General features: G+C 29.6%; 62 protein-coding genes and 3 pseudogenes. 19 read left to right on the forward strand and 46 right to left on the reverse strand.

Annotated elements, in window-relative coordinates:
* Window positions 1-81: 81 nt before the first annotated feature.
* From ACOTU8_RS06000 to ACOTU8_RS06025, 6 genes are all read right to left on the reverse strand, one after another.
* Window positions 82-819: an ATP-binding protein gene (locus ACOTU8_RS06000; RefSeq protein ID WP_422342152.1), complete on the reverse strand. Its 738-nt coding sequence runs from the start codon at window positions 817-819 to the stop codon at window positions 82-84.
* Entirely contained in the window at window positions 812-2,038 is a 1,227-nt protein-coding gene (locus ACOTU8_RS06005) for a hypothetical protein (RefSeq protein ID WP_422342153.1), read from the reverse strand. Before ACOTU8_RS06005 ends, ACOTU8_RS06000 begins: the two co-directional genes overlap by 8 nt.
* A 496-nt stretch (window positions 2,039-2,534) precedes the next feature.
* Window positions 2,535-2,678 carry a hypothetical protein gene (locus ACOTU8_RS06010; protein WP_422342154.1) on the reverse strand — a complete coding sequence of 48 codons (144 nt, stop codon included), beginning with the start codon at window positions 2,676-2,678 and terminating at the stop codon, window positions 2,535-2,537.
* Window positions 2,668-2,811 carry a hypothetical protein gene (locus tag ACOTU8_RS06015; RefSeq protein ID WP_422342155.1) on the reverse strand — a complete coding sequence of 48 codons (144 nt, stop codon included), beginning with the start codon at window positions 2,809-2,811 and terminating at the stop codon, window positions 2,668-2,670. The genes ACOTU8_RS06010 and ACOTU8_RS06015 overlap by 11 nt, the downstream gene beginning before the upstream one ends.
* A 318-nt stretch (window positions 2,812-3,129) precedes the next feature.
* A complete protein-coding gene (locus ACOTU8_RS06020; protein WP_422342156.1) occupies window positions 3,130-4,416 on the reverse strand; it encodes an MFS transporter in 1,287 nt (428 codons plus the stop codon).
* Window positions 4,417-4,821: 405 nt separating this feature from the next.
* On the reverse strand, window positions 4,822-5,238 hold the full coding sequence (locus tag ACOTU8_RS06025) for a GntR family transcriptional regulator (protein WP_422342157.1): 417 nt from the start codon (window positions 5,236-5,238) through the stop codon (window positions 4,822-4,824).
* Window positions 5,239-5,329: 91 nt separating this feature from the next.
* Here ACOTU8_RS06025 and ACOTU8_RS06030 point away from each other — a divergent pair, with 91 nt between their 5' ends.
* The gene (locus tag ACOTU8_RS06030; protein ID WP_422342158.1) at window positions 5,330-5,914 is read left to right on the forward strand and encodes an IMPACT family protein; all 585 of its coding nucleotides are present in this window, start codon (window positions 5,330-5,332) and stop codon (window positions 5,912-5,914) included.
* Between the two features lie 43 nt (window positions 5,915-5,957).
* Here the strand turns inward: ACOTU8_RS06030 and ACOTU8_RS06035 are convergent, their stop codons facing one another.
* From ACOTU8_RS06035 to ACOTU8_RS06060, 6 genes are all read right to left on the reverse strand, one after another.
* Window positions 5,958-6,341 (reverse strand): hypothetical protein, encoded by a 384-nt coding sequence (locus ACOTU8_RS06035; RefSeq protein ID WP_422342159.1) that lies wholly within the window; start codon window positions 6,339-6,341, stop codon window positions 5,958-5,960.
* Between the two features lie 73 nt (window positions 6,342-6,414).
* On the reverse strand, window positions 6,415-6,750 hold the full coding sequence (locus ACOTU8_RS06040) for a hypothetical protein (protein ID WP_422342160.1): 336 nt from the start codon (window positions 6,748-6,750) through the stop codon (window positions 6,415-6,417).
* Entirely contained in the window at window positions 6,740-8,317 is a 1,578-nt protein-coding gene (locus tag ACOTU8_RS06045) for an ABC-F family ATP-binding cassette domain-containing protein (RefSeq protein WP_422342161.1), read from the reverse strand. The genes ACOTU8_RS06040 and ACOTU8_RS06045 overlap by 11 nt, the downstream gene beginning before the upstream one ends.
* Before the next feature lie 77 nt (window positions 8,318-8,394).
* Window positions 8,395-8,862 (reverse strand): hypothetical protein, encoded by a 468-nt coding sequence (locus ACOTU8_RS06050; protein WP_422342162.1) that lies wholly within the window; start codon window positions 8,860-8,862, stop codon window positions 8,395-8,397.
* Window positions 8,863-8,911: 49 nt separating this feature from the next.
* Entirely contained in the window at window positions 8,912-9,265 is a 354-nt protein-coding gene (locus tag ACOTU8_RS06055; protein ID WP_422342163.1) for a hypothetical protein, read from the reverse strand.
* A gap of 250 nt (window positions 9,266-9,515) precedes the next feature.
* Window positions 9,516-9,917: a hypothetical protein gene (locus tag ACOTU8_RS06060; protein ID WP_422342164.1), complete on the reverse strand. Its 402-nt coding sequence runs from the start codon at window positions 9,915-9,917 to the stop codon at window positions 9,516-9,518.
* Window positions 9,918-10,085: 168 nt separating this feature from the next.
* On the opposite strand from ACOTU8_RS06060, the gene ACOTU8_RS06065 reads away from it, so the two are divergent.
* Window positions 10,086-10,295 (forward strand): transcriptional regulator, encoded by a 210-nt coding sequence (locus ACOTU8_RS06065; RefSeq protein WP_002778401.1) that lies wholly within the window; start codon window positions 10,086-10,088, stop codon window positions 10,293-10,295.
* Window positions 10,296-10,355: 60 nt separating this feature from the next.
* Entirely contained in the window at window positions 10,356-11,312 is a 957-nt protein-coding gene (locus tag ACOTU8_RS06070) for a hypothetical protein (protein ID WP_422342165.1), read from the forward strand.
* Between the two features lie 4 nt (window positions 11,313-11,316).
* On the opposite strand, the gene ACOTU8_RS06075 is transcribed toward ACOTU8_RS06070, so the two are convergent.
* Both ACOTU8_RS06075 and ACOTU8_RS06080 read right to left on the reverse strand, forming a co-directional pair.
* Window positions 11,317-11,889 carry a YceI family protein gene (locus ACOTU8_RS06075; RefSeq protein ID WP_422342166.1) on the reverse strand — a complete coding sequence of 191 codons (573 nt, stop codon included), beginning with the start codon at window positions 11,887-11,889 and terminating at the stop codon, window positions 11,317-11,319.
* Between the two features lie 76 nt (window positions 11,890-11,965).
* Window positions 11,966-12,328, reverse strand: a complete 363-nt coding sequence (locus ACOTU8_RS06080) for an HIT family protein (RefSeq protein WP_422342167.1) — start codon at window positions 12,326-12,328, stop codon at window positions 11,966-11,968.
* A 103-nt stretch (window positions 12,329-12,431) separates the two neighbouring features.
* Between ACOTU8_RS06080 and ACOTU8_RS06085 the strand changes: the two genes are divergently transcribed.
* Window positions 12,432-13,127 (forward strand): putative metalloprotease CJM1_0395 family protein, encoded by a 696-nt coding sequence (locus ACOTU8_RS06085; protein WP_422342168.1) that lies wholly within the window; start codon window positions 12,432-12,434, stop codon window positions 13,125-13,127.
* 63 nt (window positions 13,128-13,190) lie between these two features.
* Here the strand turns inward: ACOTU8_RS06085 and ACOTU8_RS06090 are convergent, their stop codons facing one another.
* The 11 genes and pseudogenes from ACOTU8_RS06090 to lgt form a co-directional block, all read right to left on the reverse strand.
* Complete coding sequence (locus tag ACOTU8_RS06090; protein ID WP_422342169.1) at window positions 13,191-13,400, reverse strand: hypothetical protein; 210 nt, start codon at window positions 13,398-13,400, stop codon at window positions 13,191-13,193.
* A 19-nt stretch (window positions 13,401-13,419) separates the two neighbouring features.
* Window positions 13,420-14,095, reverse strand: a pseudogene (locus ACOTU8_RS06095) (hypothetical protein).
* A gap of 166 nt (window positions 14,096-14,261) precedes the next feature.
* Complete coding sequence (locus ACOTU8_RS06100) at window positions 14,262-15,983, reverse strand: GMC family oxidoreductase (RefSeq protein ID WP_422342170.1); 1,722 nt, start codon at window positions 15,981-15,983, stop codon at window positions 14,262-14,264.
* 1 nt (window position 15,984) lies between these two features.
* On the reverse strand, window positions 15,985-16,713 hold the full coding sequence (locus ACOTU8_RS06105; RefSeq protein WP_422342171.1) for a gluconate 2-dehydrogenase subunit 3 family protein: 729 nt from the start codon (window positions 16,711-16,713) through the stop codon (window positions 15,985-15,987).
* Window positions 16,714-16,847: 134 nt separating this feature from the next.
* Window positions 16,848-17,552, reverse strand: a complete 705-nt coding sequence (locus ACOTU8_RS06110) for a tetratricopeptide repeat protein (protein WP_422342172.1) — start codon at window positions 17,550-17,552, stop codon at window positions 16,848-16,850.
* Window positions 17,552-19,381, reverse strand: a complete 1,830-nt coding sequence (locus tag ACOTU8_RS06115; protein ID WP_422342173.1) for a dynamin family protein — start codon at window positions 19,379-19,381, stop codon at window positions 17,552-17,554. The genes ACOTU8_RS06110 and ACOTU8_RS06115 overlap by 1 nt, the downstream gene beginning before the upstream one ends.
* Window positions 19,371-21,557: a dynamin family protein gene (locus ACOTU8_RS06120; RefSeq protein ID WP_422342174.1), complete on the reverse strand. Its 2,187-nt coding sequence runs from the start codon at window positions 21,555-21,557 to the stop codon at window positions 19,371-19,373. Before ACOTU8_RS06120 ends, ACOTU8_RS06115 begins: the two co-directional genes overlap by 11 nt.
* A gap of 27 nt (window positions 21,558-21,584) precedes the next feature.
* Window positions 21,585-22,310 (reverse strand): fumarate reductase iron-sulfur subunit, encoded by a 726-nt coding sequence (gene frdB, locus ACOTU8_RS06125; protein WP_422342175.1) that lies wholly within the window; start codon window positions 22,308-22,310, stop codon window positions 21,585-21,587.
* Entirely contained in the window at window positions 22,303-24,294 is a 1,992-nt protein-coding gene (gene frdA, locus ACOTU8_RS06130) for a fumarate reductase flavoprotein subunit (protein WP_422342176.1), read from the reverse strand. Before frdA ends, frdB begins: the two co-directional genes overlap by 8 nt.
* On the reverse strand, window positions 24,278-25,060 hold the full coding sequence (frdC, locus tag ACOTU8_RS06135; protein WP_422342177.1) for a fumarate reductase cytochrome b subunit: 783 nt from the start codon (window positions 25,058-25,060) through the stop codon (window positions 24,278-24,280). The genes frdA and frdC overlap by 17 nt, the downstream gene beginning before the upstream one ends.
* A 67-nt stretch (window positions 25,061-25,127) precedes the next feature.
* Complete coding sequence (gene lgt, locus ACOTU8_RS06140) at window positions 25,128-25,943, reverse strand: prolipoprotein diacylglyceryl transferase (protein WP_422342178.1); 816 nt, start codon at window positions 25,941-25,943, stop codon at window positions 25,128-25,130.
* 89 nt (window positions 25,944-26,032) lie between these two features.
* Between lgt and ACOTU8_RS06145 the strand changes: the two genes are divergently transcribed.
* A complete protein-coding gene (locus ACOTU8_RS06145; RefSeq protein WP_422342179.1) occupies window positions 26,033-26,932 on the forward strand; it encodes a hypothetical protein in 900 nt (299 codons plus the stop codon).
* A 73-nt stretch (window positions 26,933-27,005) separates the two neighbouring features.
* Here the strand turns inward: ACOTU8_RS06145 and aroE are convergent, their stop codons facing one another.
* Genes aroE through gatC form a run of 8 tightly spaced genes read right to left on the reverse strand, consistent with a single transcriptional unit; the run spans window position 27,006 to window position 33,308 of the window.
* The gene (aroE, locus tag ACOTU8_RS06150; protein WP_422342180.1) at window positions 27,006-27,794 is read right to left on the reverse strand and encodes a shikimate dehydrogenase; all 789 of its coding nucleotides are present in this window, start codon (window positions 27,792-27,794) and stop codon (window positions 27,006-27,008) included.
* Window positions 27,791-28,627, reverse strand: a complete 837-nt coding sequence (locus ACOTU8_RS06155; RefSeq protein WP_422342181.1) for an SPOR domain-containing protein — start codon at window positions 28,625-28,627, stop codon at window positions 27,791-27,793. Before ACOTU8_RS06155 ends, aroE begins: the two co-directional genes overlap by 4 nt.
* Before the next feature lie 13 nt (window positions 28,628-28,640).
* A complete protein-coding gene (locus ACOTU8_RS06160; RefSeq protein WP_032582658.1) occupies window positions 28,641-29,186 on the reverse strand; it encodes a DUF1882 domain-containing protein in 546 nt (181 codons plus the stop codon).
* The gene (gene glyA, locus ACOTU8_RS06165) at window positions 29,183-30,427 is read right to left on the reverse strand and encodes a serine hydroxymethyltransferase (RefSeq protein WP_422342182.1); all 1,245 of its coding nucleotides are present in this window, start codon (window positions 30,425-30,427) and stop codon (window positions 29,183-29,185) included. Before glyA ends, ACOTU8_RS06160 begins: the two co-directional genes overlap by 4 nt.
* On the reverse strand, window positions 30,424-31,929 hold the full coding sequence (lysS, locus tag ACOTU8_RS06170; protein ID WP_422342183.1) for a lysine--tRNA ligase: 1,506 nt from the start codon (window positions 31,927-31,929) through the stop codon (window positions 30,424-30,426). Before lysS ends, glyA begins: the two co-directional genes overlap by 4 nt.
* The gene (gene fur / locus ACOTU8_RS06175; protein WP_002854230.1) at window positions 31,930-32,403 is read right to left on the reverse strand and encodes a Fur family transcriptional regulator; all 474 of its coding nucleotides are present in this window, start codon (window positions 32,401-32,403) and stop codon (window positions 31,930-31,932) included.
* A gap of 1 nt (window position 32,404) precedes the next feature.
* Window positions 32,405-32,968, reverse strand: a complete 564-nt coding sequence (locus ACOTU8_RS06180) for a CvpA family protein (RefSeq protein ID WP_422342184.1) — start codon at window positions 32,966-32,968, stop codon at window positions 32,405-32,407.
* Window positions 32,969-33,023: 55 nt separating this feature from the next.
* Window positions 33,024-33,308: an Asp-tRNA(Asn)/Glu-tRNA(Gln) amidotransferase subunit GatC gene (gene gatC, locus ACOTU8_RS06185; RefSeq protein ID WP_002858734.1), complete on the reverse strand. Its 285-nt coding sequence runs from the start codon at window positions 33,306-33,308 to the stop codon at window positions 33,024-33,026.
* 145 nt (window positions 33,309-33,453) lie between these two features.
* Between gatC and ACOTU8_RS06190 the strand changes: the two genes are divergently transcribed.
* The 7 genes and pseudogenes from ACOTU8_RS06190 (at window position 33,454) to ACOTU8_RS06220 (ending at window position 39,617) form a co-directional block, all read left to right on the forward strand.
* Window positions 33,454-34,032 (forward strand): hypothetical protein, encoded by a 579-nt coding sequence (locus ACOTU8_RS06190; protein WP_422342185.1) that lies wholly within the window; start codon window positions 33,454-33,456, stop codon window positions 34,030-34,032.
* Entirely contained in the window at window positions 34,029-35,027 is a 999-nt protein-coding gene (locus ACOTU8_RS06195) for a hypothetical protein (RefSeq protein ID WP_422342186.1), read from the forward strand. Before ACOTU8_RS06190 ends, ACOTU8_RS06195 begins: the two co-directional genes overlap by 4 nt.
* Window positions 35,024-35,313, forward strand: a pseudogene (locus ACOTU8_RS06200) (tram-like protein). Before ACOTU8_RS06195 ends, ACOTU8_RS06200 begins: the two are co-directional and overlap by 4 nt.
* On the forward strand, window positions 35,300-35,929 hold the full coding sequence (locus tag ACOTU8_RS06205; RefSeq protein ID WP_002854234.1) for a type III pantothenate kinase: 630 nt from the start codon (window positions 35,300-35,302) through the stop codon (window positions 35,927-35,929). The pseudogene ACOTU8_RS06200 and the gene ACOTU8_RS06205 overlap by 14 nt, the downstream one beginning before the upstream one ends.
* Before the next feature lie 117 nt (window positions 35,930-36,046).
* Window positions 36,047-37,393: an FAD-dependent oxidoreductase gene (gene mqo / locus ACOTU8_RS06210; RefSeq protein ID WP_422342187.1), complete on the forward strand. Its 1,347-nt coding sequence runs from the start codon at window positions 36,047-36,049 to the stop codon at window positions 37,391-37,393.
* A 48-nt stretch (window positions 37,394-37,441) separates the two neighbouring features.
* Entirely contained in the window at window positions 37,442-38,884 is a 1,443-nt protein-coding gene (pyk, locus tag ACOTU8_RS06215; protein ID WP_422342188.1) for a pyruvate kinase, read from the forward strand.
* 97 nt (window positions 38,885-38,981) lie between these two features.
* Complete coding sequence (locus tag ACOTU8_RS06220; protein WP_422342189.1) at window positions 38,982-39,617, forward strand: hypothetical protein; 636 nt, start codon at window positions 38,982-38,984, stop codon at window positions 39,615-39,617.
* A gap of 30 nt (window positions 39,618-39,647) precedes the next feature.
* Here ACOTU8_RS06220 and pflB read toward each other — a convergent pair whose 3' ends face one another.
* Genes pflB through der form a run of 5 tightly spaced genes read right to left on the reverse strand, consistent with a single transcriptional unit; the run spans window position 39,648 to window position 46,188 of the window.
* Entirely contained in the window at window positions 39,648-42,110 is a 2,463-nt protein-coding gene (gene pflB / locus ACOTU8_RS06225; protein ID WP_422342190.1) for a motility protein PflB, read from the reverse strand.
* Window positions 42,111-42,119: 9 nt separating this feature from the next.
* A complete protein-coding gene (serS, locus tag ACOTU8_RS06230) occupies window positions 42,120-43,355 on the reverse strand; it encodes a serine--tRNA ligase (RefSeq protein ID WP_422342191.1) in 1,236 nt (411 codons plus the stop codon).
* A gap of 10 nt (window positions 43,356-43,365) precedes the next feature.
* Window positions 43,366-44,325: a tryptophan--tRNA ligase gene (gene trpS, locus ACOTU8_RS06235; protein ID WP_422342192.1), complete on the reverse strand. Its 960-nt coding sequence runs from the start codon at window positions 44,323-44,325 to the stop codon at window positions 43,366-43,368.
* Complete coding sequence (gene aroK, locus ACOTU8_RS06240; protein WP_422342193.1) at window positions 44,322-44,819, reverse strand: shikimate kinase; 498 nt, start codon at window positions 44,817-44,819, stop codon at window positions 44,322-44,324. Before aroK ends, trpS begins: the two co-directional genes overlap by 4 nt.
* Window positions 44,806-46,188: a ribosome biogenesis GTPase Der gene (der, locus tag ACOTU8_RS06245; protein ID WP_422342194.1), complete on the reverse strand. Its 1,383-nt coding sequence runs from the start codon at window positions 46,186-46,188 to the stop codon at window positions 44,806-44,808. The genes aroK and der overlap by 14 nt, the downstream gene beginning before the upstream one ends.
* 101 nt (window positions 46,189-46,289) lie before the next feature.
* On the opposite strand from der, the gene ACOTU8_RS06250 reads away from it, so the two are divergent.
* The 7 genes and pseudogenes from ACOTU8_RS06250 (at window position 46,290) to ACOTU8_RS06280 (ending at window position 51,090) form a co-directional block, all read left to right on the forward strand.
* Complete coding sequence (locus ACOTU8_RS06250; protein ID WP_422342195.1) at window positions 46,290-47,222, forward strand: DMT family transporter; 933 nt, start codon at window positions 46,290-46,292, stop codon at window positions 47,220-47,222.
* A complete protein-coding gene (gene kdsA, locus ACOTU8_RS06255) occupies window positions 47,219-48,034 on the forward strand; it encodes a 3-deoxy-8-phosphooctulonate synthase (RefSeq protein WP_422342196.1) in 816 nt (271 codons plus the stop codon). The genes ACOTU8_RS06250 and kdsA overlap by 4 nt, the downstream gene beginning before the upstream one ends.
* Window positions 48,031-48,495: a 6,7-dimethyl-8-ribityllumazine synthase gene (ribE, locus tag ACOTU8_RS06260; protein WP_084762411.1), complete on the forward strand. Its 465-nt coding sequence runs from the start codon at window positions 48,031-48,033 to the stop codon at window positions 48,493-48,495. Before kdsA ends, ribE begins: the two co-directional genes overlap by 4 nt.
* Window positions 48,495-48,893, forward strand: a complete 399-nt coding sequence (gene nusB / locus ACOTU8_RS06265) for a transcription antitermination factor NusB (RefSeq protein WP_422342197.1) — start codon at window positions 48,495-48,497, stop codon at window positions 48,891-48,893. The genes ribE and nusB overlap by 1 nt, the downstream gene beginning before the upstream one ends.
* Window positions 48,890-49,567: pseudogene (gene pyrF, locus ACOTU8_RS06270) on the forward strand (orotidine-5'-phosphate decarboxylase); the annotation flags it as partial. The gene nusB and the pseudogene pyrF, both read left to right, overlap by 4 nt.
* A 57-nt stretch (window positions 49,568-49,624) precedes the next feature.
* Complete coding sequence (msrP, locus tag ACOTU8_RS06275; protein ID WP_422342198.1) at window positions 49,625-50,518, forward strand: protein-methionine-sulfoxide reductase catalytic subunit MsrP; 894 nt, start codon at window positions 49,625-49,627, stop codon at window positions 50,516-50,518.
* Entirely contained in the window at window positions 50,518-51,090 is a 573-nt protein-coding gene (locus ACOTU8_RS06280) for a ferric reductase-like transmembrane domain-containing protein (RefSeq protein WP_422342199.1), read from the forward strand. Before msrP ends, ACOTU8_RS06280 begins: the two co-directional genes overlap by 1 nt.
* Here the strand turns inward: ACOTU8_RS06280 and ACOTU8_RS06285 are convergent.
* From ACOTU8_RS06285 to rpsU, 8 genes are all read right to left on the reverse strand, one after another.
* A complete protein-coding gene (locus ACOTU8_RS06285) occupies window positions 51,055-52,767 on the reverse strand; it encodes an AAA family ATPase (protein WP_422342200.1) in 1,713 nt (570 codons plus the stop codon). The two genes, ACOTU8_RS06280 and ACOTU8_RS06285, sit on opposite strands and share 36 nt — an antisense overlap.
* Complete coding sequence (locus ACOTU8_RS06290) at window positions 52,767-53,591, reverse strand: hypothetical protein (protein WP_422342201.1); 825 nt, start codon at window positions 53,589-53,591, stop codon at window positions 52,767-52,769. The genes ACOTU8_RS06285 and ACOTU8_RS06290 overlap by 1 nt, the downstream gene beginning before the upstream one ends.
* Window positions 53,592-53,601: 10 nt before the next feature.
* The gene (locus ACOTU8_RS06295) at window positions 53,602-54,078 is read right to left on the reverse strand and encodes a hypothetical protein (RefSeq protein ID WP_422342202.1); all 477 of its coding nucleotides are present in this window, start codon (window positions 54,076-54,078) and stop codon (window positions 53,602-53,604) included.
* An 8-nt stretch (window positions 54,079-54,086) separates the two neighbouring features.
* Window positions 54,087-54,578: a YajQ family cyclic di-GMP-binding protein gene (locus ACOTU8_RS06300; protein ID WP_422342203.1), complete on the reverse strand. Its 492-nt coding sequence runs from the start codon at window positions 54,576-54,578 to the stop codon at window positions 54,087-54,089.
* Window positions 54,568-55,503 (reverse strand): D-2-hydroxyacid dehydrogenase, encoded by a 936-nt coding sequence (locus ACOTU8_RS06305; protein WP_422342204.1) that lies wholly within the window; start codon window positions 55,501-55,503, stop codon window positions 54,568-54,570. The genes ACOTU8_RS06300 and ACOTU8_RS06305 overlap by 11 nt, the downstream gene beginning before the upstream one ends.
* Window positions 55,504-55,505: 2 nt before the next feature.
* Window positions 55,506-56,675, reverse strand: coding sequence for a glutathionylspermidine synthase family protein (locus tag ACOTU8_RS06310; RefSeq protein WP_422342205.1), 1,170 nt, complete (start codon window positions 56,673-56,675; stop codon window positions 55,506-55,508).
* Between the two features lie 9 nt (window positions 56,676-56,684).
* Complete coding sequence (locus tag ACOTU8_RS06315; protein WP_002854351.1) at window positions 56,685-57,290, reverse strand: UPF0323 family lipoprotein; 606 nt, start codon at window positions 57,288-57,290, stop codon at window positions 56,685-56,687.
* Window positions 57,291-57,405: 115 nt separating this feature from the next.
* Window positions 57,406-57,618, reverse strand: a complete 213-nt coding sequence (rpsU, locus tag ACOTU8_RS06320) for a 30S ribosomal protein S21 (protein ID WP_002780697.1) — start codon at window positions 57,616-57,618, stop codon at window positions 57,406-57,408.
* Between the last annotated feature and the right edge of the window lie 53 nt (window positions 57,619-57,671).

Consider the following 57,671-nt stretch of genomic DNA (forward strand, 5'->3'; position numbering starts at 1 on the left):
CTTAAAAGGGGATTAAATAAAGGATTAAATAGTATAAATATTTGTGTAAATATTTGGTGGGTTAAAAAATGGGGGGGGGGGTTATATTTTAGAGCACTCGTAATTTTTATTTTTTACATTAACAAATTGACTTTTAAGTGTTTTAAAATCTGGAATATAAGCATAACCGCTAAGCGTATCTATAACGATACAAAGAGCATGCTTTTTTGATAACAAACGTATAATGCAATCTGAATTATTCTTTGCTAAAGTTTTTTCATAGGCATAATTGGCATTTTTTAATGGAGAATACACTCTGCCCATTTCATCAAATACTAATCTAGTAAATCCTGAACAAGATCCTTTGAATTCAACCTTTTCTATTCCGAATCTTTTTGTAATATTAAATCTTTGTGTAGTTTTTTCATCATCTTTACTAATAACTCCACTTTGACCTGAGTTCATTAATTTATTATGATTGATTACATCAACAGCAATTTCTCTATCTATATTGATTTCAGTTTTACCTAAATTAGCATTTCCATCGCCATTTTTATCCAAAAAAATAGTATATGTTTGATCATAACCTGTAGCAGCTGATTTTATAAAATAAATCTGCCACTTACTTTTAAACCATTCCCTTTTTGCGATAGCCAACTCATCAACTCTTATACCTTCTTGCATCATGGCTAAACTTTGGGTATATTGGATATCATTAAGAATTTGTATTGCGCCTTCTAGTAGATTGTCTTTTTTTAAGTAAAGACTGCCTAAATTAAAAACTATACCTAAAATAAGAATTATAAACACAAATTCTAACAAACTAAAAGCTTTAATCATAGTTTAAAATCTGATATACTTTTTCATATTTTCCAAGTTTTACTTTAACAATTTTTTTGTCCATATCATACTTATCAGCTTGTTTTAAAGCTTTTAAATAAAACTTATTGCTATTTTTTATTCCATAAAATCGCAATCTTTTTTGCAAACTTGGAGCTGTTGTAAGTTCTAAAACATCTTGTTTTTTTAATTCTAGCGCCAATTCTTTAGCAAAATGATAATTATTGGCAAAATGACGATTTGGATTGTTTATAAAATAATATAATAATTGATTAGCGATGATTAAAAAGTAACAAAATATTAAAAAAATTATAGAACATTCTATAAAGATTTTATATCTTAATCGAAAAACCGGTAATCTCACCCTATAACTTTGCATTAAAGTTTTTATAAGCAGTGGAGTACAAATAACACAAAAAGGTAAAAAATCATCTAAAAAAAGTTTTTGTCTTAAAGAAAGCAACAAACAAAATACAAATGTTACACTCATTAAAAACCATAATAAATTTTTATATTTCTGAAAAGTCAAACGATAAATAGTGTAAAAAAAATACACAAAAACCAAAGGAGAAAAACATGCAGCAAAAATTCCTAAAGTATCTAAAAAATAACCTCTTGGGCGCCCACCTGTATCAAAACCATAAAAACTGATACTCGCTCCAAACAAAACAAGAGATAAGGTAAATAAAATAGCATTTCTTTTATAAATTCCAAAAAAGAAAAAAGTTAAAAATAAAATATTAAAAGATTTATCAACAAATAACACTATAATCAATAATATATAAAAAAGCCATTTTTTTTCATATTCGTAAACACATAATATAGCAAGGGTTAAGAGAATCACCAAAGATGCGGCATTAACCAGTAAAGCACTTGCAACAGTACCCGGCAATAAAACAAATAACAATAAAGAAAAAAAAGCATCGATTTTAGTTTTAGTATATTTTAACGCTAGCAAATACAAAAGCAAACAACTTAAAAAATGAAAAAATAAAAAAGGAAGCCTTAAACCAAAATCATTTTGCCCAAAAATAAAAGTTCCAAAATGAGATATATAATAAAGCAAACTATGAGAAAAAATAAGCGATTTACCCTGCTCACCAAAATAAATATCAGCTTCATCAGCGCTAATACTCAGTGTTGAAATTCCATAAAGTAAAGCCAACAAATCAAGACTAAGTAAAATGATGATAAGTTTATAATTTTTGATTTTTTCCATAATAAAAATTTTACAAAATTAAACTTAAAATATCGACCAAAATAAATATTAAAAAGCAAGTCAAATGATAAATACTGAAAAATTTTAAGCCAGTCAAGGCAAACAAAAATACAATAAAAAATAAATACGAGTATTTACTATATCTTAAAATAGGATAAGAAAAATAAAGCAATACTAACTACCAAAAAATACTATTTATCTTATAAATAAGCAAATCTCCATCTATTTAGCTCATATCTTGAAGTAATTCTCCATATCTTAATCTTAATTCTTTGTACTAACTTTTTTATATACACAAACACTTTCGCTTGAATTTCTTTATCTTATCAAAGATAATCATAAATTTATCAATTAAAAGATTTTGGTTTTATAAAAAAATAATTTTGTTTTTAAAATAATTTAAATAATGCCTTAAAACACAGGCATTATTATATCATATTTCTTCCTCGCTATTGTATTTAAAAGCACGACAAAGCGATAAAACATACGCACAAATTCAGAATTTTGACTCAAATCCCACGCTTGCAACGATTACAGCCTTGGTTTTAATTTTCACTTCTTGATTTTGTTTTTTATCCAAAACCAAAATTTCCTTACAGCATCCATTTTCTACCATCAAATACAAAGCTTCAAATTTCATAAAAAATTTCAACCCCTAAATTTTTTGCCGTATTAAAATAAGCATTGACTAAAGATTTTTCGCCCCATAAGAAAAAAGCATTCGTACGTCCTAAGCGTAAAGTCTCGCATGGAAGGTTGAAAACGCACTTCATATTTTTAGCAAACTCTACCACCTTTGGAGTACGAGAAATGACAAAACGAGCGTATTCTTCATTGGTTTATCCCTTAGTCACCTTAAAAACATCTTCAAAAAACTCATCCTCGCTATAACTTTAAATCAAGACATCCGTAGGCTCATCGTGCATAGAACGCAAATTTCTAGTGTGTTGAGAATTTCCTCCTCTCCATTCTTTTGGAGAGCTTTCTAAAAGTGCTATTTTTTATTTTTTTCTAGCTGCTGCTATAGCCACACAAAGAGCTGCATTCCCCCCCCCCCGTCTATAACCACTATATCAAATTCCATTTCATTCTCATTTTTGTTGTCTTTCATAAATTCCACCTTTTTTAAAAATAATCAAAGAAGCCACAAAAGAACAAATGGCTGCAAAGGTAAGCCAAAATGCAGGAGAGGCAGGATTGCTAGTTCTTTCTATCAAATAAGTTGAAACAGCAGGGGTAAATCCTCCAAAAATTGCCACCGCTATAGAATAAGAAAAAGAAAAACCCAAAGCTTTTACATTTTTAGGCATGATTTCTGATAAAGAAACCACCATAGCCCCATTATAAGCACCAAAAATAAAACTAAACCATAATTCCACTAAAACCAAATTGGCAAAAGAAATATTATTTGTTAAAAAATTTAACATAGGATAAGCACTAACAACACCTAAAAAAGTCATGGTTAATAAAATAGGCTTTCTTCCTATTTTATCTCCAATAAAACCAGAAAATGGCAACCAAAAAGTATTGCTAAGTCCTATAATAGCAGTAATCATAAAGCTTTCTAATTTACTAAAATGCAAAACTTTATTGGCAAAAGTTGGAGTGTAAGAAGTGATAAAATAAAAAGTTACTGTCGTCATCATTACAAACATGATTCCAAAAATCACTATAGGTATATTTTCTCTAATGCTTTTGAAAATAGCTCCAAAGGTTTTTGGAGCTTGGTGAATTTTTGCTTTAAATTCAGGTGTTTCATCTAAAGTTCTTCTTATGTAAAAAATATAAGGTACAACCAAACATCCAATGATAAAAGGGATTCTCCAACCCCAAGCTTGCATAATAGCATCACCTATAAGATAATGCAAAAGTACGCCCAAAGCACCCGCAAATACGGTAGCAATTTGCTGAGATCCACTTTGCCAAGAAACATAAAAACCGCGTAAGTTTTTTGGTGCAATTTCTGCTAAATAAATACTTGCTCCACCTATTTCAGCTCCAGCACTAAAACCTTGCAAAAGCCTTCCAATTACCACAATAATAGGAGCTAAAATGCCTATACTTTCATAACCAGGACAACAGGCTATGGTTAAAGTTCCAAAAGCCATAATACCTAAAGTTATAACAAGACCTTTCTTTCTACCATGCTTATCCATATAAGTTCCAAGAACTATAGCTCCGATAGGACGCATTAAAAAGCCAACTCCAAAAGCCATAAAACTTTGCATTAAAGAAATAAATTCATTTTGAGCAGGAAAAAATACTTTAGCAATAAATGCAGCATAAAAACCATAAACCGCAAAATCATACATTTCTAAAAAATTGCCGCTAGCAACGCTAAAAATGGTTTTAGCATCGCCCTTAGACCTTCTTGCCATATAGCCTCCTTTTTATTTTCATTATAAACTAGTTTTAGAAATTTTTTAGTCCTAAAATATTTTTTTTGTATTCAAAGGTATTTTTTAAGTTACAAAGCTACACAGAAAGTTGAAATAAAAAATTAATATTTTTTATTTGGATTGCAAGTGTTAATATCTGTGTATTTTTAATTAGTAGATTTAAAAATTAAGAATAGTAAATTATTTTTTAAGTATATTATCTAAACAAATTTTATAAGCTTGTTGAATATGAAATTTTACTAATCTTTCTGCCTCTAAAGTATTTCTCTTTTTAATAGCATAACAACAGCTAAATGCTCCTTGTAAGCTTCTTTAGGATGATTTTCCTTGGCTAAAGCACTATCACCAAGAAGCAATAAAGAACGATCCAAATTTTCCATAATTTTAAAAAGATAATGATTTCCTGAGCAACGATACAAAAGTCCGATGAAATAAAATATTACTAGCCCTAAGTTCATTAAGCTCTTTAATATTTTTCTGAACTTTTAAAATATTAACCAAAATTTCAATTTCGGCCATAGAGACGTGTAATGCCACAAGTTTAGCAGCTTCACCCTCTAACAATTTTCTGATCTCATAAAGCTTCGTAATAGAAATTAAATCAAGTCCTGCAGCAATAAGCCCATTTTTACCATCTTGCACCAAAATTCCATCATTTTGCAACAATCCCAAAGCTTCTCTTATGGGAGTTCTGCTAAGTCCTGTTTGTTCTACCAAGTCTTGTTCTTTAACTCTATCATTAGGTTTTAATTTTCCATCTTTAATAGATTTGATAATAAAATCATAAATTCTATCACTCAAAATTTTTTGATTTTTTTGGGATATTATAACCCCTAAGACTCAAATTGATTTTAGTTTTTACTAGGTATAATTTTAAACAAAAAAGGCAAAAATGCAAACTATTAATCAAATTTTTCAAACACAAATCGATATTAAAAAATCTACTTTCTTATCTTTTCTTTGCCCTTTTAAAGATTTTAAATTTTTAATAGAAACACTAAAAAAAGAGCATCCAAAAGCTGTTCATTTTGTCTATGCTTATCGCGTTTTAAATGATTTTAATCAAATTGTAGAAGATAAAAGCGATGATGGAGAGCCTAAAGGAACTTCTGGAATGCCAACTTTAAATGTTCTAAGGGGCTATGATCTTATCAATGCGGCTTTAATCACTGTAAGATATTTTGGTGGTATAAAACTTGGTACAGGGGGACTTGTAAGAGCTTATAGTGATGCGGCAAATGCCGTGATCAATAATTCTTCTTTACTTTCATTCGAGTTGAAAAAGAATATAACCATTGCTATTGATTTGAAAAATTTAAATCGTTTTGAACATTTTTTAAAAACTTATTCTTTTAATTTTACAAAAGATTTTAAGGATTGCAAAGCTATATTACATATCAAATTAAATGAAAAAGAGGAGCAAAAATTTGAAATTTTTTGTAAAAATTTTGCACCTTTTGAAATAGAGAAGTTATAAATTCTTGCAAGTAAATACAAAAGCTCCAAAATGGAGCTTTTAATTAAATTGCATTCAATAAATCATTTAACAAAGTATTATTCTTACTTTGTTCATTTGTGCCTTGTTGCGCAAGATCATTGTGAATGCTAGCACTTTGAGCTCTCATAGACAACTCGCCTTCATTTTGTCTAAAACGATAAGCGTAAACATTTGACATTTGAGCATAATTACTTAAATTTGAATTTGAGTTTTGCGTATTACTTTGAAAACTACTGCTAGAATTTAAAGCATCTCCGCTTGACTTCTCATCCGCCTTATTTAACATATCCATAAAATCAGAATTTCCAGATGAAGAATAATCTTCAACCTGTTTATCCACCTGTTTATACTGACCACTAATAGCATCGTATTCATACGAGCTAATCGTTCTATAATTTACCTGCATAGTTTTCTCCTTTCAAAATATGCAAAAACTATACAAGCAAAAAGTGTTCCTTTTATATAAAAATTGATGTTTTTCAATCATGATGAGTGGGCAAATGTTCCACATCAAGCTCATTATTAATTATAAATTCTTCTTTAGCTTTTTTGCAGTTTTCATCACGCATTTTGCGATATTCATTGCGAATCGTGATTTCCTTATCACTTAGAGGTCTATCTTCTAAAAAACTGATATGAAAATAAGTATCATCGCTCTTTGAATAAGTTTTATAAAAATCTATATAATCAAAATAATCCTTGCCATTATCAAACTCTACGACTTCTTCTATATAAATCGTAGGCCCAAAACCCTTGTGATTTTGCGTATAATGTCCAAAACCTGCGCTGTATTGAATTCTAAATTTAGCCATCATTTTCTCCTAAAAATTCTTGATAAGTTCCATGAAAATCTGTAAGCTTACCATTTTCTAAATGCCAAATTCTATTAGCAAAAGCAGAAACTAATTCTCTATCGTGGCTGATACAAAGCGCTATACCTTTGAAATTATACAAAGCTTCGCCTAATGCAATAATGCTTTCAAGATCTAAATGGTTATCAGGTTCATCTAAAAGCAAGAAATTTGGACGTTCTAGCATTAAACGAGAAAGCATTAAACGATGTTTTTCACCCCCACTTAAACTTGCTGCCATTTTTTCTTGATCGCTGCCACTAAAAAGCATTCTACCTAAACACTTACGAATTTCATCTAGATCTTTAAATTTTTCACTCATAAGCCATTCATAAAGTTTCAAATTTTCACAAATTAAATTACTTGTATCTTGAGGAAAATATCCAAGCTCTATAGTTGCCCCAAGATGTATAGATCCACTATCTGGACTTATAGCATGGGCGATAATTTTTGCTAAAGTACTTTTGCCCACACCATTTGCCCCAATCAAAGCGATTTTATCATTTTTTTCTATTTTTAGATCCAAATTTGAAAACAATTGTTTATCATAAGCCTTGCCTATACCTTTAAATTCTAAAACTTCATTACCTATTTCACGATTGGTTCTAAACACTATACTAGGATCTCTACGACTTGAAATTTTAATCTCTTCAAGCTCTAGTTTTTCAAGTGCCTTAGCACGGCTTGTGGCTTGTTTTGCCTTAGAAGCATTTGCACTAAAACGACGAATGAAATTTTCTAATTCTTCTCTTTCTTTTAAGGCTTTATCGCGTTTAAGTTCTGCTTGTTTAGCAAGTAGAGTAGAAGCCATATACCAATCATCATAATTTCCCGCAAAATCTCTAATTTGTTTAAAATCCACATCTAAAATTCTTGTGCAAATTTTATTTAAAAAATGTCTATCGTGAGAAATAACAACTAAAGTTCCTTCATGTCTTAAAAGTTCATTTTCAAGCCAAGAAATAGCCTCTAAATCAAGGTTGTTTGTAGGTTCATCTAAAAATAATACATCTGCACCTAAAAATAATACTTGGGCAAGTAAAACTTTAAATTTATCTGCACTTTGTAAAGTACTCATCAAAGCATCAAAATCTTTAATCTTTAAAGAGCTTAAAATTTTTTCACAACGCACTTCACAATCATAGTTTGGATCCTCTTCTGCGCATATCATTTCAAGCTCACCTAAACGCTCATTGATCTCATCGGTAAATTCCTCACTCATATAAAGCTTTTCTTTTTCTTTTAAAGCCTCATATAAACGCTTGTTTGCACACATCACTGCATCTTTGATAGTGTAATTTTCAAAGGCAAATTGATCCTGTCCTAAAACTGCGATTTTCAAACCTTCATCAAATACTATTTCACCACTACTTGACTCAATTTCTCCTGAAAGAATTTTTAAAAAAGTCGATTTTCCCGCACCATTAGCACCAATAAGTCCGTATCTTTGTCCTCGAACAAGCTTTAAATTCACATTTTCAAATAAAAGCTGATTTGCAAAACGCATAGTAAGATTTTTTACTTCGACCATGATTTTCCTTAAATTTTTTACTTATAAAAATTTTTAAGAAATTGTAGCAAAAAAGGCTTGAATTTTTAATTTTAAAATTAAATTTTTTGATAGTTAAAAATAAATTCTATAATTTTATTATAATTTTGTTTTTTAATTTTTTTATAGACTAAAAATAAATCTACTCCCCACCAAATAATGCCCAATAATAGAAAAATTCCAAACAACCCGAAAAAAATTTCAGAAATATCCAAATTAGCATCATTTTCATAGCTAATTCCTAGTATCAAAAATAACACACAAGGAAATAAAGATAATATTATACGCAATATTCCTAATGCATAGTCTTTTATCATAAATCTATCGATTGCCAACCAACCTAGACTTAAAAAACCACATATCATACTCATAATTAAAGGTTTTATAGGATCTTGAAGTCTTAAAAATACCAAATTTGATAAAGCTTCTTTTTTATTTTGTAATTGTTCAAACTTAAGCTTTAAATTGAAAAAATCTTCTTGATTTATTTTATCTTGTATATTTAAAAGAAAAACATTATAGTCCATATCCAGCCTCCTCAAAATTAACCTTTTAAGGCATTTTTGCCTTAAAAGGTTATCTGGTAATTTCTACATATACCATACCATCATCAGTATATCTAGCAAAATACTCGATCCAAGCATCCCATTTGTAAGGGCGAGAATCAATACTTCCATTTGCTTTTACTTGAGCTTTGCAATACTGTGTTTTACTTTCCTTATCGGTTAAATCGCTCATAAAACCGCTATAAGTAAATTTCAACTTTTTACGATCAACCTCAGAAAATCTACCAAAATTGTGTTCTAAAATAATCTCAGTTAAAACATTTTGTACATCTTGATCACTACATTTTGGAATACCGCTACTACAAGCACTCAAAAATACTGCCAAAATTCCAACAAACATAAATTTCACATTAAAACATTTCATTAATTTCCTCCTTTTTTGTTCACCTAAATAATATTTTAGTTTCTCTTCATCTGTACCAAGTGCACCATTTTACTTGTAATCTCTAAAAAACCTGTGCAATATTTGGAGCAACAGACAAAATATTTAAAAGCAATTTTCTTTATTGCTTAAGAATTCTAAACCTCACTTGCCACAAAAACAAAATTTACTAAAAACTTGATAAAAATATTTTGCAAACTTATTTTTGATTATTTTTCATAAAAACTCGAAATTATTGTATAATATTTGCAATCTTTTCAAAATTTTGTTTTCTTAATTTTTTACCCACTAAAAACATATCTACAAGCCACAACAAACCATATATTATCCCTAAAGCACTATATGTAATCATTAAAATACTGCAAAACATAGCTACAATTGTAATTCCTAAGCGTATAAGCCCTAAAACCCAATCTCCTATCATAAAACGACCCACTCCAAAAGTACCAAATAAAAAAGTCCCTACCCAAAATACTAGAGCGGGACTTTTTAGCTTTATCATTGGAAGCTGTGCTACTACCTCTTTTTGTTTATCCTCATTTAAGCGATCAAATTTCTCTTTTAGCATCACGGTAGATGTTGCATCTTTTGGCAACTTATCACCAATGCTGAAAAGAACTGAATTAAAATCCATACATTTCTCCTTAAAAATTAAAAAATTCCTTAGAATTATTCCATACTATAACTTAATTAATATTGAAATATTAAATATATTTTATATAAAAGATTGAATATTTCAAGTGTTTTTAATAAAGAAATTTTAATGTAAAATTTTTTAAAGACTAAATTTTTAAGGTAAAAAATGACAAAAAAGAGCAAGCGTGATATGGCATATGAACTAGACATTGATGTTAGCACTTTATATAATTGGAGAAAATATAAACCCAATTTATATCGTATTGTTATGCTTGGCTTTAAATTTGATGAACTTTTAGAAAATAGCAAAAAAACTCATGAAGAATTGCTTCATATAGAACAAACCATACAAGATGAAATTGCTAAATTTAAATAAAATCCACTTTTAAGCTTTTTTCTATACAATGATCACTTTTATTAAAATCAAGGATTTGAAATGTTTTTATTAGATTTTTTAATATTATTGAGTTTTATTTTTGAAATTTCAGCACTTGTATTATCCTTTTACTTTAAAAATTCAAGAATTTTCTTTTTAACTTTAGTACTATTAGGAGCTAAGTTGCCTTATTTTTATACAAGTTTTTTTCAAGCTAATTTATTTGTGGCTTTGTTTTTACCTATGGTTTTTACCCTATTTTGCCTTGGAAAACATCATACTTTAATTTTAAGTAAAAAAAATATCGCTTCAATTACAACCCTTATTTTTATAGGCATTTTAAGTATCATTTTACCTAGAAATACTACTTTTAATAGCGCTGGTTTAGAATTTCATTTTATTACATTAGATTTTTTTAAACCTATAAGTGAATTAGGATTTTTATTTTTTTTAGTCGGTTTAATGCTTGTTTTTATCAAAATCTTTAAAACCAAAGAATATTATCTTCTTATCGCATTTTTTGCTGCATATTTTCAGTTTTTATTCCAAGAAGGAATAGGAATAAGGTATTTTGAATTTGCAAGTTTGGTTTTTTGTTTTTATCTTTTAAATCACGCTTATAGACTAGCTTTTTTTGACACCTTAACAAAACTACCCAATGAAAAAAATCTTGCACGCTTTGTAAAAGGAAAAAACAACTATACCATTGCTTTGCTTCATTTTAATGAACTAAAAAATACCAAAGAAAGTTATGCTAAACTCATTTTAAAACAAATTGCAAAAATTTTAAAACGCTTTAGAGCAAAAATTTTTATCGTAGAAAATGATTTTATTTTAATTTTTAATGATAAAAACCAAGCATTAAATCATCTTGCTTTTTTAGAATCAACCTTGAAAAACACGGAATTTAATTTAGAAAATGAAAATTTTAAACCAGATTTTAAATTAATTTGGCAAGAAAGTAAAGAAAATTTAGGTAAAAATTTACAAAGCTTAAGAGCAAAACTCTTAAGCTAAAAAATTATTTTTCACTAGCTTCAACTTCGATATTTAAATTAATATCATCACCTAAAGTAATAGTTGAAGTGCTTGTTGCAAATTTAAAATCGGAACGTTTGATTTTTCCATTTAGAGAAAAACCTAACTTTTCTTTTCCATCTTTACCCTTAGCTACACCGCCGATTTCAGTATCTAAAACAATATCCTTAGAAACTCCAGCTATAGTTAAAGTTCCTGTCATTTTACCTTTTTCATTGTCAATTTTTTCATACTTTTTCATTACAAAAGTCATATCAGGATATTTTTTTGCTTTGAAAAAATCATCTTGTTGTAAGTGATTATCTCTTGTTTGATTTTCTGTATTTACAGATGCAACTTTTATGATTGCTTCAAGTTTTTTAAACTCATTACTTGCAAGATCAAAATCAATCACTGCCGAATAATCTTTAAAATTTCCTTTTACATTGCTAATTTGCAAATGTTTAATTTTAAAGCCTACATCTGTATGAGCTTTATCTAAAGTATATTCCTTAGCAAACAAGCCTGTGCCTAACAAAGACACTGCCACCAATGAACTTAACAAAATTTTTTTCATTTTTTTCCTTTTTTTATAATAATTTTCAATCGTATAAAATTTTATTAGATAAAAAATAATATATAATTAATATAAATTAAAAAATTTTAGCATTTAAAAATTTTACAAATTCTTCAAATTTAGGTAAATCAAGCTTTATCATTTCTCTTTGCTGTTTTCCCCATATACACTCTGGAAAAAATGCATCTTCTTTGAATCTTGCCATTATATGAAAATGTACTCTTGGAACATAATTTGCAAAAGAGGCGATATTGATTTTTTCAGGTTTGTAAAATTCGATCATAGCTTTTTCACAAAGTAAAATTTTTTCAAAAAGTTCTTTTTGTAACTCTAAAGGACAATCGCTAAATTCTTTATAAATTTCTTTAGTAAAAATTTTAATCCAAGGCACTTGAGATTCTTCTTTCTCTATATAAATCAAATCATTTTGATAAATCATTACATCCCTTTATAATATTATATTTTATAATTATTCTACAAAATTTATCAAATTTTTAAGTCAAAATACGTTAAAATTTTCAAAAAATAAAAAAGGAGAGGAAATGCAAATTAACTCAAGTTATAATTATTATTCTAGCAACTCTTCCCTTGATAAAACAAATCAATCTAATTTCACTCAAAAAGATGAAAAAAATCTCAGCGAAAATAAAGATGATAAAGAAAAAAATGACGAACAAACCCAAATGGTTAATGGCGTAGAACTAAACCAAAAAGAAGTAGCTCAAGTTCGCGAACTCCAAAGTATCGATAGAAATGTAAAGGCTCATGAAGCTGCACATCAAGCAGCAGGTGGCGGCTTAGCAGGTGCTGCAAGTTTTACTTACACAAGAGGACCTGATAATCAAATGTATGCTACAGCGGGCGAAGTTCCTATCAGCATGCAAAAAGGAAATACGCCCGAAGAAACTATAGCCAATGCAAGACAAATTGCAGCAGCAGCTATGGCTCCTGCTGATCCTAGTCCGCAAGATTATAAAGTTGCAGCAAATGCTACAAAAATGGAATTTGAAGCAAGAGCTGAAGCAATGAAGCTTAAAGCCGAAGAAACCAAAGAAAAAGAAGAAGAAAATAAAGAAAAAGATGACAAAAATTCAGAAAATAGCTTAGAAAAAACAGATAAAGATTCAAAAAACAACGATAAAAATTCAAATTTTGATAAAGACTTTAAAAATTTTGTCGCTAGAACTTATCAACAAAACTCACAAAATAACGACATTAAATTCAATATTGCATCTTAAAATCCTTAATTTAAATAAAAAATTTACACCAATCTTCCTTATAAATAAAGCTTTGTTTTAAAACTAAACAGACATATCTAAAAATTTATCTTTTTTATTATCTGCTTTATCCACATTTGTAGTATTACTTTGCTCCTCTTCTTTTTTGGCTTCTAATTTTTTTGTATCTTCTTGCTGTTCCATAAGCTTTAAGGTGTCATATATTTGATGAACTTCCTTAGGCATACACTTATGGAAACGATGACTTGAATTTGCATGTAAAATATTTAACATTTTTTATCCTTTTTTAATTTCAAGCCTTAATATCTATACTTTTTGGTACAGAATTTAAAGAAAGGATTTTGTTAAATTCTCCTGCATCATCACTAAATTTCATACCAAAAAGAAGTTCTAATTCTTTACTAGTGCTAAATTTACCTTCTAACAGTTTTTTTTACAAGCTCGTTTCTTGTGCTATCATCTTTGTAAGTTTCTTTGTTTTTACTTTCTGCTTGTATAGGTTTGAAAGTTTCTTCTTTGTTTTCTTCTGAATTTTTTTGCGATGAATTAATATTTCTAAAATCGACTAAATATTTTTGTTGAAGCTCAAGATATTTTGTTTTAAATTCGTCTATATTTTTGCTTGTATGAAAGAGTTTAGTATAAGCTTCATCATAACTCACCCCATCAACTTCCATCCAATGGGGTGATTTTGTATTTTCATCTATCCATGTAAATAAGCTTTTAACCTCAGATTCTGAAAATTCATTTTTCCTAAGTTTATCTTCTATTGATCCTTCAACAAATTCTATTTTATCGCTTAATTTCACATAATCCTTGTATACATTTATAAAACTATTACCAAGTTTTTCTCTTGCTTCTTTTGTAAGCTCAGGATTTCCATTTTCAATACTTTCATCTCTAATTTTAGTAAGTGTCTGTAGGGGATTATTTCCAAAATATCTATTAAAAGAACTTAAAGTAATCATTTTGCATACCATCCTCCAAGAGTAGACTCCATTTGCCCTTTTGTATAATTGTAGTTTGAATAAGAATTTATACCATTAATCATTTTTGCCTTCTTTGATATTGTACTATATCGGCAGAAAATTAAATTTATAATCTTGAGAGTTTTCAAAAACTCTCAAGTTATTATCAAGCTAAACTTTTTCCACTTTTGTGATATTTTAAAATACTCTCAGCACAGCGATAGGCCAAAGCTCCTACAGTATCAGTTGGATTATATCCACTATTGTGTTGGAAATTTCCTGCCCCTACAACAAAAAGATTATCCACATCCCAGTGTTGCAAATAAGTATTAACCACACTAGTTTCTCTATCTGCACCCATTGTTGTTCCACCTGTGTTATGAGTGGATTGATAAGGCATAACGCTATAATCCTTAAGATATGCACCTTTTTTGATTGATTTTACTCCTTGCATTCTTTTTGCTACCTCAGCTGTTTTATCTGTGATAAATTTATGCAAAGCTCTATCTTGATCGGTGAAATTATAAGTTAAGCGTAAAAGTGGCATGCCAAAAGCATCTTTATAGGTTGGATCAAGACTTAAATAATTATTCTTATGAGGCAAAGAAGCACCTTGTCCTGCTACAGTAATAGCTCTTGTGAAATTATAGTTTAACGCTTTTTTAAATTCAGCACCCCAAGTTGGAGCTCCTGCTGGAAGTGGGGCTGATTGTATAGGGCGAGTTCCAAGTTGAACACTATAAATCATAGCTCCATGAAGGAATTTTTCCTTAGAATGATCAAAATTATCTCCGTTAAAATCATCGCTCGTAGTCCCTAAAGCACCTGAACCCATGAAGGTGTTAAATTGCTCATCAAAGAAAGCTGTTGTTTCCATATTCATTTGATAACAATAATTTCTACCTAGAGTTCCTTTACCTGTTTTTGGATCGTATTGCTCACCTATGTTGCTTACCATTAAAAGTTTAGCATTGTTAAACATATAACTAGTAAGCACAACTATATCAGCAGGTTGAATATACTCTTTCATCGTTCTAGTATCGACAAATTTTACCCCCGTTACTTTTCCATCTTTTTTAAGAAGTTGCGTTACATTGCTATAAGTGCGTATGGTGTATTTGCCTGTGCTCATAGCCTTTGGAATTACTGTGTTTAAAGGACTTGCTTTTGCACCATACTCACAACCAAAACGTTCACAATATGCACAGTATTGACAAGGAGCTAAATCTTGACCGTCAGGGTTTGTATAGCCACCTTTAGAATTTGAAGCCGGCAAACGATAAGTGTGTAAATTTGAACTTTTTGCTGCACTTTCAAATCGTTTAAGCATCTTAGTATTTTCAAGAGGTTCTTGTGGGTAAGGACTAGATCTAAAAGCCCCCATTTTTTCCGCTAAAGGATTTGGCTCACCTGATACCCCACAGGTTTTTTCAAATCTATCATAATAAGACTCCATATCCTTATAAGTCACACCCCAATCTTGCAAGGTATAATCATTGCCTAATTTATTACCATATCTTTGTTTGCTTAGGGTTTGAATTTCAAAGTCATAAGGCATAAACCTAAAAGTCCAACCATTCCAATGCACCCCTGCACCGCCAACATTATTGCCCAATAAAAACGAACCCATTTTACGATAAGGCAAGGCTAAACCACTAGGATCATGACGAAAAGTCACAGTGTCTTTTGAGCAATCTTGCATCAAACCATAATTAATCCCGTATCTCCACTCATCATGGATAAAATTAAAATTTTCAGTACTTTGCATGTGTCCGCGTTCTAAACTAAGCACATTCAAACCTGCTTTAGTAAGCTCTGCGGCCACTATACCTCCAGTCCATCCTGCTCCAACTGTTACCACATCTACTTTTTTTAATACTTCAGCCATTTTAACTCTCCATATCTGCTAAACTCATAGGTTCAATGTTAAAAAATTCATCACTTGCAATTTTATCCACATAACTCATTTGTGCACCTGGATATTGCATCATTCTCCAACCATTTTTATTATCATTTCCGCCATAAATTGGATCAGCTAAAACTCCAGCTACTGTCATATCTCTTAAAAGTGTGAAAAAATAAGAAGATTTAAAACCTGTAGTTTGAATTTTTCCTTTTTCAAAATCGCTTAAAATTTTATCCTGATCTCCACCTTTAAGTAAAGAAAAAGATTTTTTATAACGCTTTTGAGCATTTTCTTCAAGAGCATGCACGCCTTCTAAAAAAATATCTTTGCGTTGCATAGGAGTTTGATAGCCTTGTTCAGCTTTACCCTCTATGAAAGGTCCTTGCATATATTCTCTATCATTATAACCATAAGCACTAGCTAGCTGATTATCGATAAAATAAGGTGCGCCTAAACCTATAGCCCCTTCCCCTTGCTCATCTTTAGGATAAATTCTTTCACAGGCTGCACTTAAGGTATCAAATTCAGTTTGAGTTTGAAAAAACATTCTACCTCTAATTTTTTTTGATTTTTCTTGTGAAGTTTGATGCGAATGCGTAAGTTCTACTGCTTTTAAAACAGCACCTCCACCTATAGTGCTAGCTGCTACTACAGAACCACCTAAAAGTCCTAGTTTAAAAAAGCTTCTGCGATCAATAATATTATCTTGCATTACTCCTCCTTGATATAATTTAAACAAGACTATATTAGTCCTATTAATATAAATTTAACTTTAAAAAGCGATAAATTTTGTGTTATTCTTAATTCTATTTAAGCATATCTTTGAAAGTAATGAAAATAGAACTTTTAATAAAGCTCTATATCTTTAGAATTAAGTTCTTTATAAGCTGCACAAGCTTCTTGATGTTTTTGATCGCAAGCCATACCAAAGTATCTTTTTGCCTTTGTTAGATCTTGTTTTTCTAGTTGATTATAGCGTCCTAATAAATAACAAGCCTCACCAAAACCTAAAGTGCAAGATTTAGAATAAAAAGCAAGAGCAGATTTTACACTTGCCTTAACAAGCTCTCCTTTATCATATAAAGATCCTAGCTGATAACAAGCTCTTGCATTTTTTAAATCACAAGATCTTTTATAAAAACTTGAGGCCATTTGTCCATCTTTTTCTTTTTCATAAAATAAAGCTATATTATTACAGCTTAATGCCTCTCCCAAAGTGCAAGCTTTATTAAAAGCCAAAAGAGCTTCATTTTTATAACCTTGATTTTGCAAAAGCAAAGCCATATTAGAACACGCATTTGCTAAACCCAATTTACAAGCTTTATCATAAAATTTATAAGCTTGATTTAAATCCTTGCTCACACCTATAGCACTCTCATGCATAAAAGCTAAAGAAAAACAAGCCTTAGAAATATCTTTTTCACAAAGACTTTTAAAAATTTCATAAGCTTTATCAAATTTATTTGCTTCGTAAAATTTTAAACCCTCTTCTAATTCACTTAATGCAAACAATGAATTAAAAAATAAAAATAAAGCTAAAAATATTCTCATCAATCTTCCTTTATATTTTCTCTAACATTTAAAATCTGCGTTCTTCTTTTTTGAAATTCTGCTTTTTTAAGATCTAAAAATTTATTTTTTTCTTGAATTAAATTTTGACTTTGTTCTAAGAAATTTTTCGCAATTTTTGTCAAAACAGGTTTATTGATAAGCAAAGCTTCAAATTCATAGACATTTAGTTCATTTAAAACTCTTTCATAAATTTCACTTTTCTTAGGATAAAAAAGTACAAATTCAGAACTATCAAGCTCATAAAGAATACGACTTTCATTGATTTTACGACTAAAAAATGCAAGGCTTAATTTTGTAGCATTTTCATAATTTGTAAAAGCCTTAAGATTTAATTTTTCCAAAAACAAATCAAATTCTAAAATACTTTTAAATAAAAGTTCTTTAAAATCTTTCAAAAAGTACTCGTCACTTGCATTGCAAAAAGCTCTTAATTCGCTAAAATTTTTATCACTTTGGAAAATATGATCTTTTTGTATGTTTGAAAATTCTGCTTTAAAAAGCAAAATTTCTCTCTCAAGTATGTTTATAAAGTCTTTTAATTTCATCTTGATTTCTTCAAAAGATTTATAAAGTTCATTTTTGATTTTTTTAAACTCTTTACTCATCACATCACTATTATAAAACATCGCCAAAAAAGCATCATCACTTGAAATATAAGGGGTTTTATAATTATATCTTATGTATAAATCTTTCTTTAAAAATCCTTTGCTTTCTTTATAAAAATAAGCATCTTTTTCTTTAATACTTGTAAAAATTTCATTAGCAATTCTTTCGCTAATGCTTTTAAGCTGTTCTAAAATCCGATGATTTAAAATTTCAATCTCTTTTAAAAAATTCCCATACACTAAAAGCAAGTGCTTTTCATAACTTTGAAATTGATTTAATAAACGATCAAAAATACCTACAAAAAGTTGGTTTTCATCTTCTAAAATTTCACATAAATTTAAAATTTTTCTTTTAACAAATTTTTCTTTTAAAGCTGTTGTATCTAAATGGGTTAAAAAATCAAGCAAAGACTGAAAATTAGACTTTTCATAGCTTTGTTTATCTTTAGCTTCCTTACATGAAATAGCAATAAGCTCATTAAAGTATTTTAAAAATACACTTTTTGCATAATTTAGAACATTATCCAATTCTTCTGCATTTAATTTATCTTTTTGATTTAACACGCAAATACTATTTTCCCCTAAAAGTTCTAAATTTGCCTTTATAGCATCTTCTTCACTTTTTTTGCCCGCATTATCAATCAAGCTTAACCAAATTGCCCCGTGAAGATTTTTAAGTTCACCAAGGGTTGTTAAAGTATCACTCTCATTTGCATTTAAACCAGGAGTATCTACAAGAGTGATTTTTTCAAGCAAAGCAATAGGTGCAAAGATATGCAAACTTTTTGCCTGTTTTACTTCATTTCTTTGGTCTGTATAAAAGGGTAATTCTTCTATATTTGTGATAATATCACTTCCATCTTCAAATTCTACTCTTAAAAAATATTCTTTTGCATAGCGTAAAAAAGTAGGTTTAAAAGTAACAGGAACAGCACCTGTAGGCAAACAATCACGCCCTAAAATCAAATTTAACAAACTCGATTTACCACTTGAAAACTGCCCTATAATAGCAATATTAACATTCTTATCCAAAGAAAATATAAGCTCTTTTAATTCATTTTCCAAAGCATGACTTATATGCATAAAAGGTTCATTAAGTTTTTTACAAAGCTTTTGAATATACCCTTTAAAACTATCATCAAAACTCAAATTATAAGCGTTTTCATAGGCTTTTATAAAATCATTTAAAAGATTAATCTGCATTTAAAAGCCCTGCTTCAAGTTGTTTTAATTTTTCAATTTTCTTTAAATTTTCTTCGTAAGATTTTAAAATATCAGCATCTTGATTTCTCATACTCTCTAAAACCTTTTCAAGACTCTCTAGTTTTACCTTTTGGTTTTCTTTATAATGCTTTAATTTTTCATTTAAAAAATTAAAAAATACTCCATTAATATCTAAAGAATTTAAAATTTCACTTATTTTAAATTCTTTAAAAGTATCAAAAATAACCGAATCTAAACTCGTTTCAAGTTCATATAAATCTGATTTTAAACTGCTTAATTTTTCAATTTTTAATCTTAAAAGAGCAAATTTTTCACTTTGAAAAATACTGTCTATATTTCTTGAAATTCCTTCTTTGAAATTTTCAAAACCATTATCAAAATCATCTTTTAAAAAATCATACTTTAAAGATAAATTTGTTTTAAGTTCTTCAATTTTTTTAATATTTTCAAATTTAATCTCTCTTAAAATATCATTAATCCCATCTTTTGTGGTGATATCTACTATATTCAAAATACGAGATATATTAATTTTTTGTGCATTATTTTTTAGATATTTAAACTCATCTATTAAACGTTCTTTTAGTTTCTTAGCTAAAAGCAAAACAAGATTATCTATACCATTATCTATATTTTTAAGCTTTATAATAGAATTTAAAATTTCATCTTGAACTTCTTTTAAAATTGCAGCTTGATTTTTAAATTCAAGCAAAAGATTTTGATTTTCTTCGCTTAAATCTTGTTTGTTTTCTTTTATCATTTGATTTTGTATTTCATATTCACTCAAAATATTCTTAAGTTCTAAATGCAATTCTTTTTTATAAGCTCTTAAGGCAATCTTACTTTTTTCTCCTGTATAAAGTTCATTAAAAAGATATGTTTCAAATTCTTGCATACCACTTTTTTCTAAACTTTCTTTAGGTGCTAAACCCTTATAAAAATCACTTGCCATTTTAGCACTCACACATAAAAAATCAATCTTTTCAACCAAATTTTCATCTAAATCTACGAGTCTTGATTTTAATCTGTCTTTAGTATAAATAATAACTTCTTCTAAGTCTTTCTTACTTAATAAATCCGCCTTAGTCAAGATGATTAAAAATTTACTAAGTCTTGAATTTAAAAGACAATGCACCAAAAAATCTGCATCTTTTTGAGTTAAGCTTTGTGAAGCATTCATAAGGTGAATTAAAAAATCACTTTCTTTGAGAAATTCATTTGTCACAATTTCTCTTTGAATTATGATATCATCAAGTCCTGGAGTATCAACTATGGAAATATTATTTTTTAAAAATTCTAAATGACTTTTAATTTCTATTTTTTTAATTAAGGCTGAAATTTTATTTTTAGCGGAACTGAAATTTTTAAGCTCACAAAGTGCGATATTTTGTATTAAGGGTTTATCTTTGATAAAATCTTCTATATTTACACTCTTGCTAAGTTTATCAATAAATTCTTTCAAATCTGCATTAAAGTGCGAACTCTCAAGTATATTTTGCCACTCTTTTTTATCCCAAAAATATATCTTTACCTCTTCACTCTTGCCATAATTTAAAACCGTTAAATTAGCTGTTTCAGGTATATTTGAAACGCCTAAAAAATCTTCCTTTAAAAGAGCATTTAAAAGACTTGATTTCCCTGCATTTATCACACCTGTAATGGCCACATTAAACTTTAAATTTTGAAATTTTTCTAAAGTCTTTTGAAGTCTTAATTTTAAATCTTGATTAAAACTTAGTTTTTGAAGCTCCAAATTAATAGTATTTAATTCTTTAAAATCATTTTGAAATAAAATTTTTTGATCAACTTCTTGAACCGATTCTTTTAAAATAAAATCAAACATTTCAGTATTTTTTGAAATTTTTTCTAATATTTTTAAAGCTTTAAGTAAGTCTTGTTTTAAAATAAAACCTGATTTAAAAAGATTTAAAATACAAACTTGAGCACTTTGAATACTAAAAATATCTACTCTTAAATCAATTTTTTTGCAAAGCTCTTGAAATTCTTTTAAAAGAAAATATCTTTCATAATTATCTTTATTAACACTTAAAATAATAGCATATTCGGTTACATCAAGCTTATTTTTGTCTTGAAATTTAGCATTAAAATCTAAGAATTGGAGCTCATTTTGCCAAATTTTTTGAAATAGTTCTTTCATAATTTCCCCTTTAAAAAGGGGAAAGATTTATTTATTTCTTTGAGCGACAAGCTGTCTTCTCATATAAGCGATTTTACTTTGCAAAGGTAATTCTTTAGGGCAATTATCTTCACAAGCAAGCAATGACATACAACCAAAAACACCATCATCATCACCTACTAATTCATAAAAATCTTCTATACTTCTATGATCGTGCGGATCTTGCAAATATCTAGCTGTTCTTAAAAGCCCTGTAGCTGCTATAAAATTTGGACGCATGAGTTTAGTTGCACAAGAAGCTACACAGATTCCGCACTCTATACAACGATCAAGTTCAAAAGTTTCATCTGCAACTTCAGGTTCTATACGTTCTTCAAGTTTAGAAATATCAGTTTCTTTTTCATTATGCACCCAACTTTCAACACGCTTACACATATCTTCAAACCACTCACCTGTATTTACACTTAAATCCTTAATATGTCTAAATGCTGGCATAGGCATAAGCTCTATCACTCCATCAGGATAATCTTTTGTCAAGGTTTTACAAGCAAGTTTTGGCACGCCATTAATCATCATTGCACAAGATCCGCAAATCCCTGCACGACAAACAAAATCAAAGCTTAAATCCGCATCTATTTTTTCACGAATTAAAGTCAAGCATACAAAAACCGTCATAAAAGGAGTTTCTTCAAGCTCATAAGTTACAAAATGGGGTTTAGAAATTTTACTTAAAGGATTATATTTAAATGCTTTTATTGTCAACTTTCTACTCATAATCAACTCCTATTCTTTGGTTTGGTGCTTTATATTTAGCTTGCAATTCATAAGGCATTAAGGCATCTTGAATTTCATAACGACCTTTACCTTCAGCTTCCATTTTTTCACGGATAGCATCTACTTCAGCTTGACGTTTTTCACTTAAAGGATTTTCTATGATATTTCCTTTAGCACCATATCCGCGGAATGCTGGTGGAATTTCCATTTTCATAATATCAAGCTCTTCATATTCTACACGTGGTAAAGTTTCTCCTTCTACCCAAAAAGTATTAGTTCTTTTCATCCAATTTAAATCATCTCTTTTTGGATAATCTTCTCTATAATGTGCTCCGCGACTTTCTGTTCTTAAAAGTGCCCCATAAGCTACACAAAGTGCAATTTTTAACATTCTTGGAACTCTATACGCCTCTTCAAGCTCTGGATTAGCACAATCAAGCTCTTTACAATGCACTTTTACATCTTGGGAATCTTTATAAAGTTTTTCAAGCTCATCAACTGCTTCTTTTAAACCTTCACCTGTTCTAAAAATCGCTACTTTATCCCACATAATTTCTTTCATTCTATTTTTGATTTCAAAAACATTATATTTACCTTCTTTATCCACTAAAGATTTTAAATATTGATACTCTTTACTTAAGAAATCCTTTACTATATTTGTGTCAATCACTTCTCCATTATTCTTACAATAATCTGCAAAATAATCTCCTACTATCATACCTGCCACAACAGTTTCAGCACATGAATTTCCGCCCAAACGATTAAATCCATGCATATCCCAGCAAGCTGCTTCTCCACAAGCAAAAAGTCCATTTAACCATTGACTTTCTCCTGTTGGCTTAGTTCTAATTCCACCCATAGAATAATGCTGCATAGGTAAAACAGGTGCCCAACCTTTTGGTCCTTCATCTGCTGGATCAATTCCATTAAAAGTTTTACAAATATCTTGTACGTCACGAAGATTTTTTTCCACATGTGCACGACCAAGTATAGAAATATCAAGCCATAAATGATCCCCATAAGGACTTTTTACACCTTTACCTTTTCGAATATGCTCCATCATTCTACGACTTACAACATCACGGCTTGCAAGTTCTTTTTTTTCTGGCTCATAATCAGGCATAAAACGATATCCATCCACATCACGCAAAATTCCACCATCACCACGACAACCTTCAGTAAGTAAAATACCGCTTGGCACAATAGGAGTTGGATGAAATTGCACTGCTTCCATATTTGAAAGTCTGCAAAGTCCTGTTTCAAGGGCAATAGCTGCACCTGTTCCTTCGCAAATTACCGCATTTGTGGTTTGTTTATAAATTCTACCATAACCACCTGTTGCTATCATAGTTCCTCTTGCAATATAAGCAATTAATTGACCATTGGTTAAATCTCTAGCAATTACGCCTAAGCACTTTTTACCATCATGAATGATTCTTACTGCTTCCATTCTATCAATGATTTTTACTTGATGTTTAATGGCTTCATTTGCTACACCATAAAGCATACAATGCCCTGTTGCATCTGCAATATAACAAGTTCTCCATTTTTTAGTTCCACCAAAATCCCTAGCATTGATAAGACCATGTGCTTCTTCTTTTTCTTCAATTACAGTTTTTTGTGCATTGATTACAACAGTTCTTGGTCCCTTAGTTACCCTAGTCCAAGGTACACCCCAAGCTGCAAGCTCACGTACTGCTTTTGGTGCAGTTTGTGCAAACATTCTTGCTACTTGCTGATCACAGCCCCAATCACTTCCTTTTACTGTATCTGCAAAATGGAGATCTTCATTATCTCCTTCGCCTTTTGCACCATTTGCCAAACTTGCTTGCATACCTCCTTGTACTGCTGCAGAGTGAGAACGTTTTACCGGACAAATACTTAAAAGTGTTACACTTTGACCACTTTTTGCTACCTCAATAGCTGCTCTAAGACCTGCCAATCCTCCGCCTATTACTAAAGCATCACTATATTGTATATTCATAATTTGCTCCATTGTAGTTTTTTATCATCGCAGTAGTTTGAATTTGATTTTGATAGTTTTCATAACCTATTTTTATAAACGCCGCAAGACTTAACACGCCTAAAATTAAGAAGAAAATACTAATTACCCATTTAGCAGTTTTAAGCTTTTTACGACTTTCTCTTACATTTTTTCCTTCAAACCATCCCCATTTAACACAAAGTCTGTAAAGGCCTATACTTCCATGAAGTTCCACACATACTAAAAGAACAACATAAAAAAGCCACATAAAATGACTTACAACCCTATCTCCTGACATATCACCACTGATTTTATCTGCATTGGTTACAATAAAAATTAGATGAGCAGAACCTAAGAAAAACATAATAAAACCTGTAAAAGCTTGAACCCACCATAATGAAGTATCGCTATGTTTCATTTTTTTACTATGTGTTCTTAGTATTTGATATTGACGATAATTAATAGGAAATTTTCTCATTGCAAGTAAAGCATGGACAAAAAAAACTACTAAAACACAGGCAGCTAAAAATGAAGTAAGATAACTCATAATAGGATTATCATAAACAAATTTTAATTCTAAAAAATGGACCACAGAATTAAAAAAATCCTCACTGACTAAAATCGTAGAAACAAAAAGCATATGTACCCACATAAAAAGACCTAAAAAAAGCCCTGAAGCACTTTGGATAAAGTCTAATTTTGCAGGCATCTTGCTCTTTTTGCCCTCAATGCTCCTACCCAAATAACCTTCGATAAGCTCACTCATCTTTACTCCTTTGTAAAAAGAAATTAAAAAATCCATTTCATTATATTACAAAAGTCTTTAATATAAATTAAATATTTACTTTTTTAAACCTTATACAAATATAAACTAACAAAGCTGTTATAAACATTATAAAACTTAAAATTTGCCCCATGCTCATACCCCACAAAACAAAACCTATGCCAAAATCAGGTTCACGATAAAATTCACATATAAATCTTGCTAATGAATAAGCACCAGCATAAACAAGAATCAACTCCCCTTGAAAACTTTGCTTAAATTTTGTTAAATAAACTATAATAAAAACAACAATACCTTCTAAAAATGCTTCATAAAGTTGCGATGGATGACGCAATACTCCATCAACATAAATTCCCCAAGGCACATTTGTAATGCGACCAAAAAGCTCTTGATTTAAAAAATTTCCTATACGACCAAAAACATAAGCCAATGGAACACTTAAAGCAACCAAATCAAGAAAAATCCAAGGATTTGTTTTGTACTTTTTACAAAACAATAAAGTGGCTATCAAAAATCCTATAATTGCTCCATGATAACTCATACCTCGAATACCTACAAATTCGCCATTAATATAAGGATTAAAAATTTGCCAAGGATGAGTAATATAATACATAGTATTTGCATCATAAATCAAAATATATCCAAGTCTTGCACCTAAAATAACCCCTATTTCAACCCATATAAAATAACTATCTAAATGTTTTTCATTAATATTTAGTTGAAATTTTCTTACAAAAAATTTAGCCAAAAGCAAAGCCAAAAGCAAAGCTATAACATACATAATGCCATACCAATGCACCTTTAAACCAAAGATGCTAAAAGCTACAACATTAAAATTTGAATAAATATGCTGCCAAAATTCCATATATCTTTCCTAATTTTCTTTTATAAAAATATAACAAAAAAACTTTAACTTGCTATAATTAACACAAACACATTAAATAAAGGTAAAAAATGAAAAAATATATTTTACTTGCTAGTAGTATGTTAATTTTAGCAGCTTGTGGAGGTACAAGTAGTAATTTTGTCAATGTTTCTATGCCAAATTTTAAACCCCAAATTCCAACAAAGGTTGAACCTATTGATTCTGGAGTAAGCATTGCTCTTGAGCCTATTAATATAGAACAAAATAACAATTATTCTGATTATTTTGAAAATTCAGTGCTTAAAATTCGCATAGAAAAAGAAATTGATCTTTTAAAACAAAATTTAGAAGAGCAGATCAAAACCATCGCTCAACTAAAAGGCTATAAAATAGTTACTACTAATCCAGACTACACTCTTAAAAGTTCAATCAGTATTTATACAGAAGAAAAAAATGCACAAAAAACAAGCAATTTTATGAGTGGAGATTATGTAAAATCCAATTTAGGTATAAATTTTAAAGGTAAAATAGATTTTATAGATGCACACAATCCACAAAATTCAACCAATCTTTCAAGCAGCACCAAACTGGATTCTTTAGTTGCACTTAACTATCCTATTAAAAATGATGATGGGGTTAATTTATTTAAAACCACTATTTCCACTGTTCCAACTCAACTCAATAAAGGTTTGGAGCAACCTGCTTTTGAAATTGATAAAAGTTTTTTAGCTTTTTATAAAAATACATTAAATACACTTTATAACAATCTTCCAAAAGCAACAGACATAAGCAAAACTATACCTAATACAAACAGTGGTTTTAATAGTTTTGATGGCAATGCTACCTTTGAAGAAAACTTACCTCAAACAAATTCTAATCAAAATAATACAATTGAAAACACACCCGCACAAAATATTCCTACAAATCCATCTTCAACAAATCAAAATAATCAAAGTAAAAATCAAGACGGGGTAGAAATATTTGAATGATAAAACTTGTGGGAAAATTAAACTTTCTCCACAAAAAATAATATTTTCTTATACAAGAAAAATAACTATCGCTTTACTTTAAAATCAATGCTTGTTGCATTGCATTTTTTATCATCTCCTTTTTATCTCGTATTTCAAAAAAAAGCTCAAAAGCAAAAACTCCTTGCCATAAAAGCATATCAAGCCCATCTTTAATTTTTAAATGATATTCTTTACACAATCTATAAAAAGGTGTTTCTCTGCCATAAATTACCTCAAAAGCAAATTTAGCTTTAGGTAAAATTCTATCTAAAAGCTCTCTATCACAAGGTAAATTTTCATCTTTTAATCCAGCAGAAGTTGAATTTACAACCAAATCAAAGTCAAAATCTTGCAAGTCTTTATAAAGATAAGTTGGATAAGCTAAAAAATCCTTAAATCTTTCTTTACTACGATTAGCTATATACACTTCTACGCCTTTTTGTTTTAATGCATAAACAAGCGCCAAAGCTGTACCTCCAGCACCTAAAACCAAAGCTTTTTTTACATTATCAAAATCCTTAATAGCTTCTAAAAAACCTAAAGCATCGGTATTATAAGCGTAAATTTTATCTTCTTTTAAACATAAAGTATTCGCAGAGCCAATATTTCTAGCAAAATCATCCTTTACATCAGCAATATCTAAAGCTTTTTCCTTAAAAGGCAAAGTAATATTAGCTCCACTAAGTCCTAATTTAAAAAAATCTTCTCTTAAACAGTTAGCATTTCTTAAATGATAGCGTGTATAAATGCTATCAAGTCCTAAGGCTTTAATAGCATTATTGTGCATTCTAGGCGATTTAGAATGAGAAATAGGATCGCCTATAACTGCTAAAATTTTCATTTTAATGTGAAAGAAAAAGCATCTTTTGCAATATCCTTACGGATTTTAGCAAGTTCTACTGCAATATTTGCCTTTTCAAATGGTCCTATTAAAACCTTGGTAATTTCTTTACCTCCAACTGTAGTTTTATAAAGTTTATAATCATAACCTTTTTGTTTTACAGAAGCAAGTTCTTTTGATTTTTGATCTAAATTGCTTACTGAGAAAATTTGGACATAAATACCCGATGCTAAACCACTTGGATGTACAGGTTTAGCATCAATATTTTTAAATAAATCATTTGCATTTTGTTCTTTTTTAGGGGTTTGTTTTGCGCTTTCTTTTTCTTTTTTTACCGCTGTTTGTTTTTTTGCTTCTTCTTTAGGTTTTGCAGTTTGTTTTACTTCTTGTTTGGGAGCACTTGCTTGCGAAGTGGTATTTTCTGAAGTAGTTACTGTTGGTTCTGCTGGAACTTCTTGATCAGGTATAGCAAAATTTGTACTATCATTGTTATTTGAACTAGAGGTTGTTGTATTTTGAGTTGTATTTTGTTCATCTTGAAATTGTTTTCTTAATGCCTCAAATTGATCTTCCGCTGAAGTATTATCTGTAATTGGCATACTTTCAAAAGAAGTATCATTGTTATTGTCTTGAGTTGCTATAGGTTCACTTGGCAATACACTTTGATTTTGCGTATTTTCATCACCACTACCATTAATAAGCTTCATAACTATCATGATAGCTAAAAACAAAATAACTAAAGCAATAACTCGTAAAAGAATTTTTTTTACTTTTTCGCTTTTATTACTTTTTTCTAAAATAATATCATCAAATTCATTTTTTTGATTTTCCATAATTTGTCCTTTCTTACATATGCTTAGACCAAGAACTTCCTCGTTCTTTTTGATAAACCTCATAAGGCAATATTAAAATATTAAATTCCCTAGGTATATCCATACTAGGAAACACCTTCCATTCTACTGGCATTTTACTCGCAAACATCATTGAAAGTTTAGACGCTAAAGAATAACCTTCGTTTAACGCCGTATGTCCTTTGTGAATATAAAGATGTAAATGTCCTGGAGTTTTAGTCTTATAGGCTGTGAAATTTATAAAACCTTCTTCTCTTAAAATAAGTTGCGCACGGTGATAAAATCTTTCAGCATTAAAACCATTATAATCAAAGACAATATTTTCTACTTTATTATCTTTTGTTATTAAATCATGAGCGACAACAATTTTTTTAGCAGCGTGTTCTCTCATGACATTTAAATTTAAAGGAGCATCAACTCTTTCGAATTTATCAAAAAATAAGCGACCTCTATGTGTAATTTTATTTACAATTTTATCGCGTCTTATATAATAATGATCGCCAATTATTTTAATTAGCGACATATCCATTGGTGAAATCAAAACATAGCCCTTTCATAAATAATAAAATTACTTGCAAGTTTTTTTAATTCTTGTTTAATATCCTCTTGTAATTTTTCATTGTTAATATCATCTAAAATATCTGCAATATAATTTGACACAATTTCCATTTCTTTTTCTTTAAAACCTCTGGCAGTAAGGGCTGGAGTTCCAAGTCTTAATCCACTTGTGATAAAAGGACTTCTAGTTTCTCCTGGAACGGTATTTTTATTTGTAGTAATACCTGCATTTCCAAGAGCTAAATCTGCATCTTTTCCGCTAAATTCGCGATCTAAAAAACTCATTAAAACAAGGTGATTATCCGTTCCATCGCTAACAAGTTTAAATTTTCTATCCATTAAAACATTAGCTAAGACTTGAGCATTGGTTCTTACTTGTTTTGCATAAACTTTCCACTCATCGCTAAGATTAAATTTAAATCCTACTGCTTTTGCAGCAATTACATGCATCAAAGGACCACCTTGAATACCTGGAAAAATCGCAGAATTAATTTTTTTAGCAAGCTCTTCATCATTTGTCATAATAATACCACCTCTTGGTCCACGCAAAGTTTTATGTGTAGTTGAGCTTACTACATGAGCGTGCGGAAAAGGACTTGGATGCTCACCTGCCACAACAAGACCTGCAATATGTGCTATATCAGCAAAAAGATAGGCACCTATTTCATCAGCAATTTCTCTAAATTTAGCAAAATCAATCACTCTTGCATAAGCGCTAGCCCCACAAACTATAAGTTTTGGCTTTTCTTTTTTAGCAATTTCTCTTACTTTTTCATAATCAATTCTTCCATCAAATTCTACGCCGTAAAAACAACTTTCGTACATTTTACCTGAAGAACTTACTTTTGCACCATGAGTTAAATGTCCACCATGACTTAAATCCATTCCTAAAATTTTATCACCTGGATTAATCAAAGCTGCATAAACACCTTGATTAGCTTGAGAGCCTGAATTAGGCTGAACATTAGCAAATTTACAATTAAAAAGTTTTTTACATCTTTCAATGGCTAGAGTTTCAATCTCATCAACAAATTCACAACCACCATAATATCTTTTACCCGGATAACCTTCTGCGTATTTGTTTGTCAAGATACTTCCCATAACTTCCATTACTTCAGGTAAGGTAAAATTTTCACTCGCTATCATTTCAAGACCTTCACATTGACGCTCTAACTCTTTGTTTGTCAAATCAAAAATTTCTTTATCAAACATTTCTAAACTCATTCTTTCTCCTTTAATTCTGATTTTAATGGACGCATTGCAGGAAACAATATCACATCTCGAATAGATTTTTTATTTGTCAAAAGCATAACAAGTCTATCTATGCCTATGCCCTGCCCTGCCGTTGGAGGCATTCCATATCCTAATGCATTAACAAAATCCTCATCCATTTCACAAGCTTCTTCATCACCGGCATTTTTAGCTTCAATTTGTTTTAAAAATCTTTCATATTGATCAAGAGGATCATTAAGCTCATTAAAACCATTTGCCAATTCTCTTCCGCAAATAAACAGCTCAAATCTCTCAGCAATCTGAGAATCCTCATCGCTACGTCTTGATAAAGGACTTATAGAAATAGGAAAATCGATCACAAAAGTAGGATGGATCAATTTTTCTTCCACATAATTATCAAAAAGTTCAGCTTGTAAATGTCCAAGTTCAAGCTTTTCATTCGCTTCAAAACCATCTACTTTTAATTTAGTAAGAATTTTTTCTTTATCTTCAATCAAATCCCTATCTAAACCACCATATTTACAAAGTGCGTCTTTATAGGTTATTCTTTCAAAAGGTTTAGAAAAATCTATCATTTTTCCATCAAATTCTATTGTTTTTCCTAAATTAAGTTTATCCAAAAGTAAAGCAAAAAGTTCTTCAGTTAAATCCATTAAATCTTTATAGTCATGATAAGCCCAATAAAATTCTATAGTTGTAAATTCAGGATTATGGGTTAAATCCATACCTTCATTTCTAAAACAACGATTGATTTCAAAAACCGCCTCAAAACCACCCACTACAAGTCTTTTAAGATAAAGTTCTGGAGCAATTCTTAAAAATCTTTCTACACCTAAAGAATTATGAAAAGTTACAAAAGGTTTAGCGTTTGCTCCACCTACAATCGGATGCATCATGGGAGTTTCTACTTCTAAAAAACCTTTATCTTCGAAAAAATGACGTATCAAACTCACCACTTTAGAACGTATTAAAAAATCTTTTCTCACTTCGGTATTCATTATCATATCAACATAACGCTTGCGATATCTTTGCTCAATATCTGTTAATCCATGATATTTTTCAGGTAAAGGGATGATAGCTTTTGTAGCAAGTTTTACTTTGCTTGCATGCAAACTGAACTCACCTGTTTTGGTTACAAAAGGAAAACCTTTAACCAAAACAATATCACCCACCTCTAAATTCTTTTTTAAAATCATATAAAGTTCTTCGCCTACACTATCTTTGCTAAAATAAATTTGTAAATTTGCATTCTCATCTTCAATGTTTGCAAAAATCGATTTCCCAGCTATACGTAAAAGCTTCAAACGTCCTGCAACAACAGCATTGACACTTTCATCTCTTTTTTCAACTTGCTCTAAAATATAAGAAAATTTATCCTTAAAAGTCTTTAAAGACATTTCCTTTTTTAAAAAATGAGGATAAGGATTGATTCCTAATTTTTTTAACTCTTTAGCTTTTTCTATTCTTTGTTGTTCTAAAATATTATCAAACATTTATATTTTTACCTTTGCTTTTTGATTATTACAATCACCACAAACACCATAAAGCTGCATCAAATGTCCTGTAAGTTTAAAACCATGTTCTTTTGCAATCAAGGCTTGCTGTCTTTCTATAATAGGATTTTCAAACTCTATAATTTTTCCGCAATTTTTACATATCATATGATCATGGTGAGGTTTATTGGCAAGCTCGTATTTTTTACCTGCTGAACCAAAAGAAATGGAAGTTACCATTTCTGCTTCTTCAAGCAAATTTAAAGTACGATAAACAGTTGCAATTCCTACATTTAAATCAGGTTCAGCTTGTTTGATTTCCATATATAAACTCTCAGGTGTATAATGAGTATCACTGTGATAAAGAGTTTTTAAAAGCACTTCTCTTTGCTTAGTATATTTAAGTCCACCTTGTCTTAATATTTTTTTAAATCTCTCAAGTAAAACATCATATTCCACATTTTCTATCAGCATATCACTCCCCTTTTTGAGTATTGTTTAAATCACTTACAATATCTTGCAACTTTTCACTAGCATGGTCTAGACTATTTTCTGTTAAAGGTTGATTCATAATAAAAGATCCAGTTTCTTTAAGCAAATTCAAAGTATAGCTATTTTTAGCAAAATTATCTAATTTATCATTTAAAAAATCGATTCTTGCTACACAAAAAACCAAAATTGCAAAAATTAAAAAGATTTTTGCTCCGCCAAATATAAAGCCACCAATACGATCTAAAAAACCTAGGCCGCTTAATTTAATCAACTTAGAAAGAAAATTACCCATCAATAAACAAACTATCCAAAAAATAATTAATATGGCCAAAAATCCAGCAAATCCAGCTAAGCTTTGATTTTCTATCTTATAAAAAGTACTTTGTATAAATTCAGCTGCTTGAGTTGCATATTTTGAAGCAATAAAAACACCACCAATAATACCCAAAAGTCCAAAAATTTCTTTTATCAAACCATTGATAATACCCTTAAGTCCTAAAAGTAAGGTAAATCCTAAAATAAAAGCATCAAACCAATAAAAATTCATTTCAATCACTCTCTGATTTTTTGTTTTAAAATTTAAGCACTAAATGCTAAATTAATCATTCTATGATTTTAGGAACAACAAAAAAATGTTCTTGTTTTTTTGGAGCGCAATCTAAAACCTCATCAATAACATTGCTATTTCTTATCTCATCAATCCTCAAAGGAGCTCCACCTTTTATAGTACTCACAGTAATCTCTTGGGAGTCTAAATCAAGTTCGTTTAATTTTTCAACAAAATTCACAATTTCACTTAACTGTGCAATAGTTTCATTTCTGTTTTTTGTTATTTGTAAAGCACTTAATTTTTCAAGCTTACTTAATAATTTCTCATCTATTTGCATTTCTTAAACCTTAAATAAAAAAGTTAAAATTTTAAAAATTATATCATAAAAAGCTTTAAATTGTTTAGGATATTTTGCAATTTATATGGTACAATACCGTAATTTTTCTATACAAAAAATAAAAATATTTTTTCAAGGATAAATTTTGGGACTAAAAGATAATTTAAAAGCTGTTAAAAACGAACTTAACACAGAAGAACAATTTATAGAAAATTTTATCAAAGGAGAGAGATTTATACGCAAGTATAAATTTTATATATCTGCTGTTGTGATAATTTTAGTTGCTTGGTTTGCTGGAAATTTTATAATCTCAAAAATAAACGATTATAAAACAAAAGAAGCAAATGAAATTTATGCCAATCTAATACAAGATCCTAGCAATAAAAATCTTTTAGAACAACTTAAAAATAAAAATACTAATCTTTACGCTATCTTTTTACTAAAAGAAAATATTAATGATTTTAACAATACAGCTCTCCAAAATGAACTAAAACAAATTTATAGTAATGCTCAAACAAACATTTTACTTAAAAATATTATTGCATTATCTTTAGGGGATAAATCGATATTTTTAAAAAATTATGATAAGTTATTAGAAGCTTACAAACTTTTAGAGCAAAATAAAATCGAAGAAGCTGATGTTTTACTTTCTCAAATAAAAGAAAATTCAAGCTTGAATCAAATAGCTAAAAATCTCAAACATTATCAAGGCATTACACAATGAAAAAAATATTTTTAACACTATTTTGTTTAATATTTCTATGTGCTTGTGGCACCAAAAGACAATATTTTGAACCAAAACAAACCGATGGAGATTTAAGTCATAATAGCAATTTAAAAGGTAAAATCGTTGATTGGAATCTAGTTTCTGCAAAACTTAGCAATAATACTGCTATATTAAAAAATAATATTTCTATAGATAAGTTTAAACTTCCTAAAAATTATATACTTATAGCTTATCAAGATAGGGAATATTTTACCGCAGATAATAATGGAAATTTAAAAATTTTTGATAATTCTTATAATGAAATTTATAGTTTTCAATTTGATGCTAGTGTTGTAGGAGTAGCTTCTAATGGAGATGATTTAGCTCTTGTACTTGCAAATAATACTATAGTTCTTGCAAATCGTTCTCTGGGTATTAAATTCAGTCAAACCCTAACCTCAGCTCCAGCTCAAGATAGTCGCACTGCTAATCCTATATTTTTAGACAATATCATCGTATATCCAACACTAGATGGCAAAATTTTAATTCTTTCAAGAAGCAATCTTCAAGTCATTAAAGATGTAGTTATTTCAGCAGAAAATTTTTTTAACAATGTAATCCATCTAAGCGTAATCGGAGATAAACTTATAGCAGCAACAGCTAAAAAAATTATTGTTGTAAGCCCTGCTAGAACTCTTTATCTTGATGCCGATATAAAAGATGTTGCACTTAGTGATGATGGTATTTTTATACTAGAAAAAGATGGCACTATTATTAAAACTGATTATAACTTAAGAAAAATTGCAGAAAAAAAATTTGAATTTGCTATTTTTGTAAAAAGCAATATATGCAATAATTATTTATATATTTTTGAAAAAACAGGTTATCTTATTAAAATGGATTTAAATTTAAATAATACACAAGTATTTAAACTTTCAGAAGCTGTTGATAAAATTTCTTTCATGGGAAATGGTAAATTTTACTACGGAGATAAAATTTTAGATTTGCTATGATAAAAATTTTAGAACAAACAATAAAGTCTTTAAAATTAAATTTAAAGCCCTATAACTTAAGTATGTTGACTAGAAAAAAAAGTTATATTTGCACTAAAGATCAAAATAACATTCTTTTTATGTATACAGGAAAAATAAAATTTTTAATGAAAGATACCTTATTTTTAGAAAATCTAGAACAGCAAATTAACATAAGTAATAAATATTTTTTAGTATGGCTTCTCTTTGCTCTAAAGCAAAAAATCATCTAGAAATGAAAGGATTTAATATCTATGTTGCTCTGTGATATTGGGAATTCAAATGCTAATTTCCTAGATGATAACAAATATTTCACTCTTAGTATAGATCAGTTTTTAGAATTTAAAAATGAACAAAAAATTTTTTATATCAATGTCAATGAACATCTCAAAGAACATTTAAAAAATCAAAAAAATTTTATCAATCTTGAACCTTATTTTTTATTTGATACAATTTATCAAGGATTAGGAATCGATCGCATAGCAGCTTGTTATACTATTGAAGATGGAGTTGTTGTAGATGCAGGTAGTGCTATTACAATTGATATTATTTCTAATTCTATACATCTTGGTGGTTTTATCTTGCCAGGTATTGCAAATTATAAAAAAATTTATAGCCATATTTCGCCACGATTAAAAAGTGAATTTAACACTCAAGTTAGTCTTGATGCATTCCCGCAAAAAACCATGGATGCTTTAAGTTATGGTGTTTTTAAAGGAATTTACCTACTGATAAAAGATGCCGCTCAAAATAAAAAGCTTTATTTCACCGGTGGAGATGGGCAATTTTTAGCAAACTATTTCGATCACGCAATTTATGATAAACTTTTAATCTTTCGAGGAATGAAAAAAATTATAAAAGAAAATCCCAATTTACTTTATTAAAAATGTTACAAAAATTCTCATTAATAACAAACCTTAATAAAATTTAACTTTTTGTAAAATAAATTCAATTAAACTTTTATTTAGAAAAATATTTATTAAAATAAAAAAGGAAAAACAATGGGCCAACAAGAATTTGATGTGCTTGTCATCGGAGCTGGAATTTCAGGAGCAGCATTATTTTACGAGCTTGCAAGATATACAAATATTAAAAATATCGCTTTGATAGAAAAATATAATACAGCTGCAACATTAAATTCTAAAGGAACGAGTAATTCTCAAACTATTCATTGTGGAGATATTGAAACCAATTATACTTTAGAAAAAGCGCGAAAGGTAAAAAGAACAGCTGATATGATAGTTAAATATGGACTCATGCAAAATGCACAAAATAATTTCATGTTTTCTCATCAAAAAATGGCTCTAGCTGTTGGAGATATAGAATGTGATTATATGAAAAAACGCTATGAAGAATTTAAAGAACTTTATCCTTATATAAAATTTTTCGATAAAGCAAAAATCAAACAAATTGAGCCTAAGGTTGTTTTAGGAGAAGATTACAATCAAGATAGACCTGAAAATATCTGCGCCATGGGTGTTGAAAGCGGCGAGGTTTTTACAACTGTAGATTTTGGGAAAATGAGTATAAATCTAATAGAACAAGCGCAAAAACAAAATAAAAATACTTTCGTTACCTTTAATCAAGAAATTATTCACATAGAAAAAAAGGATGATATTTTTATATTAAAAACCTCAAATCATCAAGAATACCATGCCAAAAGCGTAGTTGTCAATGCTGGGGCGCACTCTTTATATTTAGCACATAAAATGAATTTGGGCATGGATAAATCATGTTGGCCAGTTGCTGGGAGTTTTTATTTAACCAAACAAAAACTTTTAAATGGTAAGGTTTATATGGTGCAAAATCCTAAACTTCCATTTGCAGCTCTTCATGGAGATCCTGATTTGCTTGCTGATATGAACACTCGCTTTGGACCTACCGCACTTGTTATTCCAAAACTAGAACGTTATCATGGTCTAAAATCAGTTCCAGAATTTTTTGAAACATTAAAACTTGATAAAACTGTTTTAAAAGTAACTTTTAATATGTTTAAAGATGCAACAATTAGAAATTATATCTTTTATAATTATCTTTTTGAACTACCTTTTATTGATAAAAGCTTATTTATTAAAGATGCCAAAAAAATAGTCCCAAGTCTTAAAGCAAGCGATATTTATTATGCAAAAGGTTTTGGAGGCGTAAGACCACAAGTTATTGATAAAACCAAAGGAGAATTAATGCTAGGTGAAGCAAGCATCACAGAAACCCCTGGTATTATTTTCAATATGACTCCAAGTCCTGGGGCAACAAGTTGTTTAGGAAATGCCCAAAGAGATGCAAAGCTTATATGTAATTACCTAGGAATGGAATTTAACGAAGATAAATTTTCTTCAGAATTATTGTAATCATTTTGTTTCTATTTTTAGCTACAATAATTTCAAAAGGAGTTTGCCATGCTTAAAAAAACAAAAATTGTAGCCACAGTAGGTCCAGCAAGTGAAAAGGAAGAAATTCTACGCCAAATGATTATCAATGGTGTAAATGTTTTCCGTTTAAACTTTTCTCATGGAGCACATGAGTATCATAAAAAAAACTTAGATACCATAAGAAGAGTAGCCAAAGAATTGCATACTCGTATTGGAATTTTACAAGATATTAGTGGCCCTAAAATTCGTACAGGTGAACTTAAAGAACCATTTGAATTAAAAAAGGGTGATAGACTTGATTTTTATCGTGAAACAATTTTAGGGGAGAAGATTACTCAAAATCATTATAAAATTAGTATTAATCAAAAATCTATTTTAGATATGTTAAAAATTGATGAATATGTTTATCTATATGATGGATCAATTCGTGCTAAAGTAATAAGCATAGATGATCAAAAAATTGAAACCATTATAGAAAATGATGGTTTTTTAAACTCAAATAAAGGTATTAATTTTCCGAATACTAAAATTAATATTGATGTTATTACACAAAAAGATAAAAATGATTTACTTTGGGGTGTAAAAAATGAAGTAGATTTTTTAGCAATATCTTTTGTGCAAAATGCACACGATATTGATGAAGTTCGTGAAATTTTAGCACAAAATAACGCAAAAATATCTATTTTTGCAAAAATTGAAAAATTTGATGCAGTGGAAAATATCGATGAAATTATTAAATCTAGTGATGGTATAATGGTTGCAAGAGGAGACTTAGGTATTGAGGTGCCTTATTATAAAGTTCCTAATATCCAAAAAGAAATTATACAAAAAGCAAACAATGCCTCTAAGCCTGTTATTACTGCGACTCAAATGCTTTTTTCATTAGCCAAAAGCAAAACTGCCACAAGAGCTGAAATTTCAGATGTTGCAAATGCTGTTTTAGATGGAACAGATGCAGTAATGCTAAGTGAAGAAAGTGCCGTTGGTATAGATCCTGCAAACGCTGTTGATATAATGTGCCAAACTATAATAGAAACAGAAAAACGCTATCCATATAACAAATTTAATGATTTTAATGATTTAGACAATACAGATAAAATCATGCGTTCTTCAGCTCATCTTGCAACAGATCTTAACGCTGATGCTATTTTTTCTTTAACAAGTAGCGGAAAATCTGCTATTAAGATTGCGAGATATCGTCCAAATATAGAAATCATAGCAGTAGGACATTCTGAAAAAACCTTAAACTCTTTAAGCATAGTTTGGGGAGTTAATCCTGCGATTTTAGTTAACAAAAGTAATGAACTTACAGAATTATTAAAAGACTCTGTAAGATCAAGTGTTGAAAAAGGTTTTATGGATGAAGATAAATGCTATCTTCTAACTGCAGGTTTTCCAACAGGGGTAGAAGGCACCAGTAATCTTATCCGCATTCTCAATAAAGAGCAAATTGCTTATTATCTACAATAAAACATTAAATTCCTTTGAAAATAAGGAATTTAATGTCCTTATAAATTTTTTAAGTCAAAAGTCGATATAAATTAAAGCCTCACACAAAGGAGCAAATATGCAAGTGAATACTTTTTCAAATATCGCTAGCATGGCACAAACACAAGTTAGCAATAAGAAGGCAGATGATGCTAAGGAAAACACAAAAGACAAAAATGTTCAAAGTGCTAATTCTAGCAAGGATATAGATAAAAATACCCTTGAAAAATTAAATGCACTTGGCGGAAAGGGCATTACACAAATTTACCTAGTTCAGTTTCAACAGCAAACAATGAATACTGTAATAGGTTCAAGCAATGCCCAAACTGGACTAGATAGTCTTTTAAATGGTGCCAATTTAGATACTGCGAAATCTATACTTACAAATATTGATTTTGCATCCTTAGGCTATAGTGGCAAAAATCCACTTAATATGAATGCAGATGAACTTCAACAACTTGTAAGTGAAGATGGTTTTTTTGGAGTGGAAAATACAGCCAGTCGCATCGCAGATTTTGTTATTAAAGGCGGTGGCGATGATATTGAAAAATTAAAAAAAGGTCTTGAAGGTATGAAAAAAGGATTTGAGCAAGCAGAAAAAATGTGGGGTGGAGAACTTCCTCAAATCAGTCAAGATACAATAGATGCAGCACTTAAAAAAGTTAGCGATCGCATCGATGAACTAGGCGGAAAAACTTTAGATCTTCAAGCTTAACTAAAAATGCTTAGAAATTTCTAAGCATTTTTAGTTATTATTAATATCAAAAGTAAAAAATTCACTCTTAAAATTATTAGGTAAAGTTTTATACTGAGATATCGCAGCTTCATAGTTCTTTACTTCTTGATACAACATGCCAAGAGCTGCCTTACTTTCTTTGTTGTTTTTATCTGTAAGTTTAGAAAGCTGCAAAAGTGCTATAGCTGAATTTGGATTATTTGCACCTACGGCTGCTACAGCTGCTAAAAATAAAGTTTTAGTATCTTTAGCTCCATAATCATCAATCAAAGAATTATAAAGTGCATAAGCCTCTTCGTATTGCTGTGCAAAAATATCCAAATAAGCTAAAGTTTGTAAAATACCTTCATCTTTTATCCCTGAAACATTAATCAACTCTTTAAATTTCTGTCTTTCTAAATTTAAAAGCCCTGCAATATGCATTAAATTAACATAAAACTCCCTAGCTATATTTGGCCCACCAAAAACACTACGATAATCAAGTTTTAAATTTTTAAAATGAATTTGAGCGTTTTGAGCATATTCTTTAATATTTAAATTTGAATTTAAAGAATTAAAATACAAAATATTTGCCAAAATATCTTCAGGCAACTCTGAACGCAATTTAGCAATTTTCACATCTACTTGATTATTAAGATTATTATTTTTAGCAACAATAGCTTCAAAAATCAAACTCAAAGGTGTATCTTTTTTTGATTCATCTAAATAAGGAAGCATGGAAATATAATTATTATTAACCAAAAATAACATACTTTTTTGCATATTAGCTTTAAAATTAGAATCAGCAGCTATATTATCAAGAATTTCATTGTAAAGTTTAGTTGTATCAATATCAATTAATTTTGCACAAAACATAGCAAAAGCACCTGCTAAGTAATTTTTAGGATTAAGATGATATGAACTTGAAAAATGCTTATAAGCAAGTTCATAATTTTGCATTTGGGCATAGGTTAAAGCCAAATTATAATGTAAAATACTATGTTCTGGATAATCCTTGATAAGTTTTTGAAATTCTTGGTTAGCAAGGCGTAACTTCTGATTTAATGCATAGTTAATAATATTGGCAATTTTTACATTAGTAGATGAAAGAGCTTTGCTTGTATTAAGATAAATTCCCGCATCAGTACTATCATCTACGAAATCTGTAACATTAGCTTTTTTAATATATAAAGCAGCCTGCTTACTATCAAAAACTTGATAAGGTGCAAAATAAAAAAGCAAATCAAATTGATCTTTTTGTTTTTTTAACAAATCTTTTGAAAAAGAATTTTGAGCAACTGCTATATTAAAAAGATCCTTATTTAAACGAACTTGAATTTTATAAGTATCTAAAATCTTATATCTATCTTTATCGTTATCATAAGAATTTTGCAAGCGCGCTAACATATCTTGATAATTTCCTGTTTTAATATCAACCAATGTTAAAGCTGCCAAACTCTGATTAAAATCTCTTTCAATTTTCATCGCTGTACTTAAAGCGACTTTAGCTTTAGCATATTCTCCTATTCTAGCGTATAAAAGACCTAAAGATAAACTAGATTCAAAATTGCCTTGAGAATTTAATTGCTGTATAGCCTTGGAATCAAAGTCCATTTTTGCATAAATTTTAGCAGACAAATACTTTGCAACATCAGAATATGGCTCTACATCTGTTCTTTGTAACATTTGTAAAGCCTCAGGGTAATATCCTTTGTAATAATTAATTAAGCTTAAATAATAATCATATAATTTTGATTTTCCTTCTTTTGGAAGATACACTTGAGCTAAATCAATATAATATCTAAATTTTTCCTTATCATTAAGCTTTAAAGCACAAACAGCAGCATTGATAGCAGCTACACTTTGATTTTCTCCATTGGCTATAGCTTTCTTGAAGCTTTCAAAAGCTTCTTGGAATTTATTCTCATTCATTTGAGAAACGCCTAAATTATAATTAGATAAAGATTCATTATATACGGCAACTTGCTCATAAACTTTTAAAGCCTGTTCAATTTCACCCTTTAAATATAAAGCATTTGCTTTTTGGATCATACCATCAATTCTTTGCATATCATTGTATTTATATGATTCATCAGGCATAACAACAGGTTGCTCTAAAGGCTTAGAAGCTATAATATCTGGTTTAATTTTTCCTTCACTAAAAGTTAAATAAAAAAGTGTAAAAACTAAAATACAAACAATCCCCAAAGATAAACCCACAAGAGACATAAATTTGCGATCTTTATACCAAAGAGTAGGTTCTTGATTTTCAACTTCTTCAAAAGTTGATAAATCTTCAGGTGCACTTTCTCTTGTAAATTTAAAACCACTATCACTATTTTCTTGAGGTAATTCTTCTGGCAATGATGCAAATTCTTCATCTTCTGGAGCTTGTCCCTCTTGCCCTTTAAATCCCTCTAAACTCTCATCAAGTCTTGGTTGATTTAAGCCATCTTCGGGTTTTTCTAGTATTATATCTTCTTGTTCAGCCATCTATACTCTTTAAAAATATTTTTTCAAAGCATCAGGAATGTAAATTTTTCCTTCTTTATCTTGATAATTTTCCATAATCGCTACTAAGGTTCTTCCTACTGCCAAAGATGAGCCATTAAGAGTATGAACAAGTTCATTTTTTCCTTGTTCGTTTTTATAGCGAATTTTAGCGCGTCTTGCTTGAAAATCACGACAATTTGAAACCGAGCTGATCTCACGATATTTATTTTGTCCTGGAAGCCATACTTCAAGATCCACAGTTTTTGCTGCACTAAAACCCAAATCTCCAGTGCAAAGCATCAAATGTCTATGCGCCAAACCTAAAGAACTGAGTAAATCACTTGCACACTCAAGCATTTCATTAAACACACTATCACTTTGCTCAGGTTTAGTAATACTTACAAGCTCTACTTTTTCAAACTGGTGTTGTCTTATAATACCTCTTGTATCACGCCCTGCACTGCCTGCTTCTTTTCTAAAACAAGCACTATAACAAGTCATTTTTATAGGTAAAGTTTCACTAGCTAAAATTTCTCCACTATAAAGATTGGTTACTGGAATTTCAGAAGTTGAAATAAGATATAAATCCTCATCATCTATTTTATACATATCTTCTTTAAATTTTGGCAACTGACCTGTTCCAAACATGGTAGCACCATTTACCAAAAAAGGCACATTAACAAATTCAAATCCACGACTTCTATTAAAATCTATCATATAATTTACCAAAGCACGGCTTAATAAAGCTCCTTCGTTCTTAAGCACGCAAAAACGACTTTGTGAAATTTTTACCCCTCGCACAAAATCAAGCCAATTTAAACTCTCGCCTAATTCAAAATGTTCTTTTGGAGTAAAATCAAAGCTAGGCGGATTTAACACTTTTTTAAGCTCCACATTTTCATCTTCATCCTCACCCACAGGCACACATTCATCAGGAATATTTGGGATGGCATGAGCGATTTCTTCAAGCTCATTTTCTAAAGCATTTACTTTAGCGTTTTGCTCATTAATTTTGCTTTTATTTTCGCTTAATTTTGCTTTTAAATTTTCTTTATCTTCGGCTGTAGCAAGCTCTTTGCTAAATTTATTTTGAAAAGCTTGAAATTCTTCTAAAGCTGTTTTTTCTTTTTTTAAACTTGCAAAAAGTTCAGCAAGTTTTTTTAAGATATTTTCATCAACTTTTTTATTTTTTAACTTTTTGGCCACTTCATTAAAATTATTTTGTAAATTTTTTAAATCTAGCATTTTCTACTCCTTAAAGTCCTATTTTTTCATAAATTTTTTGCATTTTTTCTTGGGCAATTTTTCTTGCTTTGGTTGCACCAAAATCTAAAATTTCTTTCAAATGAGAAGGCTTTTCTAAAAGCTCATTATATTTTTCTCTTGCTTCTTTAAAATAAGTATTTACAAGTTCATTTAAATACATTTTAAAATGTCCATAACCCTCGCCACCTTTTTCATAGCGTATTTGTAATTCTTTTTGTCCTGCCTCATCTAAAAAAAGCTTTGCGATTTTAAAAACATTACAGCTTTTAAAATCTTTTGGATCTTCTAAAGCAGTACTATTTGTGACTATGGAAGAAATTTGTTTTTTTAAGGTTTTTTCACTGCTAAAAATATCTATAGTATTTTGATAAGATTTGCTCATTTTTGCCCCATCAGTACCCACAACTACAGCTACTTCTTCATTTACTCTCGCTTCTGGAAGGGTAAAAATTTCTCCCCATTCATTATTAACTTTTAAGGCAATATCGCGTACGATTTCAACATGTTGGATTTGATCTTTTCCCACAGGGACAATTTGTGTATCAAAAAGTAAAATATCAGCTGCCATTAAAACAGGATAAGAAAAAAGCCCATGTGAAGCACTAAACCCCTTAGCAACTTTATCCTTGTAGCTATGCGCACGCTCTAATAAACCTATAGGAGTAAATTGCGATAAAATCCAATAAAGCTCCATAACTTCCTTAACGTCACTTTGCAACCAAAAAACGCTTTTTTGAGCATCTATACCAAGACTTAAAAAAGCTGCAGCAGCTTTTAAGGAATTTTGCTTAAGTTTTTCTCCATCTTGCAAAGAAGTCATGGCGTGATAATTTGCGATAAAGATAAACATTTGACTTTTTTCTTGTGCATCTACCATTTGTTTAATCGCACCAAAATAATTACCTATATGTAAATCGCCACTTGGCTGAAGCCCTGTTAATACTCTCATCTTATCACCTTTTTAATCTCGCTTAAAAGCTCATCTATATTTTTATTTTCTATATTTAAAACAAAATTTGCCTTTTGTTCATACTTGCTTAAACGCTCATTATATAATTTTTTTGCTTTAATTTCATCATAAAATAAAGGCCTTTTAGAAATTTCATTTTCATCTAAATGCTTTTTTAAATATTCAAAATCTGCTTTTAAATAAATACAAAAACCTGCTTTTTCTAAATTTGAAACATTAACAAACCCCCCGCCTGTAGCAATACAAGCTTTATCACAAGAACTAAAAAAATCAGACATTTTTTGCTCTTGTTCTCTAAAAAAATTCTCTCCTTTTTGTGCAAAAATTTCACTAACTTTTTGATTAAATTTTTGTTCTATTAAAAAATCACTATCCAAAAAAACAAGATCTAAATCTTTAGCCAAAGCTCTTGCTAAAGTGCTTTTTCCAGAGCCCATAAATCCTATAAAAACGATATTTTTAGCTTTCATCATTTTCTTTACTGCCCTTTTTACGCGAAGCAATCACTAAAGGCACACCTTCGAAATTAAATTCTTTTCTGATTTGATTTCGCAAATAACGCTTGTAACTAAAATGCAAGGCCTTAGGACGATTCATAATAAGCGCAATTTTTGGCGGCGCTAAGTCATATTGGACTGCATAATAAATTTTAACCAATTTCCCATAATCATGTGGCAAAGGATGCGCTCTTGTGGCATTTTCTATTAAAGTATTAAGCTTAGAAGTTTGAATTTTTTGAGTGAAATTTTCAAAAATTTGTAAAATTTTATCCAGTAAAACATGTACTCTTTTTCCGCTTAAAGCCGATACGCTAATCACAGGTGCATAAGCAAGAAATTTAAAACGATCAAGACGCAATTCTTTTACAGTTTTATCAAAATCCATCTCACTTTTATCCCACTTATTAAGTACAATAATCACACCCAAATAATGCTTAGCCACAAGTCCAGCGATGCGTTCATCGAGCTCATTAAAGCCCTCATGTGCATCTAAAACCAAAAGTGCTATTTGAGAATGAGATAAAATTTTTTCCGTGCGATTTAAGGCAAAGCGTTCTAGTCCTTGAATTTTACCTCTTTTTCTAATGCCTGCAGTATCGACAAATTCTATCACTTTATCTTTATAAACTATACTTTCATTAACAGGATCTATAGTAGTTCCTGCTATAGAGCTTACAACGCTGCGTTCTTGCTTAACCAAAGCGTTTAAAAGACTTGATTTTCCAACATTTACACGCCCTACAATACCCACTCTTATATGATTTTGATCGACTTCTTTAAATTGAAATTCTTTTCCTTCTTCGTAATGCTCTAAAAAATCTTCTAAATTTTCTTCTTCATCAGGGATTAAAAACTCTTGATGTAAAAATTTTTCAAGCCATTCATAAAGTTCATCTAAACCAATATTATGTGTTACTGAAAGATTAAAGATTTCTTTTACGCCAAAATTTGCAAACTCCCAAGCCCTTTCTTCATCTTTTTTATTATCTACTTTATTAATCACTAAGGCTATAGGTTTTCCAAGTTTTTTTAAAGAATAAAAAAGCTGTCTATCCTCATCATCAGGTGCTAATTTTCCATCAACTAGATAAAGTATAATATCGCTTTCTTTGGCTACTTTTAAAGTATTTTTTTTCACATTTTTAAAAAGTTCATCACTTTCATCAAGCCCACCACTATCAATAAGTATGGCTTTTTTTGAATGAATATGAATTTCTGTTTTATTTGTATCTCTAGTTGTACCTGAAATATCACTTGTAATAGCTATTCTTTGTCTTGCCATTCTATTAAAAAGACTTGATTTTCCAACATTTGGCTTACCTATAAGTATAATGCTTTGCATTTTTTTCCTAGAAAATTATATTTTCAAAATTATATAAAATTTGGCTTAATATTAAGCAAAAAAAGACTAGAATTAACCCAGATTTTAGTTAAGGAAAAAAAATGCTAAAAGTAATCAAGCGTAATTTAGGAATTTATTTCATGATTTTAGCATGTTTGGATTTTGCACTTATGGGAGCTTGTGTAAAAATTCTTAGCAAAGAAATGAGTTCTATAGAAATTATGTTTTTTAGAAATATCATAGGAATTTTTTTCCTAGTCTATCTTTTAAAACGATCTAAGGCACATAAAGAAGAGGGGCATTTTTGGCTCTTGGTATTTCGTGGAGTAGTAGGCACGCTTTCACTGTATATGTTTTTCTATAATGTCTCAAATATTACACTAGGCGGAGCTTTTGCTTTTCAAAAAACCGCTCCTATTTTTATTACTTTAATAGCTTTTGTTGTTTTTAAAGAAAATATTGGCATCAAAGGCTGGATAGGAATTTTAATAGCATTTAGCGGAGTACTTTTAATCGCTCAGCCTTGGGCTCTCGACTCAAATCATTCAGGTTTTGATCTAAACAATTCAATTATAGGTGTTACAAGTGGATTTTTAGCCGCTTTAGCTCTTACAAGTGTAAGAGAACTTAGAAAATCTTACACTACAGAACAAATTGCTTTTTCTTTTATTCTTTTAGGAACCTTAATGCCTTTAATTTCTATGATCAGTGCTGAATTTTTTGAACCACAGCATCTTGATTCTTTACATTTAGATTTCATTCTAGCACCTTTTGTGATGCCAAGTCTTACAGCTTGGCTTATCATTGCCATTATGGGAACTTTAGGCACCATTTATCAAATTCATGTCACCAAAGCTTATGGTATCGCTAAACAAGCAGGAGTGGTTGCTGGGGTTAGTTATCTTGATGTAGTATTTAGTATGATAGTTGGGATAATTTTAGGAGATAATTTACCAAGTACTATGGTTTTTTTAGGTATAATAGGCATTATTTTTGGTGGATTAATTTTAGTTAAGAACAAAGGGAAAAAATGAAAAAAATGATACTCATTGCTGGTCCTTGTGTGATAGAAAGCAAAGATTTGATTTTTAAAGTCGCCGAACAATTAAAAAATTTTAATGAAAATCCAAATATAGAATTTTATTTCAAATCAAGTTTTGATAAGGCCAATCGCACAAGCATTAATTCTTTTCGAGGTCCTGGTCTTGAAGAAGGATTAAAAATTTTACACAGCGTAAAAGATGAATTTGGTATGAAAATCTTAACTGATATACACGAAAGCAATCAAGCAAACCCTGTAAGTGAAGTAGCTGATGTCTTGCAAATTCCTGCTTTTTTGTGTCGTCAAACCGATTTACTTGTGGCCGCAGCAAAAACTAAGGCAAAAGTTAATATCAAAAAAGGACAATTTTTAAACCCAAGTGATATCAAATATAGCGTTAAAAAAGTTCTACAAACCCGTGGCATAGAAGATGAAGGCTATGAAGCTGCTCAAAAAAATGATGTTTTTGTAGCTGAAAGAGGAGCTAGCTTTGGCTATGGAAATTTAGTAGTAGATATGCGTTCTTTAGTTATCATGCGTGAATTTGCTCCAGTTATTTTTGATGCTACCCATAGTGTACAAATGCCAGGGGCTGCAGGTGGAAGTAGCGGAGGGAAAAGCGAATTTGTAGAACCTTTAGCAAGAGCGGCAGCAGCTGTAGGTGTAGATGGCTTTTTCTTTGAAACACATATTAATCCTTGTGACGCCTTATGCGATGGACCTAATATGCTTAATCTTACACGCCTTAAAAATTGCGTTAATACATTAATAAAAATACAAAATATCATAAAGGAAAACAAATGAATATTATTGAAGGAAAATTAAATTTAGACTCAAAAACAAAAATTGCTATCATTAATGCAAGATTTAATCATATCATCACAGATCGCCTTGTAGAAGGAGCAAAAGATGCTTTTTTAAGACATGGGGGTAAAGAAGAAAATCTAAGTCTTATACTTGTTCCTGGTGCTTTTGAACTTCCGTATGCATTAAAAAAAGCTATAGAAAGCAAAAAATTTGATGCAATTTGTTGCGTAGGCGCAGTAATTCGTGGCTCAACTCCACATTTTGACTATGTTTCAGCAGAAACTACCAAAGGCATAGCCAATGTGAGTTTAAATCATAATATCCCTGTAAGCTTTGGTGTTTTAACCACAGATACTATAGAACAAGCCATAGAAAGAGCTGGAAGCAAGGCAGGCAATAAAGGCTTTGAAGCTATGACAACTGTAATTGAGATGTTAAATTTAAGCAAGGAGCTTTAATGGCAACGCGTCACCAAGTTCGCCAAAGTGTTATCTCTTTACTTTATGCTTTTGAGCTAAATTCTCAAAACAACATTTTTGTAGATGAAATTTTAGATGAAAAAAAAATACGCAATGAACAAAAAAATTTTACTTTAAATTTATATCATGGAATTTTAGATAATTTAAACAATATTGATCAAACCTTAAATTCATTTCTAAATGATAATCAAATTACAGCTTTAGGACATGTAGAAAGAGCTATACTAAGACTTGGAGCTTATGAGTTACTTTTTACCGATACTCCTAGCGCCATTGTCATCAATGAGGCTATAGAACTTGCCAAAGAACTTGCTAATGACAATTCTCCAAAATTTATAAATGGAGTTTTAGATGCCTTGATAAAGGCTAAAAAATGAAGCTTTGTGTCGCACTTGATCTTTCTACAAAAGAAGAATGCTTACAACTTGCTAAAGAATTAAGAAATTTAGATATATGGTTAAAAGTAGGTTTAAGAGCATATTTAAGAGATGGTTTTAAATTCATAGAAGAACTTAAAAAAGTTGATGATTTTAAAATATTTCTTGATCTTAAAATTCATGATATTCCCAACACTATGGCAGATGCTTGCGAAGAAATATCAAAACTTGATGTTGATATGATCAATATCCATGCAAGTGCTGGAAAAATAGCCATGCAAGAAGTTATGACACGGCTTAGCAAATTTTCAAAAAGACCTTTAGTTTTAGCAGTTTCTGCTCTTACAAGTTTTGATGAAGAAAATTTCTTTAGCATTTATAGACAAAAAATCGAAGAAGCTGTAATTAATTTTTCAAAAATATCCTATGAAAATGGACTTGATGGTATGGTATGCTCTGTTTTTGAAAGTAAAATTATCAAAGAACACACTCAAAGAAATTTCCTAACTCTCACTCCAGGAATTCGTCCATTTGGAGAGAAAAATGATGATCAAAAACGCATCGCTAATTTAACAATGGCTAGAGAAAATTTAAGTGATTTTATAGTAGTTGGACGCCCTATTTACAAAGATAATAACCCTAGAAAAATTTGCGAAAAAATTCTACAAGAAATTTAATAATCATTATCCTTATTATGTTTTAATAGTAAAAATTTTTAACAAGGAAAAATTATGATTATAACCCCTGAGAATTTATATAAAAAAAGAAGAGATTTTTTAAAACTTGGAGCAGGTGCTTTGATAAGTTCAAGTGTGCTTGCTTCTAAACTATCTGCTTTAAATTTCACAAGCGATACTAATCCAAACAAACTTGAAATCAGCGATGAAGAACTGGCTACAAATTATGTCAATTTTTATGAATTTTCAACAGATAAAAAAAAGGCTGTATCATTAGCACAAAATTTCAACACTCAAAATTGGAAAATCGATATCAGTGGAGAAATAGAAAAACCTTTAACTTTAAGCATGGAAGATATTTTAAAATTTCCCCTAGAAGAAAGAATTTATCGTTTTCGCTGTGTTGAAACTTGGTCTATAGTAGTACCTTGGGTAGGCTTTGAATTGCGTCGTTTAATTGAAATGGCAAAACCTACAAGCGAGGCAAAATTTGTTAAATTCACCACTCTTTTAGATAAGAGTCAATTTCCCGATCAAGATGCTTTATTTCCAACTATAGACTATCCTTATGTAGAAGGACTTCGCATGGATGAAGCTATGCATCCTCTTACCTTGCTTGCAGTAGGAATGTATAAAAAAGCCTTAAAGCCTCAAAATGGTGCTCCAATACGCCTTGTTGTTCCTTGGAAATATGGCTTTAAAAGTATTAAATCCATAGTTAAAATAGAATTTACCAAAGAACAACCTAAATCCACTTGGGAAAATTATGCTCCAAGTGAATATGGTTTTTATGCCAATGTCAATCCTAATGTCTCTCATCCTAGATGGTCTCAAGCTAACGAAAGAGCTTTAGGAGACTTCTTTACCAAGCCTACTTTAATGTTTAATGGATATGAAAAAGAAGTGGCAAGTTTATATAAAAACATGGACTTGAAAGTGAATTTTTAATGCAGACAAAATACTTTAAATTTCTTGCTTATTTTAGCTTTATTATAAGTTTAATCTATGGCTTTTATCACATTATAAAAGCCATAGATTTTGTAAAAGAAGCCTATATTTACACTGGAATATTTGCTTTGATCTTTTTAAATTTAAGTCTTTTATTTTCTTTACTTAAATTTAAAAAAACAAAAAATTATCCTAAAATTTTAGGTATTTTTGCAGCTTTTTGGGTAATTTTACACTTTTTAAATTATTTTATTTTTGATAGAAATGCTCACATTTTAAGACTTTTTGATGATATTTCACATCGTTTATTAGAAGCAAGTGGATTTATCGCATTTTTAATTATATTTTTAATGCTTTTGAGCTCTTTTAAAATCTTTAAAAAACTTAGCAAAATCAGAAAATTAGGATATTTATGCTTAGTTTTGGCAAGTTATCATTATTTTTTAACCCCAAAAGTTCCTATGTTTTGGGAATGGAGTGCTTTAATTATAGCTTTGTTTTATTTTATATTTCGCTATATAAAAACATTAAACAAGTTAAAATCCAACAATTTTACTTTTATCAAAACTTGAATTTAATTCTTTTTGTATACTTTCTATAAAATCTTGCATTTTAAAAACCCCATCTTGCGATACAGCTACTTTCAAAGCTGTATTTTTTACCACCATTAAAATTTGTGCTCCGCTTAATTCATAATTTGATAAAATATTTATATCAAAACCTTTTTCAAATAATGCTTTTTTAGGTAGAAATTTTTCCCAAATTTTAAGCCTATCTTTAAAATCAGGCTTTTTAAATTCTATCTTATAATCAAATCTTCTTGAAAATGCACTATCTAAGCTTTCTAAAAAATTTGTCGTAGCGATAATCACACCACTAAAACGCTCAATTTGCTCTAAGAATATATTTTGCATCTGATTATGCATTTTATCGCTGCCACTACTTCCATCTACACGCGTACTTAAAAACTGATCGGCTTCATTGAGAAGTAAAATAGGACTTTGTTTGCAAGTTTGCACGATATTTTTATAAGTATCAAAAATTTTTCTTACATTTTGCTCACTCTCTCCAACCCATTTGCTCAAAATTTTAGAACAGTCAAAACTAAGGACAGATTTTTTCATTGATTTAGCCATAGCTAAAGCTGACATAGTTTTTCCAGTACCAGCAGGACCATAAAAAATAATTTTAGCTTCTATATTTTTATTACTCTTTATACCCCAAGAATGAAGTCTTTCTAGGACTTTTTTATCTTGTTGTTTTAAAATATTTTCTAAAAGCTCTTTTGTATTTTCAGGCATAATAATATCATTGATGTCAGTGCTTGGTTCTATAAGCTCGAAAATATCTTGATCTTTTAAAACACTTTCAATTTTGATTTTTTTACTTTGTTTTGGTTCAAAATTTATAATTCTTTGTAAAATTTCATCAATAATAAAAAAACTTTTAGAAATATCTCCAAAAGCATTTAAATATTCATCATACTCGATTAAGTTTAAAAGAGGAGCATTTTCTTGTAATAGTTTTTTATTTTTATGTCTTTCTAAATCATTTTCACTGATTAAAGAAAGTAAAGAATTCATTTCTCTAGAAATCGAACTTTCATTACTTAAAGCATATTCTTCTTTTAAAAGTGCTAGAAAAATAATTTGTTCTTTATGTTCAAGATTATATTCTTTAAAAATATCAGCCAATACATTATAAAATTTACTTTTTTTTAGTCTTTCTTTGATATGTTTTTCATAAAGTTTAATTTGGTTTTTTATTTCACTATTATAAGCACTTTTTTGTATAAAACTTAATCTTTCGTATAATTGAATACGCACAAATTCGTCTTTTAAATATTCTAAATAATCTACATAAGCCTCTTGTTTCTCAAAGTTTAAACGAGGTTTTGCTTCTAAAAATTCTAAAAAATATTCACTTAGACTAAGCTCACTTTGCAATAAGGCAAGAGTTAATGTTTGAGTTTTATTATTTTCTAAACTTTTAAAAAAACTCGAATTTTGATTTACAAAACCTCTTTCGATAAGTTTTTTTAAATCCTCCAAAGCATCAAGATAAAGATACTTATCATTTCCAAAAATTGTCGATAATAAAGTAAAGGCATTAATAGAAGAAATAGAAACAACATAATTTCTACAAAGCTCTCTGAGAATCAAAGCCTCATTTTTAGCACACTTAAGCTCTTTATAAATTTGAGTATCTTCTATATTTTTCAAACTTAAAAAATTTTTTAATTTTTCCATTATTTTTTAAATTCCTTAAGCTCATCTTCGTTAAATTCTACGCAAATATTTTCATCTAAAAAATGACCTTCAAAAGGTAGATAACAAATTTTTAATTTTCCATTATTAAACAAAAAATTATTATTAAATTGTAAATTTTGCAGATCTTCAAAACACTCATCACATGTATTTTTAAGCTTCTCATGTAAAAGATTTTGAAATTTTTGATTTTCAGTATTATACAAATCATTTAGTTTTACAAACGCGTGAGCATTAATATCATAAACAAAATTATTTAACTCTAAAATAGCACGACTCATACCATCTTCATAAAAATAATACCATTCTTCAAAACTAATTTTTCCATCTTGTAAAAAAATAGGCTTTTGGCGAATTTGTTCAAAGCTAAATACACCCTTATGAACAGGATGAAATTCTTTAAAATCATCATTAAAACCTATAAAATCAAGACTACGCTTTATACGAATGCTATCTTGCGTTTCGACAAGTTCTAAAGTAGTTGTTCCTAAATTTTCTCCTTGAAAATTTTTATTATCATATGTAAACATTTTAGAAGAATTGATTTTATATTTTTTACGCTCATCCTGCCAAAAATCATTTGTCTTAACAAGTGGAATCTCTAAATTTCCATTTATATCATCAATAATTAAAAAACTAGAACTTGTTTGATTTTTATCTTTATCAAAAAGTGGGGTCATAGGTGCATTATCATAAACTATGGCAAAAATTTCTTTATCCTGCAAATGATAAAAATACAATTCACCTTTATAAACTTGTGCTAAAGCTAAATTTACAAAGCAAAATACCAGTAAAAAAAATTTCAAACTCTATCCTTCAATTTTGAATATGTGTTAAGATGATTTTAGTATGTGAAATTTTATCAAAAAAACTTACTTTATTATCACAAACTTGATAAAAAATTTCATAATTTTTTGCTTTTAAATTTTGTTCAAAACCACAATCAGTTTTTTCTAAATTTTTACCCTGCCATAAAGCATTTGCCTTTAAAATATCACTTAAAATATCATCATAATATATATTTTTAAAAAATTTTTGATTAAACACTTTTTTATCATAACACACCGCATTGATACAAATTTTATCCTTGATTCTGAGTTCAAAAAAAGCTTGTCCTAGTTTATAAACTTCTAAATTTAAAGCATTGTTTTCTTTTTTTAAAAAAGCTGCATCATTGATTTTTATCATAGGAGAAGCAATCAAAATCATCAAGCTTTGATTTGAAAAATTTTGATTTTTCACACTACAAGCACAAAGAAAAAAAACAAAACATAGAGCTAAACAATGTTTCAAATTTGACCTTATTTGAGATTTTTAAAACTGATATTTAACTCTAAATCAAGCTCTTTTACAAGCTTCATCACAGCTTGTAAATCATCGATTTGTTTTGCTACAACACGAATTTCTTCACCACGAATCGAAGAATTAACTTTAAGCTTGCTATCTTTAATAGCTTTATTGATTTTTTTAGCATTTTCACTATCAATAGCATCATTTGCTTTCAAATTTAAACGAAACATTGCCCCATTTTCACGAGAAAGCTCTTTAATAGCATTAGGATTAATTCCTCTTTTGATAAGTTTAGAAATCACTATATCTTTTAAAACATCGAGTTTTCCTTCACTAGAAGAACTGAGTTTAAAAATATTCTCTTTTTCGCTTAAATCAATCTCACACTTAATTCCTTTTAAGTCATAACGACTATCAAGTTCTTTCTTAGCTTGTTCAAAAGCATTTTTTAATTCTTGCTTATCCAAAGCTGCTGAAATATCAAAACTATGTTCACTTGCCATTTTCTATCCATTCTTTTAAATTATTATAAACTATATCCATTAAAGTATTTAAAGCTTCCTTACTCGCCCACGCAACATGAGGGGTAATAATAAGATTTTCTTTATTTTTAACACTTAAAAGCGGATGATTTTTCATCATAGGTTCAAATTCTAAAACATCAAGTCCTACACGAATATTTTTTTCATCTATGATTTTAGCTAAATCATTTTCATTGATAATCCCACCTCTTCCTACATTAATCAAAATCGCATTATCTTTTAAAAGATTTAATTCTTCAAAGGTGAGTAAATTTTTAGTTTTTTCATTTAAAGGTGCGTGGATACTTATAATATCACAAGTTTTTAATAAATCTTTTAATTCCAAATGTATAAAATCTGCGTTTTTATTAGATCCACTCGTAGAATAATAATAAATTTCAGCTCCAAAAGCCTTTGAAATTTTTGCCACTTCTTTACCTATAGCTCCTAAACCTATAATACCATGTTTTTTACCACTTAAGGTATTTAAAATTCTGCTATAATCTGTAAAAATAGGACTTTCACACCATTTACCCTCTTTGCTCCATTTATCATAATAAAGCACTTGATTTAAAAAAGCAAACATAAGCGCAAAAGTATGTTGCACAACACTCATGGTAGAATACCCAGCAGCATTTTTTATAATAATACCTTTTTCTTTAGCATACTCAATATCGATATTATTAACGCCTGTGGCAGTTTCTAAAATGAGTTTTAAATTTTTACAAGCATCAATCACATCTTTATCAATTACAACCTTGTTTGTCATGGCGACATTAGCATCTTTTAAACGCTCTATGGTTTGCTCTTTGTTTGTTGTAGTATAAATTTGCAAAGAACCAAATTTTTCAAAAATACTTAAATCATAATCCCCTAAAGTTGCCGCATCCAAACAAACAATTTTCATTTTTACTCCTTTATAATATGTCCTACAAATTTAGAATAATTATCAAGCACAAGACCGCCTTTTCTAAATCCTAAGCCACACCCTTCATAAGCAAAGAAAACACCTGCTTGATAGTATTCATTTTGACATGAATTAAACTCTACATATTCTTGATAAATAGCCTTATTATTCCCGTAAGGACCTACATTCTCATGCAAAGTTTTTCCATCTTTAATTATACTGATATTTGCACCTTCTCTACCAAAAACAGGTTTTTTAACATAGTTTTTACCCTCTAAAGGAGTATCTTTTGTTTCTAAAAGTAAAGGATGATTTGGATAAAGTTCCCATAAAATTTTTAAAATTCCTTTAGATTGAAATAAAAGCGTATAAGCAGGATTTAAAATAATTGCTCTTTGATTACGCATGATTTGAGTTAAAAGCATAGCAAGTTCACCCTCTTCTATGGCTATATCTTCCCAAGGAACAAGCTTAAACCAATACTCATAATTTTCACCTTCTTTAAAAATACCCTCTTCGCTAAATTCCACCTCATCTACAAAGGAAAAATTAGTTTGAAAACCTGCTTCATTGGCTATATGAGAAAGTAATTTTGTAGTGATTTCTTCTTCCTTGCTTCCTGCAACACTTGAAAAAAGAATTTTCCATCCTTGATAATGTTCTTCAAACCCTTCAACACTTTCATCAAGGGTAATAAGTCTTTTAAAATTATCCATCAAACTTTCATAAATACTGTTAAATTGTGCGCTTTCATCCATTCCATTTTGTTTTAAAAGTGCCCATTGTAAAATCGCACTTTCAAAAAGAGCAGTAGGGGTATCAGCATTAAATTCTATAAGTTTTATAGGCTTACCATCAAGCCCGCCCGCTAAATCAAAACGCCCATATAAATGCCAATGAACCTCATTTTCCCAGCTCATCTTAATCGCATCAATAAGACTAAAAGGAATTCCAAGCTCATCAAAACGATCATTGTCAATCACTTCTTGCGCCGCAGCAATAAACATATCATAAAGCTCATTTACCGCTTCATAATAAGCATTAGCTTCGCTTTCCTTAACACAAACTAACTTATTGCTAATATAATCACTTCCATCTTCATCTGTATGCCAAGAAAAACCTATATTTTCTAAATAATCTTTTTGAAGTTTATTTACTTGTAATAATTGCATTATTTATCCCTAAGAGCCAAAAGAAGAACTAGAACTTGTGGCTTTAGAGCCTCCACCAAAAAAACCTGATTTTTTAGCACTTGAAGCAGAGCTTGTTGTACCTGCTTTATTAAAACTATTAACACTTCTTTGATAGGCGCTTTGATTTGAAAAAGCACCACGTTGTTGATTAGCAAAATTTTGATTATTAAAAAGTTTTGAACCTATCCAACTTCCCAAAATAGCACCTGCAGCACTTGCGAGTAAAGTTTCTCCTAAACTTAATCCTCCACTGCTGATTTGTCCATTATCTTTAGTTAAATTTGAAGTTCCATTATCAATTTTAGCTGCTTCTTCTTTAATCAAAGCATCCATTTCTTCTTTGGATAAAATTCTTTCTGTGCCATTAAGATCTTTTAAAACTACCCTTGTTTCATCACTTGGATATTGATCTTTGATTTTATACTGCCCTGGAGCTGTTTCTTCGATAATTACAAAAGCTCCTTGAGCATTAGCTGCTTGATTTAAAGTATCTGCATTGTCATTATTACTTCCACAACCTGCTAAAGCACCCCCAGCAACAGCTGCTAAACCACCTATCATACCAATTTGAATGATTTTTTTGATTTTTTTCATAAGTTTATCCTAAAAACAGAAAATTTAAATTAGAAATTTTAACAAAAAATAATAAATACTTTTTAATGCCAAATGAAGTTTGTAGATATAAAAAAAGCCCTTTCGGGCTTTTGGGTTAGAGTCTTGACTCGTAGCGTCTAAGCATATAAAGTCTTTTAAGCATTTTTTTACGTGCTGAAATTTTTTGTTTTTTGCGAATTTCAGTCATAGGCTCGAAAAATCTTCTTGCTCTTACTTCAGTCACAACTAGATTTCTATCTACTTGTTTTTTGAATTTACGATACGCTTCATCAAAAGACTCGTTAGGATGTACCTTGATTCCTGGCACAGTCCTCACCACCTTTCTGTGTAAATTTTTGTTGTGAGGTATAATTATAAAAC

Origin of the sequence: Campylobacter jejuni (assembly GCF_049221745.1) — a bacterium.
GTDB classification, from domain to species: domain Bacteria; phylum Campylobacterota; class Campylobacteria; order Campylobacterales; family Campylobacteraceae; genus Campylobacter_D; species Campylobacter_D jejuni_E.

Coding starts and splice junctions, on each gene's coding strand:
- ACOTU8_RS06145 (WP_422342179.1), top strand. CDS start 26,033: ATGAAAAAATATATTTTACTTGCTAGTAGTATGTTAATTTTAGCAGCT.
- ACOTU8_RS06115 (WP_422342173.1), bottom strand. CDS start 19,381: ATGCAGATTAATCTTTTAAATGATTTTATAAAAGCCTATGAAAACGCT.
- ACOTU8_RS06110 (WP_422342172.1), bottom strand. CDS start 17,552: ATGAGAATATTTTTAGCTTTATTTTTATTTTTTAATTCATTGTTTGCA.
- ribE (WP_084762411.1), top strand. CDS start 48,031: ATGAATATTATTGAAGGAAAATTAAATTTAGACTCAAAAACAAAAATT.
- ACOTU8_RS06065 (WP_002778401.1), top strand. CDS start 10,086: ATGACAAAAAAGAGCAAGCGTGATATGGCATATGAACTAGACATTGAT.
- msrP (WP_422342198.1), top strand. CDS start 49,625: ATGATTATAACCCCTGAGAATTTATATAAAAAAAGAAGAGATTTTTTA.
- ACOTU8_RS06050 (WP_422342162.1), bottom strand. CDS start 8,862: ATGGACTATAATGTTTTTCTTTTAAATATACAAGATAAAATAAATCAA.
- ACOTU8_RS06105 (WP_422342171.1), bottom strand. CDS start 16,713: ATGCAAGATAATATTATTGATCGCAGAAGCTTTTTTAAACTAGGACTT.
- ACOTU8_RS06030 (WP_422342158.1), top strand. CDS start 5,330: ATGCAAACTATTAATCAAATTTTTCAAACACAAATCGATATTAAAAAA.
- ACOTU8_RS06055 (WP_422342163.1), bottom strand. CDS start 9,265: ATGAAATGTTTTAATGTGAAATTTATGTTTGTTGGAATTTTGGCAGTA.
- ACOTU8_RS06010 (WP_422342154.1), bottom strand. CDS start 2,678: ATGAAATTTGAAGCTTTGTATTTGATGGTAGAAAATGGATGCTGTAAG.
- ACOTU8_RS06000 (WP_422342152.1), bottom strand. CDS start 819: ATGATTAAAGCTTTTAGTTTGTTAGAATTTGTGTTTATAATTCTTATT.
- ACOTU8_RS06310 (WP_422342205.1), bottom strand. CDS start 56,675: ATGCAATTATTACAAGTAAATAAACTTCAAAAAGATTATTTAGAAAAT.
- ACOTU8_RS06080 (WP_422342167.1), bottom strand. CDS start 12,328: ATGATTTATCAAAATGATTTGATTTATATAGAGAAAGAAGAATCTCAA.
- ACOTU8_RS06015 (WP_422342155.1), bottom strand. CDS start 2,811: ATGAAGTGCGTTTTCAACCTTCCATGCGAGACTTTACGCTTAGGACGT.
- kdsA (WP_422342196.1), top strand. CDS start 47,219: ATGAAAAAAATGATACTCATTGCTGGTCCTTGTGTGATAGAAAGCAAA.
- ACOTU8_RS06040 (WP_422342160.1), bottom strand. CDS start 6,750: ATGATGGCTAAATTTAGAATTCAATACAGCGCAGGTTTTGGACATTAT.
- ACOTU8_RS06090 (WP_422342169.1), bottom strand. CDS start 13,400: ATGTTAAATATTTTACATGCAAATTCAAGTCATCGTTTCCATAAGTGT.
- frdB (WP_422342175.1), bottom strand. CDS start 22,310: ATGAGTAGAAAGTTGACAATAAAAGCATTTAAATATAATCCTTTAAGT.
- pflB (WP_422342190.1), bottom strand. CDS start 42,110: ATGGCTGAACAAGAAGATATAATACTAGAAAAACCCGAAGATGGCTTA.
- aroK (WP_422342193.1), bottom strand. CDS start 44,819: ATGATGAAAGCTAAAAATATCGTTTTTATAGGATTTATGGGCTCTGGA.
- mqo (WP_422342187.1), top strand. CDS start 36,047: ATGGGCCAACAAGAATTTGATGTGCTTGTCATCGGAGCTGGAATTTCA.
- ACOTU8_RS06155 (WP_422342181.1), bottom strand. CDS start 28,627: ATGGAAAATCAAAAAAATGAATTTGATGATATTATTTTAGAAAAAAGT.
- ACOTU8_RS06085 (WP_422342168.1), top strand. CDS start 12,432: ATGCAAATTAACTCAAGTTATAATTATTATTCTAGCAACTCTTCCCTT.
- gatC (WP_002858734.1), bottom strand. CDS start 33,308: ATGCAAATAGATGAGAAATTATTAAGTAAGCTTGAAAAATTAAGTGCT.
- ACOTU8_RS06205 (WP_002854234.1), top strand. CDS start 35,300: ATGTTGCTCTGTGATATTGGGAATTCAAATGCTAATTTCCTAGATGAT.
- ACOTU8_RS06005 (WP_422342153.1), bottom strand. CDS start 2,038: ATGGAAAAAATCAAAAATTATAAACTTATCATCATTTTACTTAGTCTT.
- ACOTU8_RS06060 (WP_422342164.1), bottom strand. CDS start 9,917: ATGGATTTTAATTCAGTTCTTTTCAGCATTGGTGATAAGTTGCCAAAA.
- ACOTU8_RS06070 (WP_422342165.1), top strand. CDS start 10,356: ATGTTTTTATTAGATTTTTTAATATTATTGAGTTTTATTTTTGAAATT.
- pyk (WP_422342188.1), top strand. CDS start 37,442: ATGCTTAAAAAAACAAAAATTGTAGCCACAGTAGGTCCAGCAAGTGAA.
- ACOTU8_RS06305 (WP_422342204.1), bottom strand. CDS start 55,503: ATGAAAATTGTTTGTTTGGATGCGGCAACTTTAGGGGATTATGATTTA.
- ACOTU8_RS06075 (WP_422342166.1), bottom strand. CDS start 11,889: ATGAAAAAAATTTTGTTAAGTTCATTGGTGGCAGTGTCTTTGTTAGGC.
- aroE (WP_422342180.1), bottom strand. CDS start 27,794: ATGAAAATTTTAGCAGTTATAGGCGATCCTATTTCTCATTCTAAATCG.
- frdC (WP_422342177.1), bottom strand. CDS start 25,060: ATGAGTGAGCTTATCGAAGGTTATTTGGGTAGGAGCATTGAGGGCAAA.
- nusB (WP_422342197.1), top strand. CDS start 48,495: ATGGCAACGCGTCACCAAGTTCGCCAAAGTGTTATCTCTTTACTTTAT.
- ACOTU8_RS06220 (WP_422342189.1), top strand. CDS start 38,982: ATGCAAGTGAATACTTTTTCAAATATCGCTAGCATGGCACAAACACAA.
- der (WP_422342194.1), bottom strand. CDS start 46,188: ATGCAAAGCATTATACTTATAGGTAAGCCAAATGTTGGAAAATCAAGT.
- ACOTU8_RS06195 (WP_422342186.1), top strand. CDS start 34,029: ATGAAAAAAATATTTTTAACACTATTTTGTTTAATATTTCTATGTGCT.
- serS (WP_422342191.1), bottom strand. CDS start 43,355: ATGCTAGATTTAAAAAATTTACAAAATAATTTTAATGAAGTGGCCAAA.
- ACOTU8_RS06035 (WP_422342159.1), bottom strand. CDS start 6,341: ATGCAGGTAAATTATAGAACGATTAGCTCGTATGAATACGATGCTATT.
- ACOTU8_RS06250 (WP_422342195.1), top strand. CDS start 46,290: ATGCTAAAAGTAATCAAGCGTAATTTAGGAATTTATTTCATGATTTTA.
- ACOTU8_RS06045 (WP_422342161.1), bottom strand. CDS start 8,317: ATGGTCGAAGTAAAAAATCTTACTATGCGTTTTGCAAATCAGCTTTTA.
- lgt (WP_422342178.1), bottom strand. CDS start 25,943: ATGGAATTTTGGCAGCATATTTATTCAAATTTTAATGTTGTAGCTTTT.
- ACOTU8_RS06180 (WP_422342184.1), bottom strand. CDS start 32,968: ATGAATTTTTATTGGTTTGATGCTTTTATTTTAGGATTTACCTTACTT.
- trpS (WP_422342192.1), bottom strand. CDS start 44,325: ATGAGAGTATTAACAGGGCTTCAGCCAAGTGGCGATTTACATATAGGT.
- ACOTU8_RS06020 (WP_422342156.1), bottom strand. CDS start 4,416: ATGGCAAGAAGGTCTAAGGGCGATGCTAAAACCATTTTTAGCGTTGCT.
- frdA (WP_422342176.1), bottom strand. CDS start 24,294: ATGAATATACAATATAGTGATGCTTTAGTAATAGGCGGAGGATTGGCA.
- glyA (WP_422342182.1), bottom strand. CDS start 30,427: ATGAGTTTAGAAATGTTTGATAAAGAAATTTTTGATTTGACAAACAAA.
- lysS (WP_422342183.1), bottom strand. CDS start 31,929: ATGTTTGATAATATTTTAGAACAACAAAGAATAGAAAAAGCTAAAGAG.
- ACOTU8_RS06280 (WP_422342199.1), top strand. CDS start 50,518: ATGCAGACAAAATACTTTAAATTTCTTGCTTATTTTAGCTTTATTATA.
- ACOTU8_RS06285 (WP_422342200.1), bottom strand. CDS start 52,767: ATGGAAAAATTAAAAAATTTTTTAAGTTTGAAAAATATAGAAGATACT.
- ACOTU8_RS06120 (WP_422342174.1), bottom strand. CDS start 21,557: ATGAAAGAACTATTTCAAAAAATTTGGCAAAATGAGCTCCAATTCTTA.
- fur (WP_002854230.1), bottom strand. CDS start 32,403: ATGCTGATAGAAAATGTGGAATATGATGTTTTACTTGAGAGATTTAAA.
- ACOTU8_RS06315 (WP_002854351.1), bottom strand. CDS start 57,290: ATGAAAAAAATCAAAAAAATCATTCAAATTGGTATGATAGGTGGTTTA.
- ACOTU8_RS06100 (WP_422342170.1), bottom strand. CDS start 15,983: ATGGCTGAAGTATTAAAAAAAGTAGATGTGGTAACAGTTGGAGCAGGA.
- ACOTU8_RS06300 (WP_422342203.1), bottom strand. CDS start 54,578: ATGGCAAGTGAACATAGTTTTGATATTTCAGCAGCTTTGGATAAGCAA.